This window comes from Actinorectispora metalli (genome assembly GCF_056323685.1).
This window is the reverse complement of the sequence record NZ_JBREYE010000002.1, coordinates 259,680-317,350: the sequence shown is the minus strand read 5'-3', so window position 1 is coordinate 317,350 and position 57,671 is coordinate 259,680. Positions and strand designations below refer to the sequence as shown.

28 protein-coding genes (1 of these 28 only partly in view) are annotated in these 57,671 nt (G+C 70.0%); 16 read left to right on the top strand and 12 right to left on the bottom strand.

Annotated features, from left to right (window positions below; genetic code table 11):
• From ACU6XJ_RS21590 to ACU6XJ_RS21580, 3 genes are all read right to left on the bottom strand, one after another.
• Window positions 1-122 carry the beginning of an ATP-binding protein gene (locus ACU6XJ_RS21590; RefSeq protein ID WP_476314661.1) on the bottom strand. The gene continues 598 nt to the left of window position 1, outside the view, so only the first 122 of its 720 coding nucleotides appear in the window; it begins with the start codon at window positions 120-122; its stop codon lies beyond the left edge, outside the window.
• A 13-nt stretch (window positions 123-135) separates the two neighbouring features.
• Complete coding sequence (locus tag ACU6XJ_RS21585; RefSeq protein ID WP_476314658.1) at window positions 136-678, bottom strand: STAS domain-containing protein; 543 nt, start codon at window positions 676-678, stop codon at window positions 136-138.
• A gap of 189 nt (window positions 679-867) precedes the next feature.
• Window positions 868-1,107 (bottom strand): hypothetical protein, encoded by a 240-nt coding sequence (locus tag ACU6XJ_RS21580; RefSeq protein WP_476314655.1) that lies wholly within the window; start codon window positions 1,105-1,107, stop codon window positions 868-870.
• Between the two features lie 315 nt (window positions 1,108-1,422).
• On the opposite strand from ACU6XJ_RS21580, the gene ACU6XJ_RS21575 reads away from it, so the two are divergent.
• The 10 genes from ACU6XJ_RS21575 (at window position 1,423) to ACU6XJ_RS21530 (ending at window position 41,797) form a co-directional block, all read left to right on the top strand.
• A complete protein-coding gene (locus ACU6XJ_RS21575) occupies window positions 1,423-1,851 on the top strand; it encodes a VOC family protein (RefSeq protein WP_476314652.1) in 429 nt (142 codons plus the stop codon).
• A complete protein-coding gene (locus tag ACU6XJ_RS21570; RefSeq protein WP_476314649.1) occupies window positions 1,841-3,163 on the top strand; it encodes an MFS transporter in 1,323 nt (440 codons plus the stop codon). The genes ACU6XJ_RS21575 and ACU6XJ_RS21570 overlap by 11 nt, the downstream gene beginning before the upstream one ends.
• Window positions 3,164-3,991: 828 nt before the next feature.
• Complete coding sequence (locus ACU6XJ_RS21565) at window positions 3,992-5,332, top strand: serine hydrolase domain-containing protein (protein ID WP_476314646.1); 1,341 nt, start codon at window positions 3,992-3,994, stop codon at window positions 5,330-5,332.
• A gap of 21 nt (window positions 5,333-5,353) precedes the next feature.
• Window positions 5,354-14,773 (top strand): amino acid adenylation domain-containing protein, encoded by a 9,420-nt coding sequence (locus ACU6XJ_RS21560; protein WP_476314643.1) that lies wholly within the window; start codon window positions 5,354-5,356, stop codon window positions 14,771-14,773.
• Between the two features lie 12 nt (window positions 14,774-14,785).
• Window positions 14,786-34,174 carry a non-ribosomal peptide synthase/polyketide synthase gene (locus ACU6XJ_RS21555; RefSeq protein WP_476314640.1) on the top strand — a complete coding sequence of 6,463 codons (19,389 nt, stop codon included), beginning with the start codon at window positions 14,786-14,788 and terminating at the stop codon, window positions 34,172-34,174.
• Complete coding sequence (locus ACU6XJ_RS21550) at window positions 34,171-35,418, top strand: MFS transporter (RefSeq protein ID WP_476314637.1); 1,248 nt, start codon at window positions 34,171-34,173, stop codon at window positions 35,416-35,418. The genes ACU6XJ_RS21555 and ACU6XJ_RS21550 overlap by 4 nt, the downstream gene beginning before the upstream one ends.
• Complete coding sequence (locus ACU6XJ_RS21545) at window positions 35,411-35,611, top strand: MbtH family protein (RefSeq protein ID WP_476314634.1); 201 nt, start codon at window positions 35,411-35,413, stop codon at window positions 35,609-35,611. The genes ACU6XJ_RS21550 and ACU6XJ_RS21545 overlap by 8 nt, the downstream gene beginning before the upstream one ends.
• A 175-nt stretch (window positions 35,612-35,786) precedes the next feature.
• On the top strand, window positions 35,787-38,684 hold the full coding sequence (locus ACU6XJ_RS21540) for a helix-turn-helix transcriptional regulator (protein ID WP_476314631.1): 2,898 nt from the start codon (window positions 35,787-35,789) through the stop codon (window positions 38,682-38,684).
• Between the two features lie 114 nt (window positions 38,685-38,798).
• Window positions 38,799-40,322: a S8 family peptidase gene (locus tag ACU6XJ_RS21535; RefSeq protein WP_476314629.1), complete on the top strand. Its 1,524-nt coding sequence runs from the start codon at window positions 38,799-38,801 to the stop codon at window positions 40,320-40,322.
• Between the two features lie 32 nt (window positions 40,323-40,354).
• Window positions 40,355-41,797, top strand: coding sequence for a trypsin-like serine protease (locus ACU6XJ_RS21530; RefSeq protein ID WP_476314626.1), 1,443 nt, complete (start codon window positions 40,355-40,357; stop codon window positions 41,795-41,797).
• A 70-nt stretch (window positions 41,798-41,867) separates the two neighbouring features.
• On the opposite strand, the gene helR is transcribed toward ACU6XJ_RS21530, so the two are convergent.
• On the bottom strand, window positions 41,868-44,063 hold the full coding sequence (gene helR, locus ACU6XJ_RS21525; RefSeq protein WP_476314623.1) for an RNA polymerase recycling motor ATPase HelR: 2,196 nt from the start codon (window positions 44,061-44,063) through the stop codon (window positions 41,868-41,870).
• A 243-nt stretch (window positions 44,064-44,306) separates the two neighbouring features.
• Here helR and ACU6XJ_RS21520 point away from each other — a divergent pair, with 243 nt between their 5' ends.
• The gene (locus tag ACU6XJ_RS21520) at window positions 44,307-44,903 is read left to right on the top strand and encodes a bifunctional 4-hydroxy-2-oxoglutarate aldolase/2-dehydro-3-deoxy-phosphogluconate aldolase (RefSeq protein ID WP_476314620.1); all 597 of its coding nucleotides are present in this window, start codon (window positions 44,307-44,309) and stop codon (window positions 44,901-44,903) included.
• A 63-nt stretch (window positions 44,904-44,966) separates the two neighbouring features.
• Here ACU6XJ_RS21520 and ACU6XJ_RS21515 read toward each other — a convergent pair whose 3' ends face one another.
• Complete coding sequence (locus tag ACU6XJ_RS21515) at window positions 44,967-45,812, bottom strand: hypothetical protein (RefSeq protein WP_476314617.1); 846 nt, start codon at window positions 45,810-45,812, stop codon at window positions 44,967-44,969.
• 339 nt (window positions 45,813-46,151) lie between these two features.
• Window positions 46,152-46,985 carry a class I SAM-dependent methyltransferase gene (locus ACU6XJ_RS21510; protein WP_476314614.1) on the bottom strand — a complete coding sequence of 278 codons (834 nt, stop codon included), beginning with the start codon at window positions 46,983-46,985 and terminating at the stop codon, window positions 46,152-46,154.
• 94 nt (window positions 46,986-47,079) lie between these two features.
• On the opposite strand from ACU6XJ_RS21510, the gene ACU6XJ_RS21505 reads away from it, so the two are divergent.
• Window positions 47,080-47,640 (top strand): helix-turn-helix domain-containing protein, encoded by a 561-nt coding sequence (locus ACU6XJ_RS21505; protein ID WP_476314611.1) that lies wholly within the window; start codon window positions 47,080-47,082, stop codon window positions 47,638-47,640.
• Window positions 47,641-47,701: 61 nt separating this feature from the next.
• Here the strand turns inward: ACU6XJ_RS21505 and ACU6XJ_RS21500 are convergent, their stop codons facing one another.
• Entirely contained in the window at window positions 47,702-48,136 is a 435-nt protein-coding gene (locus ACU6XJ_RS21500) for a hypothetical protein (protein ID WP_476314608.1), read from the bottom strand.
• A gap of 228 nt (window positions 48,137-48,364) precedes the next feature.
• Between ACU6XJ_RS21500 and ACU6XJ_RS21495 the strand changes: the two genes are divergently transcribed.
• The 4 genes from ACU6XJ_RS21495 to ACU6XJ_RS21480 all read left to right on the top strand — a co-directional run bounded on the left by ACU6XJ_RS21495 (window position 48,365) and on the right by ACU6XJ_RS21480 (window position 52,801).
• Window positions 48,365-49,552 (top strand): sensor histidine kinase, encoded by a 1,188-nt coding sequence (locus ACU6XJ_RS21495; RefSeq protein ID WP_476314605.1) that lies wholly within the window; start codon window positions 48,365-48,367, stop codon window positions 49,550-49,552.
• Window positions 49,553-49,577: 25 nt separating this feature from the next.
• On the top strand, window positions 49,578-50,243 hold the full coding sequence (locus ACU6XJ_RS21490; protein WP_476314602.1) for a response regulator: 666 nt from the start codon (window positions 49,578-49,580) through the stop codon (window positions 50,241-50,243).
• Between the two features lie 37 nt (window positions 50,244-50,280).
• A complete protein-coding gene (lexA, locus tag ACU6XJ_RS21485; protein ID WP_476314599.1) occupies window positions 50,281-50,940 on the top strand; it encodes a transcriptional repressor LexA in 660 nt (219 codons plus the stop codon).
• Window positions 50,941-51,295: 355 nt separating this feature from the next.
• A complete protein-coding gene (locus ACU6XJ_RS21480) occupies window positions 51,296-52,801 on the top strand; it encodes an HNH endonuclease (RefSeq protein ID WP_476314597.1) in 1,506 nt (501 codons plus the stop codon).
• A 471-nt stretch (window positions 52,802-53,272) separates the two neighbouring features.
• Here ACU6XJ_RS21480 and ACU6XJ_RS21475 read toward each other — a convergent pair whose 3' ends face one another.
• Genes ACU6XJ_RS21475 through ACU6XJ_RS21455 form a run of 5 tightly spaced genes read right to left on the bottom strand, consistent with a single transcriptional unit; the run spans window position 53,273 to window position 57,432 of the window.
• Window positions 53,273-53,710 (bottom strand): DUF6010 family protein, encoded by a 438-nt coding sequence (locus tag ACU6XJ_RS21475; RefSeq protein ID WP_476314594.1) that lies wholly within the window; start codon window positions 53,708-53,710, stop codon window positions 53,273-53,275.
• Window positions 53,711-53,744: 34 nt separating this feature from the next.
• A complete protein-coding gene (locus tag ACU6XJ_RS21470; protein ID WP_476314591.1) occupies window positions 53,745-54,773 on the bottom strand; it encodes an LLM class flavin-dependent oxidoreductase in 1,029 nt (342 codons plus the stop codon).
• Window positions 54,751-55,941: an MAB_1171c family putative transporter gene (locus tag ACU6XJ_RS21465; protein WP_476314588.1), complete on the bottom strand. Its 1,191-nt coding sequence runs from the start codon at window positions 55,939-55,941 to the stop codon at window positions 54,751-54,753. Before ACU6XJ_RS21465 ends, ACU6XJ_RS21470 begins: the two co-directional genes overlap by 23 nt.
• Window positions 55,910-56,887 carry a hypothetical protein gene (locus ACU6XJ_RS21460; RefSeq protein ID WP_476314585.1) on the bottom strand — a complete coding sequence of 326 codons (978 nt, stop codon included), beginning with the start codon at window positions 56,885-56,887 and terminating at the stop codon, window positions 55,910-55,912. The genes ACU6XJ_RS21465 and ACU6XJ_RS21460 overlap by 32 nt, the downstream gene beginning before the upstream one ends.
• Window positions 56,884-57,432, bottom strand: coding sequence for a hypothetical protein (locus tag ACU6XJ_RS21455; RefSeq protein WP_476314582.1), 549 nt, complete (start codon window positions 57,430-57,432; stop codon window positions 56,884-56,886). The genes ACU6XJ_RS21460 and ACU6XJ_RS21455 overlap by 4 nt, the downstream gene beginning before the upstream one ends.
• Window positions 57,433-57,671 lie beyond the last annotated feature (239 nt).

Sequence of the window (57,671 nt, the reverse complement as noted above, 5' to 3'; positions counted from 1 at the left end):
ATCCGGACCCCGGACAGGTCCACCACCACCGCCAGCGGGGTGGCCGCGACCTGACGTCGGACGCAGGCGAGCAAAGCCGCGGCCAAGGCTCGATCGAACTCACCCCGCAGAGCGACGACCACTGCCCCACAGTATTCACTCAGTGTGATGTCGTCCTTCGTCGACACGAATCCTTCTCTCACCGGCCTGGACAATCAGTCGCGCGGAACCAGGTTTTCCCATGGCTCGCCATTTCTTGATCTCCGCGCATTCGGTTGCGCATTCCGCGTGAACACCGGTCACCGCATCGCTCAACGCGGAGAACACCTCGACTCGGCGTCCCACCTTCGCCAGCATCTGCTGGACCCGGCTCGGCGTGTAGACCAGCCGCAGGCTGCCGCCGACCGTGGTGATCTTGCCCGCCAGCACCAGCAGCAGAGCCAACCCGGCCTGCGACAGGTACGTCAGACCGGTCAGATCCAGCACCAGTGGCCCGCCGGAATCCCAGTGCAAGCGGAGGAAATCACGCAGCAGCGGAGCGGTGGACAGGTCGAGTTCCCCCGCCAGGGTCACCACCGACATTCCGCCGTGGCGTTCGGCGGAGAGTTCCAGCGGACTCGGACCCAGCCGGTCGAGATCACCCGGCTCACTCGGCGGTTCGACAGTGTCCCACCAGTCGGAATGTGCCTGCTCTTTCATTTTCGGCAATCCTCGATCATTCTGTTGGAAGGGATACGAGAATCGTGCCGGAAAAGCTCAAATCGAGGCTATCCCGAAAGAAAACGCGGGAAACCCGGACCACACGAAGAGACGAACCCGTTAGAAACGGGCCAGGAGATCGGTTCTCCTGGCCCGCCGCACCTCATCGGGGTATGACGCGTGCCGTGGTCAGCCCCCGGTGTGGTCGAACAGCGGGGCGTTCACACAGTTGCTCGTCTCCGGGCTGAGCACATCCAGGATGAGCAGGAGCACGACGACATCGTTGCCGCACGCCTGGACGTTGACGGCGTTGACGTTGTTGTCGTCGACCGCGTTGACGCCGTTGTTGTCGTGGGAATCGGCCATGGCCGCGGGGGCCGCGAGCATCAGACCGGCCGTCATGGCGGCGAGGAAGCCTGCCTTCTTCACGGTGTTCTCTCCTAGTGGTGCCGCGGGGTTGCCGTGCTTCCCGAAGGGGACGACGAGACCCCGCGGTGGTCGGGATTTATGGCCGGACAACCGCGTTCCCGTTCGATACCGGCAGGCTCGACGCCAACGCCGCAGGCACGTCTGCCCAGGCCCTCATGATCGAGATCGGCGCGGCGCACACTTGGCTTGAGTCGCCCGATCAGGGCGGAGTCATGGCCGGGGGTCAGCCGGGTCGGGTGCGGAAGGGCTTCTCCTGTCATGCCGACATGATCCTCACCCACCCGATCGCGTGGTCGGGTGCCCTAAATTGGGTGGGTGTCCCGAAGCTTCCAGATCGTGATCGACTGCCAGGACCCGGACCGGATGGCCGCGTTTTGGGCGGAGGCCCTCGGCTATCTCGTCGAGTCGCCGCCCGCTGATCACTCCACCTGGGTGGATTATCAAGTGGCGCAGGGCTATCCGGCGGCGGAGCGGGTGGGCTTCGCGGCCGTGCGTGATCCGGCGGGGCACGGGCGACTGTGCTTTCTCGGGGTGCCGGAACGCAAGCAGGCCAAGAACCGCCTGCACCTGGACATCGACGCCGCGGACCCCGGTGAACCGCGGGCGACGAGGGCCGAGCGGGTGGACGCCCTGGTGTCCAGGCTGGGTGCGCTCGGCGCGACGGTGTTGCGGACCGGCCGCGAGCGCGGGCAGTACTTCGTGACGCTGGCCGATGTGGAGGGCAACGAGTTCTGTGTCCACTGAGGACTCCACGCTGGCAAGGGCGGTGCGCCGGGCGGCGTGGCGGCTGCTGCCCTTCATGACACTGCTGTTCATCATCAACTACCTCGACCGGGTCAACGTCGGTATCGCCGCGGTCCGGATGAACGCCGACCTCGGCTTCAGCTCCACCGCGTTCGGCCTCGGCGCCGGTCTGCTGTTCGCCGGCTACATCCTGTTCGAACTGCCCAGCAACCTCATCCTCCGCCGGGTCGGAACCCGTCAGTGGATCGCGGTGATCACCGCGGGCTGGGGTGTCTGTGCCACCGGAACCGCGTTCATCGACGACGAGACCGGCTTCTACCTGCTCAGATTCCTGCTCGGCGTGTGCGAGGCCGGGTTCGTGCCCGGGATGATGCTGTACCTGACGGATTGGTTTCCCCGCGCCGAGCGGGGCCGGTTCACCGCGTTGTTCCTGCTCGCGCTGCCGGTCACCGTCGCGCTGGGCACCCCGGTGTCGACCGTGCTGATGGGAGTGGACGACGTCCTCGGCCTGAGCGGGTGGCGTTTCATGCTGTTCGCCGAAGGAGTGCCCGCGATCCTGCTGAGCGTGCTGGCGTGGCGGTTGCTGCCGAACTCCCCGGAGGAGGCGCGGTGGCTCCCGACAGGCGAACAGGCCGCGCTGCGCGCGGCGCTCACCGCCGAACAACACAACATCGCCCGCCACGGCAGCGGTTCGCTGGGGGCCGCGTTGCGGGACTTCCGGGTCTACGCGGTCGGCGTGATCGGTTTCGGCATTGCCGGGGGCCTGTACGCGCTCACCTATTTCCTCCCACAGATCGTCGCGGGCTTCCGCACCGCGTACGGGGTGCAGCTGTCGATCCACCAGATCGGCCTGATCACCGCGGTGCCCTCGGCGGCCGGGGCGGTGGCGATGTGGCTGTACGCGCGCAAATCCGACCGGAGCGGCGAGCGCATCCTGCACATCGCGGTGCCGCTGTTCCCGGCCGCGCTGGCGCTGGGCGCCGCGCTGTACCTGAACTCCCCGCTGCTGGTGATGGCCGCGATCACCGTCACCACGGCCTGCGCCTTCATGGTCCTGCCGCTGTGGTGGCAGCTGCCGGGGATGTTCCTCACCGGAACCGCCGCGGCCGGTGGCATCGGGTTGATCGCGGCGATCGCCAACTGCTCCGGTTTCGTGGCGCCCTACCTGACCGGTCGGCTGCGGGACCTCACCGGGGACTACCGCGTTGGCATGCTGGTGATCGCCGGGTTCATGGTGGCGGCCGCGGCGGGCACCCTGCTGCTCGGCCGAAGCCGCGTGTTCGCCAATACCGAACCCGCGCTGCACCGATAATCGCCGGGTGCGGGGCGATGATGCCACCGCGTCGATCGACTTCTCACCGGATTTCCGGTGGAAATGCTCTGCACGGGCAGTCGTTTTATTTACGATCGATACTTTCCTTGACAACTAGATGGCATAACCACCGGTAGGAGCCATAACGACCGGCGAGCAACGCCGTCCCACACGCCGATCGGTCACGAAATGTTTAGCGCGGTGATCCTGCGGGTACAGGCACCGTTTGCGGAAAGGGCCAACCAGGAGATCGCGTTCAAGCGGATCGACCGTGGATTGACGAGAAAGTGTCCGATTTGTCCGCAGAAGCGATCGGATGGGAAATCCGCAGTTCACACAGGGCCTTACTCAACTGCGCTGATTGTGCTTTCCCGCAGATAACGGCTTGATCACATGCGCATCCCGGGGAGGAAAACTCGCTGGCAGGGCACCGGATCTTCGAGCGTTGAGAACTCATTGGGTAGAGCTCAGGGGCGCGGGGCGCGAAACCTAGCACAGGTCCACCGGGGCCGCATCTTAAGCCTGTACACAAAAGGGAATGGATCACATTGAGGTCCAGGCAAGCGTTATCTGGTTGCGGGCCACCGTCTTATCTGCTCACAATTGCGGCGCGGTACCTGGAGTCGACGCCGTGCCCGGCGTAGTCGGCTTCGCCAGAGGTAGCGCGTTACTCAGTGGTGGATTGTCTCGTAGGCAGCACTTAGTGGCCTGAATCATAGTGCGGCCTGGTGGACGTGCTTTCCCATGTCCCCAACGCGAATGACTCCGATACGAGAACATCATCCACTGCGAGGAAACATGAATATCGCTCAGCTGTGCCCTCCTTCCGTGCGAGCGGCCGGAACGCCTACTTCCCCCTGTGATGAGGTGCTGCGCAACTTCGACAGGCTCGCGCGACAGCACCTCGTGCCCGGCGCGCAGCTCGCGATACACCACCAGGGCCGCACCGTGTTCGCCGAGTACGGCGAGCAGCGGCACCGCACCGGACCGGCGGTCACCAGGAACACCAAGGTGCCCATCGGTTCCATCACCAAGGCCTACACCGCGACCCTGGCGATGGTGCTGGTGGCCGAGGGAGACCTCGAGCTGGACCGACCGATCGGCGAGTACGCACCGCGGCTGCGGGCGCTGCCCGCGTTGACGCTGCGGCAGCTGCTCAGCCACACCGCGGGTCTCCCCGCCGATTCCGACCCCGCCGCCACGACATCGCTGTCCCGGCATGTCGAGGAGTGCTGCCTGCTCGCCATGGTGCAGCCGCCGGGGACCGGGTTCTCCTACTCCAACGTGGGCTACCTGCTCACCGCGCACCTCATCGAATCCGCGACCGGCATGAGCTGGCGGGAGGCGTTGGAGTCCATCCTGCTCGAGGAGCTGGACACCGCGGCCGCGTTCATCGGCTCCGCTTCCCCCATGGCGAGCGGGCATTCGGCGAACCCGGCGACCCAGCGGGTCGTCCCGGTGTCACAGTCGCTGGCACCCGCCGAGGCCGCCACCGGGGCGCTCGCGGTCAGCGCCCGGGACCTGGTCGAGCTCGGTCGGCTGCACCTGCGCGCGGCCGACCTCGCCGAGATGCAGCGCCCGGTGCCCGGCGCCGACGCGTTCGGGCTCGCCAGCGGGTGGGGGCTCGGCCTGGCCACCTTCACCGAGCGCGGCGGGACCTGGCTGGGGCACGACGGGATGGGCGACGGCACTTCCTGCAACCTCCGGATCGATCCGGCGGGCGGCACGGTGGTCGCGTTGACCACGAACTCCAACTCCGGCTTCGAGATGTGGAAGCACCTTGTCGGCAGGCTGCGCGCCGCAGGGCTCGCGGTGGGCGACCACGAGCCGCTGGCCGGTGCGCACCGGCTGGAGTCGACGCCCGCGGACTGCGTCGGCGACTTCGTCAACGGCGCGACGACGTACTCGGTCCTGCCCGCCGAGGACGGGGCGCTGCGGCTGGCCGTAGACGGCGAGCTCATGGCACGGCTGACCGTTTTCGACGGCCTGCGGTTCTCGGTCGGCGACCTCGCCTTGGGCGACCACGTCCAGGCCGGGCGCTTCCTCCGCGATCCCGATGGCTTCGGCGTGAACCGCCTCCAGCTCGCGGGTCGCGTCGCGGGCAGGCAGGACGCTCGGGCGCTGCGGGACACCGCCGCCTCGGTGCACGCGCTGACCACCTCCGTCTGATCGGAAAGGCGACTCCCCCTAATGACCACCCTGTCCAACCCGCCACTCCCTCTGCGCTCCAACGGCTCCCCGCGCTCCACGGATTCCGCCACGCACCGCCTGCTCGCCGAGTGGAACGACACCGACCGCGACATCCCCTGCCTGCGTCTGTCCGAACTGATCGAGGCGCAGGTTCGGCGGACGCCGGACGCGCCAGCGGTGGTGTTCGACGGGGGGAGCCTGAGCTTCGGGGAACTCGACCGCCGTGCGAACCGGTTGGCGCATCTGCTGATCCGGCGCGGCGCCCGCCCGGAGCGGGTGATCGCCGTGCTGCTGCCGAGGTCCGCGGACCTCGTGGTTGCCGAGCTTGCCGTGCTGAAGTCGGGGGCGGCTTTCCTGCCGGTTGACCCGGACTACCCGCCGGACCGCATCGCGTACATGCTGTCCGACGCCGAGCCGCTGGTTGCGGTCACGCTCGCGGAGTCGGCGGGCAAGCTGCCGGGGCCGGGACTGGTGTTGGACAGCGAGGAGACCCGGTTCGCGCTGGCCGCCGAACCGGATGGGCGGCCCGAGGTCGCGGTGCTGCCGGACAATCCCGCCTACGTCATCTACACGTCGGGGTCGACGGGACGCCCGAAGGGCATTGTGGTGCCACACCGGGGTATCGCCTCGGTCTGCCTCTCGCAGATCGAGCGGTACCAGGTCCGGCCGGGTGACCGGGTGCTGCAGTTCTGCTCCCCCAGCTTCGACATCTCGGTGCTGGAGCTGTGCATGTCGCTGCCCGCCGGGGCGGCGCTGGTGGTGCCGCCGCCGGGGCCGCTGCTCGGTGAGCACCTGCACCGCGTCCTGGCCGAGATGCGCGTCAACCACGCGTTCATCCCGCCGCCCGCGCTGGCCACCGCACCCTGGCACGACCTGCCGGAGCTGCGCACGATGGTCGTCGGCGGCGACGTGTGCACCCCCGACCTCGTTCGACGGTGGGCACCCGGCCGCCGCATGATCAACGGCTGGGGCCCCGCCGAGAGCACCGCGCTCAACACGCTGAGCGATCCGCTGGTGGTCGGGCGGGCCGCGCCGCTGGGCAGGCCGCTGTGGAACAGCAGGGTCTACGTGCTCGACGACGGTCTCGCCCCGGTGGCCCCCGGGGTGACGGGTGAGCTGTATCTGGGCGGGTCGGGGGTGTCCCGGGGTTACCTCAACCGACCGGGTCTCACCGCGCAGCGGTTCCTGCCCGATCCGTTCGGCCCGCCCGGTGCGCGCATGTACCGCAGCGGTGACCTGGGCCGGTGGGACGACGACGGTCAGGTGGAGTTCCTCGGTCGCGTCGACCACCAGGTCAAGATCCGCGGGTTCCGGGTGGAGCCGGGCGAGGTGGAGAACCTGTTGCGGGACTTCGGCGAGGCCGTGGTGATTCCCCGCGAGGACCGGCCGGCGACGAAGCGGCTCGTCGCCTATGTCGTGCCGAAGGAGCACCGGCCATCGCCTGCCCAGATGCGGGCGCACCTGGCGGAGCGGCTGCCGGACTACATGATCCCCGCTGCCTTCGTGGTGCTGGACTCCTTCCCGCTCAACCCGAACGGCAAGATCGACCGCACAGTGCTGCCCGCGCCGACCGCTGAAGCGCTGGTTTCCGCCGGCGGGGTCGCTCCGCGCACCAGCGCCGAGCGGGCGCTCGCAAGCATTTGGCGTGAGGTGCTCGGCGTCGAGGACGTCGGCGTGGAGGACGACTTCTTCGGTCTCGGCGGGGATTCCATCCTGGGCGCCAAGGTGCTGTCCCGGGTTCGCACCGTGTTCGGGGTGGACCTGCCGCCGCGGACGGTCTTCGATCGGCGCACCGTCGCCGCGCTCGCCGAGGTGCTGCCGGACCCGGACACCGCCGCAGGCCTCGCGGAAATCCCCCGCCGCGCCCCGGCCGCGGTGGTGCCGTTGTCCGCGGCGCAGCAGCGGCTGTGGCTGCTGGACGACCTGAACCCGGGCGGCACCGAGTACAACACCGGAGTCGCGCTGCGGCTGACCGGGGACGTGGACCTGGCGGCGTTGCGTTCGGCGCTGGACGCGCTGGTGCGCAGGCACGAGTCGCTGCGCACGACGTTCGACTTGCGGGCGGGCGAGGGTGTGCAGGTGGTGGCCGAGTCAGGCGAGATCCCGCTGCGGATGGTCGAGGCGACCGACGTGGACGAGGTGCTCACCGAGGAGCTGCTGCGGCCCTTCGACCTGCGCCGCGGACCGCTGACCAGGGCCGTGCTGGTGCGCACCGGCGCGGGTGAGCACGTGTTGTTCCTGTGCCAGCACCACATCGTCACCGACGGGTGGTCGGTCACGGTGCTGGTGGACGAGCTGACCGAGCTGTACGCGGCGGGGGCGAGTGGCAGGCAGGCCGCGTTGTCCGCGCTGCCGGTGCAGTACCCGGATTTCGCGCGGTGGCAGCGGGATCAGGCGGGTTCCGGATTGGAGGAGGGCCTCCGGTACTGGCGGCGGAAGCTGGACGGGATCGGCGCGCTGGACCTGCCGACCGATCGGCCGCGACCCGCGCTGCGCACCACCGCGGGCGCCGTGCACCGACGTGACCTGCCTGCCGGGCTGGTCGCCGAGTTGACGCGGGTCGCCAGGGACGGGAGGGCCACCCTGTTCATGGCGCTGACCGCAGCGGTGCAGGTGCTGTTGTCCCGCTACACCGGTCAGTCCGATATCGCGGTCGGCACGGTGAACTCGGGCCGCAACCGCGCCGAGCTCGAACAGCTCATCGGCTTCTTCGTCAACACCGTGGTGCTTCGGTCCACAGTGGAGGACTCACTGAGTTTCACGGACTTCCTCACTCGCGTGCGGGAGACCGTGCTGGAGGCCTTTGCCCACGATGAGGTGCCCTTCGACCGGGTGGCCGAGGAGTTGCAGCCGGAGCGCGACCCCAGCCGAACCCCCCTGGTGCAGGCACTGGTCGTGTTGCAGAACGCGATGGTCCCGCCGCGCGACGCCGCCGGTCTGGGCATCTCCGAGTACGACCTGCCCCGGCCGACCTCGCGGTTCGACCTGGTGCTGGAGTTCCTGCCCCGGGACGGCGGGCTGAGCCTGGCGGTCGAGTACAACACCGACCTGTTCGACGCCGCGACGATCGAGCGGCTGGCCGGGCACGTCGAGGTGCTGCTGACCGCCATCACCACCGACCCGACCCGGCCGCTGGCTGGGCTGCCGCTGCTGACCGGGGATGAGTTCCGGCACCTGCTGGTGGAGCGCAACAACACCTGGCACGAGGTGCCCCCGTCGACCCTGGCCGAGCTGTTCGAAGCCCAGGCCGCCCGCACGCCCGACCTGCCCGCCGTGCGTTTCGGGGACGACAGCCTCACCTATGCCGAACTCGACCAGCGCGCAAACCGATTAGCGCACCAGCTCATCGACCTCGGCGCCGGACCCGAACGGATCGTCGCACTCGCCTTACCGAGGTCGGTCGACATCGTGGTCGCCCAACTCGCCACCGCCAAGGCAGGCGCTGCGTTCCTGCCGATCGACCCGGACTATCCGCGGGAGCGCGTCGAGTACATGCTCACCGACGCGGACCCCATCCTGGTCATCACCCGCTCCGAATACGCCGACCGACTCCCCGAGGCCAAGTCCCTGCTGGTGCCCGACGACCCGGATGTGGTGTCCGGAGCGCGCAATGCGAACGCAGACAGGCCCAGGACGGCGCTGCGTCCCGAGCACCCGGCGTACGTCATCTACACCTCGGGTTCCACCGGGCGCCCCAAGGGCGTGGTGGTCTCTCATGCGGGCCTGGCGAGCTTCGCGGCGGCGGAGATCGAGCACTTCGAGGTCCGCCCCGGGGACCGGGTGCTCCAGTTCTCCTCCCCCAGCTTCGATGCCTCCGTGCTCGAACTCTGCATGGCGCTCCCGGCCGGGGCGTCGCTGGTCGTGCCGCCGCCGGGACCGCTGCTCGGCCAACAGTTGGCCGACGTCCTCGCCGAGCAGAAGGTCACCCACGCCCTGATCCCGCCGGTCGCGCTGGCCACCGTTCCCGAGGCCGCGCTGCCGGATTTCCGCACTCTCATCGTCGGCGGTGACGCCTGCACCGCCGAACTCGTGGACCGCTGGGCGCCCGGCCGACGCATGATCAACGCCTACGGGCCGACCGAGTCCACCGTGGTCACGTCCTGGAGCGCCGCGCTGTCGCCCGGAGCCCCACCGCCCATCGGCAAGCCCATTCACAACACGCGGGTCTACGTCCTTGACCGGGGGCTGCGGCCAGTCCCGGACGGGGTGCCGGGGGAACTGTGGGTCACCAGCGGCGGGCTCGCCCGCGGCTACCTGCGCCGCCCGGGACTCACCGCGGAACGCTTCCTCGCCAATCCCTTCGGGCCGCCGGGAACGCGGATGTACCGCACCGGTGACCTGGTGCGCTGGAACGCCGCGGGTGATCTGGAGTTCCTGGGCCGCACCGACCACCAGGTCAAGATCCGCGGCTTCCGCATCGAACTCGGCGAGGTCGAAACCGCGCTCAAGTCCCACCCGAGCGTCGGTGAGGCCGTCGTCGTCCCGCGGGAGGACAGACCCGGCGTCAAACGCCTCGTCGCCTACGTCGTCCCCGCGGGTGACCTACCGCCCAATACGGGTGACCTGCGGGAGCTGCTCGGCAGGTCGCTGCCCAACTACATGGTGCCCGCCGCGTTCGTCACGCTCGGCGCGCTGCCGTTGAGCCCCAACGGAAAGCTGGATCGCAACGCCCTGCCCGAGCCGACCTGGGACACCGACACCGGTCACGTCGCACCCCGCGACGACACCGAGCGGACCCTGGCCCGCATTTGGGGCGAGGTGCTGGGCATCGACTCCGTCGGCGTGGAGGACAACTTCTTCGCACTCGGCGGCGACTCCATCCTCAGCATCCAGATCGTCTCCCGCGCCCGGCAGGCCGGGCTCGCGCTGACACCCGGGGAGGTGTTCCGGCACCCGACGGTGGCGGCGCTGGCCCGGCAGGCCCAGCCCGCGGAAACGCAGGTCACCGAGCAGGGTCCGGTGATCGGCGCGGTTCCGCTGACCCCGATCCAGCACTGGTACTTCGACATCAACGCGGTGCGGCCGGAGCGGTTCGACCAGTCGATCAGCCTGGAACCGGCGGGCGAGGTGGACGAAGCCGCGTTGCGGGCGGCGCTGGACGCGGTGCTGGCCCACCACGACGCGCTGCGCATGCGGTTCACCCGGGTCGACGGGCAGTGGCAGCAGCACAACGCCGCTCCGGAACCCGCGGACGTGCTGTCGCGGCACGACATCGCCGAACGGGACGAGGTCGTGGAGCGGGTGCACACGGGCTTCGACCTGGCGAACGGGCCGCTGTTCAAGGCGGTGCTGTTCGGGCGGGAGGAGTTGTTCCTCGTCGCGCACCACCTCGTGGTGGACGGCGTGTCCTGGCGCATCCTGCTCGACGACCTGACCACCGCCTACGGCCAGGCGCTGCGCGGCGAACCGGTCGACCTGGGCCGCAAGACCACCTCGTTCCGGGACTGGTCCCGCGCGCTCACCGACCACGTCCGGTCCGGTGGGCTGGACGACGAGATCGACTACTGGAACGCGATCCCCGAAACAGGCGGACTGCCGCTGGATACGCAGGGGCCCAACGACCTCGCCTCGGTCCGCTCGCTCAGCGTGCGGCTCGATCCCGCGGAGACCAAGGCGCTGCTGCAGGACGTGCCGGAGGTGTACCGCACGCAGGTCAACGATGTGTTGCTCGCGGCGTTGGCCAGGGTGCTCGGCCGGTGGACCGGGCAGGACAGGGTGCTGGTCGACCTGGAGGGCCACGGGCGGGAGGACATCCTCGACGGTGTCGACCTGTCGCGCACCGTCGGCTGGTTCACCTCGATGTTCCCGGTGCTTGTGGATGCGGGGGCGGCGGAGTGGGGTGCGGCGCTCAAGGCCACGAAGGAGCGGATGCGGGCCATCCCGCGCCGGGGCGTCGGCTACGGCGCGCTGCGTCACCTCGTGGGCGCCGTGCGCGGGCACCAGGCGCAGGTCAGCTTCAACTACCTGGGCCAGTTCGACGGGAACGCCACGGCAGGCGACCCGCTGTTCCGGCGCATCAGCGGGAACCTGGAGGCCGATCTCGCCCCCGAAGCCGACCGGCCGCACGTGGTGGATGTGGTGGGCGCCGTCGAGGACGGGTGCCTGCGATTCACCTGGTCGTACTCGACCAACCTGCACCGCGAGGACACCGTGGACGCGTTGGCGGACGGTGTGCTCGGCGCGCTGCGGGAGATCATCGCGCACTGCGCACGGGACGACGCGGGCGGGCGCACCCCCTCGGACTTCCCACTGGCCCGGCTCGACCAGGCGATGGTGGACCGGCTGGCGGGCGACGGCCGCGGGGTGGAGGACATCTACCCGCTCACCCCGATGCAAGCGGGCATGGTGTTCCACGGCGTGTCCCAAGGCGAGCAGGGCGTCTACGTCGAGCAGGTGGCGTTCGTGCTCAGCGGGGTCACCGATCCGGCGGCGCTCGGCGCGGCCTGGCAGACGGTGGTGGACCGCACCCCGGTGTTCCGCAGCGAGATCGTCTACACCGGCGTCCCGGAGCCGCTGCAATTGGTGCGCGACAAGGTGACGCTGCCGATCCGCCTGCTGGACTGGACCGACACCGACGACGCCGGGCGGGCGGAGCGGCTGGCGGCGCTGCTGGACCGCGACCGGGCCGAGGGCATCGACCTGAGCGTCGCCCCGCTGCTGCGGGTCACGCTGGCCCGCCTGCCCGGCGACGAGGTGCAGGTGCTGTGGACGTTCCACCACGCGCTGCTGGACGGCTGGAGCGTGTTCCAGGTACTGACCGATGTCTTCACCGCCACGATGGGCCGGGCGCTGCCCGAGCGCCGTCCGTTCCGGGCCTATGTGGACTGGCTGCACAGCCAGGACCACGGCGAGGCCGAGCGGCATTGGCGGCAGGTGTTGGCGGGCATGGACTCGCCGACCGCGCTGCCCTACGACCGGGTGGCCAGCCGGGCGCACACCCCACGCTCTTCGGAGTGGTTCTCGCACGACCTCAACCCGGCGGAGGCGGCGCGCCTGCACGAGTTCGCCAAGGCCCAGCAGGTCACGCTGAACGCGATGGTGCAAGGCGCGTGGGCGCTGGTGCTGTCCCGGCACAGCGGCCAACGCGATGTGTGCTTCGGCGCCACGGTTTCCGGCCGTCCCGCCGAACTGCCCGGTGTGGACGATATGACCGGCATCTTCATCAACACGCTGCCGGTCCGGATCGCGGTGGACGGCTCCAGCGTCGTCGAGTGGCTGCGTGAGTCGCAGTCGGCGCAGGCCGAGGCGCGTCGGTTCGAGCACGTGTCGCTGACCCAGCTGCGGTCCTGGAGCGAACTGCCCGGCGGGACGAACCTGTTCGACAGCATCGTCGTGTTCGAGAACTACCCGATCAACGAGGAAGCCGCGGGCAGCCACGGGCTGCGGCTGCGTGAGCTGCGGGCGGTCGAGACCACGAACTACGCCCTCACGATCGTGGTCAGTCCCGGTGACGGCCTGTCGGTCAAGTTCGGCTACGACCCCGACCTGTTCGACGCGGCGACCGTCCAGCGGATGGCCGGTCACCTGCGGCAGGTGCTTCTGGGCTGCACGGAGGCACCGGAGGCGCGACCGGGTGCCGTCGAGCTGCTGTCCGGCGAGGAACGCGCCCTGTTGGCGCGGTGGAACGACACTGGGCGCGAGGTGCCCGCGGCGACGCTGGCCGAACTGTTCGAGGCGCAGGTCGCCCGCACGCCCGACGTGCCCGCGGTGCGTTTCGGGGACGACAGCCTCAGCTACGCCGAGCTGGACCGCCGCGCCAACCAGCTGGCGCACCTGCTGATCGGGCTGGGTGCGGCACCGGAACGCATCATCGCGCTTGCCCTGCCGAGGTCGGTGGACATCGTGGTCGCGCAACTCGCCACCGCGAAGGCGGGGGCGGCGTTCCTGCCCATCGACCCGGACTACCCGGCGGAGCGCATCCGGTTCATGCTCGGCGACGCCAAGCCGGTGCTGGTGGTCACCCGTGCCGAGTTCACCGACCGCCTGCCCGCGGACGAGTGGACGGTGGTGCTCGATGCGCCCGCGACGGTGACCGCGCTGAACGCCCACTCGACCCGGGCGCCACAGGTGCCCGTGTCGGCGGCCAATCCCGCCTATGTCATCTACACCTCGGGATCGACCGGGCGTCCCAAGGGCGTCGTGGTGTCACACGCGGGTCTGGCGAGCTTCTCGGCGGCGGAGATCGAACACCTCGAAGTCCAAGCCGGGGATCGGGTGCTTCAGTTCTCCTCCCCCAGCTTCGACGCGTCGATCCTCGAGCTCTGCATGTCGCTTCCCGCCGGGGCGTCGCTGGTCGTGCCACCGCCGGGACCGCTGCTCGGCCAACAGCTGGCCGACGTCCTCGCGGAAGCGAAGGTCACGCACGCGCTGATCCCCCCGGCGGCGCTGGCCACCGTGCCCGACACCGAGTTGCCCGACTTCCGCACCCTCGTCGTCGGCGGCGATGCCTGCACGGCGGAACTGGTCGACCGGTGGGCGCCGGGGCGCCGCATGATCAACGCCTACGGCCCCACCGAATCCACCGTGGTCACGTCTTGGAGCGAACCGCTGGAGCCGGGCGGGACGCCGCCGATCGGCGGGCCGATCCACAACACCAGGGTTCACGTCCTCGACGAGGAAATGCGGCCGGTGCCGATCGGTGCTGCCGGTGAACTCTGGGTCACGGGCGTCGGGTTGGCCCGGGGCTACCTGCACCGTCCCGGGCTCACCGCGGAACGGTTCGTCGCCGACCCCGCCGGTCCACCGGGTGCCCGCATGTACCGCACCGGGGACCTCGTGCGTTGGAACGCGGCGGGTGAGCTGGAGTTCCTCGGCCGCACCGACCACCAGGTCAAGATCCGCGGTTTCCGGGTGGAACTCGGCGAGATCGAAACGGCGCTGACGGCTCACCCGGACGTGGACGGCGCGGTGGTGGTCGCCCGTGAGGACCAGCCCGGGGTGAAACGCCTGGTCGCCTATGTGACGCCCGAGACGGTCCCGGCCGGGGATCTGCGGGCGTATCTGGAGCGGTCGCTGCCGGACTACCTGGTGCCGTCGGCGTTCGTGCCGCTGGACGGTTTCCCGTTGAGCCCCAACGGAAAGTTGGACCGTGCGGCACTGCCGGAGCCGCCTGCCGCGGCGAGCGGGGGCGAGTATGTCGCCCCGCGCACCGAGACCGAGCAGGTGCTGGCCGAGATCTGGGCTCAGGTGCTGGAGGTCGACCGCGTCGGGGTGGACGACAACTTCTTCGACCTCGGCGGCGACTCCATTCGCAGTCTGCACATCGCGTCGCGGACCAAGGAGGCGTTCGGCATCACGCTGACGCCCCGCGACGTGCTCACCGCCCGCACCGTCTCCGCGTTCGCGGATGTGGTGGAGGAACAGGTCCTGCTGGACCTCGAACAGCTTGCCCTCGGTGGCGGCAACTCCCACAACGCCTGAAAGGACAAACCCGTGTCGTCATCAAGGCAAAGCCGTATCTCCGCGCTGCCCGCACACCTGAGAGAGCAGCTTCAGCGCCGTTTGGCAGGCCAGTCCGCGCAGTCCGACGGCATTCCCCCGGCGGACAGGACCGGCCCGATCCCGCTGTCGTTCTCCCAGCAGCGGCTGTGGTTCATCGACGAGTTCCAGCCCGGCGGGGCCGGGTACAACAGCGCGGTCGCGTTCCGGCTGCGCGGCGCGCTGGACGTGGCGGCGCTGACCGCGGCACTGACCGTGTTGGGCGAGCGGCATGAGGCGCTGCGGACCACGTTCGAGGTGGTGGACGGCCGTCCGACCCAGGTCGTGCGGCCCCCGGCCGAGGTCCCGCTGCCGGTGATCGACCTGGACGGCGACGACCTGGACCGACTGCTGGGCGAGGAGTACGCGCGGCCCTTCGACCTGCGCGGCGGCCCGCTGTTCCGGGCGCTGCTGGTGCGGGTCGCCGACGCCGAGCACGTGCTGCTGCTCACCGCGCACCACATCGTCACCGACGGCTGGTCGATGGGCGTGCTGCTGGACGAGTTGTGCGCGCTCTACAACGGGACCGGTGCACTGCCCGAGGTGCCGTTGCAGTACCCCGACTTCGCCGCCTGGCAACGCAACCGGGGCGAGCGGCACGTCGAGCACTGGACCCGGAAGCTGTCCGGGCTCACCCCGTTGGAGCTGCCGACGGACCGGCCGCGGCCCGCCGTGCGCACCTTCGCGGGCGCCACGCACGAGTTCACCGTCCCGTCCGGCGTCACCGGCAAGTTGGGTGAGCTGGCGCGGTCCACCGACACGACGCTGTTCACAGTGCTGGTCGCGGCCTGCTCGGTGCTGTTCTCCCGCTACACCAACCAGTCCGACGTCGCGTTGGGCACCGTCACCTCCGGCCGCAACCGCCCCGAGGTGAACCGGGCGGTGGGGTTCTTCGCCAACACGGTGGTCCTGCGTTCCGCGGTGCGTGAGCGGGACTCGTTCCGCGATCTGCTCGGCCAGGTCGCCGAGACCGTGCTGGACGCGTTCGCCCATGACGAGACGCCGCTGGACCGGATCGTGGACGCGGTGCAGCGTGACCGGGACGCCAGCCGCAACCCGCTGTTCGACGTGATGGTGCTGCTGCAGAACGCCGCGCCGAAGCTGCCGCGGTTCGCGGGTCTGGACACCGAGCCGGTGGAGGTGTCGGGCCGGTCGGCCATGTTCGACCTGACCGTCGAGTTCACACAACAGGACGAGTGCCTGCACGCGACGCTGACGTACAACACCGACCTGTTCGACGCGTCGACGATCGAGCGGCTGGCCGACCACGCCGGGGTGCTGCTGGCCGCGGTGGCCGCGGACGCGGACCGCCCGGTGCGCGACCTGCCGCTGCTGACGGAGACCGAGACCCGAACCCTGCTGCGGCACAGTGGCACCGAGGTGCCGCAGGCGACGCTGCCCGAGCTGTTCGAGGCCCAGGTGGCCCGCACGCCTGACCTGCCCGCGGTGCGGTTCGGGGAGGAGCAGCTGAACTACGCCGAACTCGACGTCCGCGCCAATCGGCTGGCGCAGCTGATGATCGAGCTTGGCGCCGGGCCGGAGCGGATCGTCGCGCTCGCCTTACCCAAGTCGGTGGAGATCGTGGTCGCGCAACTGGCGGCCATGAAGGCGGGCGCGGCGTTCCTGCCGATCGACCCGGACTACCCCGCCGAGCGCATCCGGTTCATGCTCACCGACTCCGACCCCGTCCTGGTGGTCACCCTCGCCGAGTGCGCCGACCGGCTGCCCGCCGTCGAAGCGCCGCTGGTGCTCGACAGCCCGGAGACCGCGTCCATTCTAGAGGCGCTGCCTACGGCAAGCCCGGCAACTCCGCTGCTGCCCACCCACCCGGCATACGTCATTTACACCTCGGGTTCCACCGGGCGCCCCAAGGGTGTCGTGGTGTCCCACGCGGGGGTGGCCGCGTTCTCCGCGGCGGAGGTGGACCACTTCCAGGTCCGGCCCGGAGATCGGGTGCTCCAGTTCTCCTCCCCCAGCTTCGACGCCTCCGTCCTCGAACTCTGCATGGCGCTGCCCGCGGGCGCTTCCCTCGTCGTGCCGCCGCCGGGTCCACTGCTGGGGCAGCAACTCGCCGAGGTGCTCGCCGAGCAGAAGGTCACACATGCTCTGGTCCCCCCGGTCGCGCTGGCCACCGTGCCCGACACCGACCTTCCCGACTTCCGCACGGTGATCGTCGGCGGCGACGCGTGCACGGCCGAACTGGTGGACCGCTGGGCGCCCGGCCGTCGCATGATCAACGCCTACGGCCCCACGGAATCCACGGTGGTCACCTCGTGGAGCGAGCCGCTGGAGCCGGGGCGCGTCCCGCCCATCGGCTCGCCCGTCCCCGGCACCGAGGTCTACGTCTTGGACCGGGAGCTGCGGCCGGTGCCGATCGGGGTGCCCGGCGAGCTGTGGGTCGCGGGCGCCGGTCTGGCCCGCGGATACCTCGGCCGCCCGGGATTGACCGCGGAGCGGTTCACGGCCAACCCGTTCGGCCCGCCCGGCGGGCGCATGTACGGCACCGGTGACCTGGTCCGCTGGAACGCGGCGGGTGAGCTGGAGTTTCTGGGCCGCACAGACCACCAGGTCAAGATCCGCGGCTTCCGTATCGAACTCGGCGAAATCGAGACCGCCTTGGCCGCGCACCCGCTGGTCGGCCAGGTCGCGGTGATCGCACGGGAGGACCAGCCCGGTCTGAAACGGCTGGTCGCCTATATCGTTCCCGCCGCGGACCAGGCGCCCGCCGTCACCGACCTGCGCGAGCTGCTCGGCAAGTCGCTGCCCAACTACATGGTGCCCGCCGCGTTCGTCACGCTCGAGGCGCTTCCCTTGAGTCCCAACGGGAAGCTCGACCGCAGCGCGCTGCCCGCGCCCGCGTGGGAGGCGGAGACCGGACAGGTCGGCCCACGCAACGACACCGAGCGGACCCTGGCCGGCATTTGGGGTGAGGTACTCGGCATCGACTCGGTCGGCGTGGAGGACAACTTCTTCGCACTCGGCGGCGACTCCATCCTCAGCATTCAGATCGTCTCGCGCGCCCGGCAGGCCGGCCTGGACATCACCGGCCGGGACATCTTCCTGCACCAGACCATCGCCGAACTCGCCGCGGTGACAAGCACCTCCGGCGAGCAGGTCGCGGAGCAGATCGACGGTCCGGCGCCGCTGACCCCGATCCAGCGCTGGTACTTCGAGGACTCCGGTATCCGCAACCGGTTCACCATGTCCACCTTCGTTCAGCTACCCGACGACGTGGATGTGCCCGCGCTGGGCAGGGCGCTCGACGCTGTGGTGGCCCACCACGACGCCCTGCACACGACCTTCGCGGACGGCACCCAGGTGGTGACGGCCAATGAGGCATCCCCCGCGTTGGAGCTGTCCACCTCGCCGGACCCGCACTCCGTCGCGGTGCGCGCGCAGGACAGCCTGGACATCCACGACGGGCCGCTGATCAGGGCCGTGTTGTTCACCGGGGAATCGCCGCGGCTGTTCATCACCGTGCACCACCTGGTGATGGACGGCGTGTCCTGGCGGATTCTGCTCGGCGACCTGGAAACCGCCTATTGGCAGGCCGCGGCGGGCAGCGAGGTGCGGCTTGAACCGGTCGGCACCTCGTTCGGCACCTGGGCGCACCGGCTGGCCGACCACGTGCGGACCGGCGGGTTCGACAGGGACCTCGCCTACTGGTCGGGCGTCGGCGACCCCGGCCCGCTGCCGGTCGACGGCGACGGCCCCAACACCGTGGCCGCCACCAAGGTCGTGACGGCACGGCTGGACCGCGAGCACACCCACGCGCTGCTGCACGAGGTGCCCGAGGTGTACCGCACGCAGGTCAACGACGTGCTGCTCAGCGCGCTGGGTCGAGTGCTGGCCCGGTGGACGGGCCGGGACCGGGTGCTGCTGGCCATGGAGGGCCACGGTCGCGAGGACATCCTCGATCGCGTGGACCTGACCCGCACGGTCGGCTGGTTCACCAGCCAGTACCCGCTCGCCCTGGATCTTTCGGAGCAGGACTGGGCTGCGACGGTGAAGTCGGTCAAGGAGCAGCTTCGCGCCGTGCCGCACCGCGGGCTGAGCTTCGGCGCGCTGCGTTACCTCAAGGGCGAGTTGGCCGATACGCCGGAGCCACAGGTCAGCTTCAACTACCACGGCCGGTGGGATGTCGCAGGCGACGAGCGCGGGCTGTACCGGGCCAGGTGCGAGGACATCGGCCACGACCTGGCGCCTACGGAGACGCGGGGCAGGCTGCTGGACATCGCCGGGCTGGTGTCGGCGGGCGAGTTGGAACTGAGCTGGCACTACTGCGCGGATGTCCACGACGAACAGACCGTCCGCGCGTTGGCGGAGGAACTGGTCGCCGCGCTGCGTGAGATCGTCGAGCACTGCCGCACGCCCGAGGCGGGCGGGCGAACCCCGTCGGACTACCCGCTCGCCCGGCTCGACCAGGCGCAGGTCGACCGCATCGTCGGCGACGGCACCACCGTCGAGGACATCTACCCCCTGACTCCGCTCCAGGCGGGGATGCTCTTCCACAGCCTCGTGGACGGCGCGGGCGCCTACTTCAACCAGGCCAGGCTGCGGATGGCGGGTGTGACCGACCCGGAGGCGTTCGCGGCGGCATGGCAGCGGGTGGTGGACCGGACTCCCGTGCTGCGCAGCAGCATGGTGTGGGAGGGCGTGGACGAACCGCTGCAGGTCGTGCACCGCCGGGTAACGGTGCCCATCACCCACCACGACTGGCGCTCACTGTCCGATGTGGAGCGTGAGCGAGCCAAAGTGCGGCTGGGCGAGGAGGACCGGGCCCTCGGCATGGACCTCACGGCGCCGCCGCTGATGCGGATCGCCGTGTGCAGGCTCACCGACGACGAGGTCCTGCTGGTGTGGACCTCGCACCACCTGCTGTTCGACGGCTGGAGCCTGGGCCAGGTGTTCCAGGAGGTCTGCGAGCTTTACGCGGCCACCGTGGCGCAGCGCCCGCCCCGCCTGGTCGGCAGGCGGCCGTTCCGCGAGTTCCTGGCCTGGCTGAACCGCCAGGACGGTGCGGCGGCCGAGGCCTACTGGCGGGAGGCGCTCGCGGACGTCCGCCCCACCCCGCTGCCCTACGACCGGCAGCCCACCGAGGCGCATCGCGGCGAGTCCTCGGCGTCGGTGCGGCTCGTGATGTCCGCCGAGCGGACCGCGGAGCTGGACCGGATGGCCAGGCGCCACGGGCTGACCGCCAACACCGTCCTGCAAGGGGCGTGGGCGCTGCTGCTGTCGCGGTACAGCGGCGAAAGCGAGGTCGTGTTCGGCACGACGGTGTCCGGGCGACCCGCGGACCTGCCGGGTGTCGAGTCGATGATCGGCATGTTCATCAACACCGTGCCGACCAGGGTTCGCGTGGACGGCGGCTCGGACGCGGTGTCCTGGCTGCGTGACCTCCAGGCGCACCAGAACGAGGCGCGGCAGTTCGACTTCGTTTCGCTGGCCCGGTTGCAGGCGGGCGCGGGGGCGCCGCTGTTCGACAGCGCGGTGGTGTTCGAGAACTACCCGTTCCAGGAGGCGAGCGAGTCGGGTCTGCGGCTGACCGGTGTCGCGGCGGTGGACACCACCAACTTCGGCCTCAGCGTGCGCGCCCACCTCGGCGAGCGGTTGCAGGTCGAGCTGTGCTTCGACCCGTCCCTGTTCGACGCGGCCACGGTCGAGCGGCTGGCCACGCACCTCGAGGTGCTGCTGAGCGGCATCACCGCCGATCCGCTTCGCAGCGTTTCCGCACTGCCGATGCTCACCGAAGCGGACGAGCGTCAGCTTCTGGTGGAGTGGAACGGCAGTGTCGCAAGCGCCTGTGAGACAACGGTTCCTGAGCTGTTCGAGGCGCAGGCGGCGACGACGCCCGACGCCGTGGCGGTCACGTTCGAGGACCGGCAGCTGACCTACGCGGAGCTGGACGCCTGGGCGAACCGGCTGGCGCACAAGCTGATCGGGCGCGGCGCCGGTCCGGAGAAGTTCGTGGCGCTGCTGCTGCCGCGGTCACCGGAATTGGTCGTCGCGGTGCTCGCCGTGCTCAAGGCGGGAGCGGCGTATCTGCCGATCGACCCGGACTACCCACGCGAGCGGATCGACGCGATGCTCGCCGACACCAAACCCGTTGCCTGCCTCGAACTGTCCGATGTCGACGGTGCCGAGGGCGGGCCGGATGCCGCTCCGCCGCGCGCAGGGCTGCGGCCCGAGCACCCGGCGTACGTCATCTACACCTCCGGTTCCACCGGGCGCCCCAAGGGCGTGGTGATCCCGCACTCCAACGTCGTGCGGCTGTTCACCGCCACCGAGCACTGGTTCGGCTTCGACTCCTCGGACGTGTGGACGCTGTTCCACTCCTACGCCTTCGACTTCTCGGTGTGGGAGCTCTGGGGTCCGCTGCTGCACGGCGGGCGGCTGGTCGTGGTGCCGCACGAGGTGAGCCGCTCCCCACGCGACTTCCTGGCGCTGCTCGCGGAGCAGCGGGTGACCGTGCTGAACCAGACGCCGTCGGCGTTCTACCAGCTCATGCGCGCCGACGAAGACCTGCGGCCACAGCTGAGCCTGCGGTATGTCGTCTTCGGCGGCGAGGCGCTGGACCTGCGGCGGCTCGGCGGCTGGTACGCGCGGCACCCGGACCTGCCGCGGCTGGTCAACATGTACGGCATCACCGAGACCACCGTGCACGTCACCCACATCGAACTGGACGCCGACACCGCGGTGAGCGCCCCGGGAAGCACGGTAGGCGTGCCCATCCCCGATCTGCGGGTCTACGTCCTGGACCGGGACCTGCGCCCGGTGCCGCCGGGCGTGGTCGGCGAGCTGTTCGTGGCCGGTGCGGGACTGGCACGCGGCTACCTCAACCGGCCGGGCCTGACCGCGGAGCGGTTCCCGGCGAACCCGTTCGGCGCCCCTGGCGAGCGCATGTACGCCAGTGGTGACCTGGTGCGGTGGCGTGGCGGGCGGTTGGAGTACCTGGGCCGCGCCGACCACCAGGTGAAGATCCGCGGCTTCCGCATCGAACTCGGCGAGATCGAAGCCGCACTGGCCGCGCTGCCGGCGGCGGCGCAGGCCGCGGTGGTGGCCCGCGAGGACGAGCCGGGGCACAAGCGCCTGGTCGCCTACGTGGTGCCCGCCCCCGGGCAGGAGCCGACAGCGGACGCCCTGCGTACGGCGCTCGCCGCGGCGTTACCGGAGCACATGCTGCCCGCGGCGTTCGTACTGATGGACGACCTTCCGTTGACCCGCAACGGGAAGCTGGACCGGAAGGCGCTGCCCGCCCCGGACGCCGCGGCGGCCACCGCCGAACACGTCCCGCCGCGGACCGATGCGGAACGCCTGGTCGCCCAGGTGTGGTCGGAGGTGCTCGGCGTCGACCGGGTCGGCGCCACCGACAACTTCTTCACCCTCGGCGGGGACTCGATCCTGAGCATCCGGATCGCCTCCCGTTTGGGCTCGGCGTTCGGCACGGCGATCTCGCCGCGGGCGGTGTTCACCCACCCGACGGTCGCGGAACTGGCCGCCGCGGCAAGCACGGTCGCCGCCACGGCGCCGACGGCCGACGGCACCATCCCGCGCGCCGACCGCAGCCGGGCGCTGCCGCTGTCGCCCGCACAGCAGCGGCTGTGGTTCCTGCACGACTTCGAACCGGACAGCTCGGAGTACACCACCCGCTTCGCGATGCGGCTGCGCGGCGCACTCGACCCCACGGCGCTGGACGCCGCGCTCACCGCGCTGGTGGAGCGGCACGAGTCGCTGCGCACCACCTTCGACTCGGTGGACGGTCGGGGTATTCAGCTCATCCATCCGCCGCACCCGGTGACCGTGCCTGTGGTCGACGCGGATCACGGTGATCTGGACGGCATCCTGCTCGCTGAGACGACCCGGCCTTTCGACCTGCGCACCGGGCCGCTGCTGCGGAACCTGCTGGTGCGACTGGCGCCGGACGAGCACGTCCTGGTCGTCTCGATGCACCACATCATCACCGACGGCTGGTCACTGGGCCTGCTGGTAGAGGAACTGGCCGCGCTGTACGGCGGCGCCGACCTGCCCGCCCTGTCCATCCAGTACGCGGACTACGCGGTGTGGCAACGCGAGCAGCCCACCGGTGAACAGCTCGCACACTGGCGGGAGGAGCTTCACGACCTGCCGCCGCTGGAGCTGCCCACCGATCGGCCACGGCCCGCGGTGCGGACCTCCGCGGGCGCGGTGCACCGGTTCACGGTGCCCGCGCACGTCCTCGCCGGTCTCCGGGAACTCGGGCAGCGACAGGACGGCACCCTGTTCATCACCCTGGTGGCGGCCTGCCAACTGCTGCTGGCGCGCTACACCGGGCAGCGGGATATCGCCGTCGGCACGGTCGTGTCCGGCCGCGAGCACCCGGACCTGGAACGGCTGATCGGCTTCTTCGTCAACACCCTCGTCCTGCGCTCCACAGTGGACGGACACCGCGACTTCGAGGCGTTCCTCGGTCAGGTGCGGGACACCGTTCTGCGGGCCACCGCCAACCAGGACGTGCCATTCGAACGGGTCGTCGACGAGCTGCGCCCTGAACGCGACACCAGCCGGAACCCGCTGTTCGACGTGATGGTGCTGCTACAGAACACCCCGACCCCCATGCCTGAGCTGCCGGGCCTGGATGTCGAGCCGCTTCCGCTGCCGGTGCACACCGCGACCTGCGATCTCACCATCGAGTTCGAGGAACACGAGGGCGAGTTGCACGCGGCGTTCGAGTACAACACCGACCTGTTCGACGCCGACACGATGCGGCGGCTGGGCGGGCATCTCACCACGCTGCTCGGCTCGATCACCGCCGCCCCCGACCGACCCATGGACTCCCTCGCGTTACTCGACGACGAGGAGCACGCCGAGCTCATCGAGGGCCGCAACGACACGGCGCTGGCCGTGCCCGCGATGACGTTCCCGCAGGTGTTCGAGAACCTGGCAGCATGCACCCCGCACCACACCGCGCTGGTGTTCAAGGAGACCAAGCTGACCTTCGCCGAGGTCAATGCCCGCGCGAACCGCCTGGCCCACCACCTGATCGGCTTGGGCGTCGGACCGGAGAAGGTCGTCGCCCTGGCGCTGCCGCGCTCCGAGGAGATGATCATCGGGTTCCTCGCGGTGCTCAAGGCGGGCGGGGTGTACCTGCCCATCGACCCCGACCAGCCCGCCGAGCGGGTGCGCTACCTGCTCGACGACGCCCGGCCCGCCGTGGTGCTCACCAGCACCGAAATCGGCGACCAGCCCGACACCGACCCGGCGGTCCCGATCACCCCGGACAACGGGGCTTACCTCATCTACACCTCGGGCTCCACCGGAAAACCCAAGGGCGTCCTGGTCGAGCACCGCGGCCTGGTGAACCTGCTGCACAGCCACCGCGCCGACTTCCTCGCCGGGCGCGGCAGGCTGCGGGTGGCCACCACCGCGTCGTTGACCTTCGACACTTCGCTCGAAGGACCGGTGCTGATGGCCGACGGCCATGAGCTGCACCTGATCGACAACGACACCCGCCTGGACGCCGAGGCCCTGGTCGACTACGTGGCCCGCCACAGCATCGACTTCCTCGACCTCACCCCGTCGTGGCTGGCGCAGCTCATTCCCGCCGGGCTGCTCGACGCCGCGCCCGCGGTGCTCATGCTCGGCGGCGAGGCGCTGCCCGCCGACCTCTGGCAGCAGCTGGCCGCCGTACCGGAAATCGCCAGCCACAACTTCTACGGACCCACCGAGTGCACAGTGGACGCCCTGTCCTGCCGGGTGGACCAGCATCCGACGCCGGTCATCGGCAGGCCGCTGCGCAACGTCGCGGCCTACGTCCTGGACTCCGCGCTGCAGCCGGTGCCCGTCGGTGTCCCCGGCGAGCTGTACCTGGCCGGGGATCAGCTTGCCCGTGGCTACCTGCACCGGTCCGGGCTCACCGCCGCGCGGTTCGTGGCGAACCCGTTCGGCCCGCCAGGCAGCCGCATGTACGCCACCGGCGACCGGGTGCGGTGGACCGCCGACGGTGCCGTGGAGTACCTGGGCCGCACCGATGAGCAGGTGAAGATCCGCGGCCACCGCATCGAACCCGGCGAGGTCGAGAACACCCTGCGGGGCCACGAGCAACTCGCCGACAGCGTGGTGGTCGCCCGCGCCGACGACGGCCGCGACCGGCTCGTCGCCTATGTGGTGCCCGCCAACGGGACGGTGCCCGCACCCGCGGAACTGCGGTCCTGGCTGAAGAACAGCCTGCCCGACTACATGGTGCCCTCGGCGTTCGTCCCGCTGGAGCGGATTCCCCTCAACTCCAGCGGCAAGGTCGACCGCCGCGCCCTGCCCGCCCCGCCGCCCGCGTCCGATGAGACCACCGGGCATGTGGCGCCGAGGACCGACGCCGAACGGGTTCTCGCCGATATCTGGGCGGAGGCGCTGGGTGTGGAGCGGGTCGGCGTGGAGGACAACTTCTTCGCACTCGGCGGCGACTCCATCCTGAGCATCCAGATCGTCTCCCGCGCCCGCCAGGCGGGTCTGCGGTTGACGTCCAAGGACATCTTCCTGCACCAGACGATCGCCGAACTCCAGCTCACCGCCGCGCAGGAGCCTGCGGCCGCGGCCCCGACCGTGACCGGCCCGGCACCGCTCACCCCGATCCAGCGGTGGTTCTTCCGGGACTCCGGTATCGAAGGCCACTTCACCATGTCGATGCTCGCCGACCTGGACCCGGAGGTGGACGAGGACGCGTTGCGGCAGGCTCTGCACGCCGTGATCGGCAGGCACGAGGCGCTGCGACTGCGGTTCACCGGCGACACCCAGGACGTGGTGCCGCTCGGCGCCGCGGTCCCGCTGCCGCACCACCGGGTGTCCGGTGTGGACGAGGAGACGGCACTGGCCGACGCGCTGCGGTCGAAACTGGACCCGGCCGCCGGGCGGGTGTTCGCCGCCGCGTTGTTCAGCGCCGACGGCGGGCCGCCGCGACTGTTCGTCACCGCCCATCACCTGGTGATCGACGGCGTGTCCTGGCGGGTGCTGTTCGCGGACCTGGAGACCGCCTACCGGCAGATCACGGCCGGTCAGCCGGTCGACCTCGGCACCGCGAGCACCCCGTACCGGGACTGGGCTCAGCAGCTATCGGCACATGTCAAGACGGGCGCTCTGGACGACGCCCTGCCGTACTGGCGCGGGGTGGACGCCCCGCCGGATCTGCCCACCGACCGGGCGGGCGACAACACCGCCGCCTCGGCGCGGACGATCACGGTGCGCCTCGGTCCCGAGGACACCCGCGCGTTGCTGCACGAGGTGCCGGAGGTCTACCGCACGCAGATCAACGACCTGCTGCTCGCCGCTCTCGGGCGGGTGCTGGCGGGGTGGACCGGCCGTGACCGGGTGCTGATCGGCATGGAGGGCCACGGCCGGGAGGAGATCATCGACGGCGTCGACCTCTCCCGCACGATCGGCTGGTTCACCACCGAGTTCCCGCTGGCGCTGCACATCCCCGGCAACGACTGGGGAGCCACCCTCAAGTCGGTGAAGGAACAGCTACGCGCGGTGCCGCACCGTGGGCTGAGCTTCGGCGCGCTGCGTTACCTGGCAGGCGAACTCGCCGACGCGCCGGAGCCGCGGATCAGCTTCAACTACCACGGCCAGTGGGGCGGCGGGCAGGCCGACGACGGCCTGATCCGCTCCTTGCGCAGCGGGATCGGTTCGGACGTCGACCCGAACTCCCCCCGTTCCTGCCTGATCGACATCATCGGCGCGGTCGCCGACGGCAAGCTCGAACTCGGCTGGACCTATTCGGCCGACCTCCACGACGAACACACCATTCGCGAACTCGCCGACGGCATGACCGCTGCGCTGCGCGAGATCATCGAGCACTGCCGCACCCCGGAGGCGGGCGGGCGCACGCCATCGGACTTCCCACTCGCCCGGTTGAACCAGGCGCAGGTCGACCGCATCAGCGGCGCCGACACCGAGGACATCCACCCGCTCACCCCGCTTCAGGCCGGGATGCTGTTCCACAGCCTGGTCGACACCGCCGCGGGCGCCTACTTCAACCAGCTCACCCTGCACCTGTCCGGGGTGGCCGATCCCGAGGCGATGGGCCGGGCCTGGCAGGCCGTCGTGGACCGGACGCCCATGCTGCGCAGCGGGATCGTCTGGGAAGGCGTCGACGAGCCGTTGCAGGTCGTGCACGCGAAGGCGACACTGCCGATCCGCCAACTCGACTGGCGCGACTTGTCCACTGTGGACCGGGAGACCGCGCTGGACAGGTTCCTCGCCGAGGACCGCGCGCAAGGCATGGACCTCACGGCGGCGCCGCTGATGCGGGTGGCGGTGATCCGGCTGCCCGAGGACGAGGCGCTGATCGTGTGGACCTCGCACCACGTGCTGCTGGACGGCTGGAGCACCGGCCAGGTGTTCGCCGAGGTGTGCGAGCTGTACGCCTCGGACACCGGCGGCAGGCCGCCGCGGCTGCCGCGGCGGCGACCGTTCCGCGAATACCCGGCCTGGCTGAGCCGCCAGGACGCCAAGGCGGCCGAACGCTACTGGCGGGGCGTGCTGGCCGAGGTGGACACCCCGACGCCGCTGCCCTACGACCGGCAGCCCGCCGAAGCGCACCACACCGAGTCGTCGGCCACCGTGACGCTGGAGCTGTCCCCCGAGCGGACCGGCGAGCTCAACCGGATGGCCAAGCGGCACGGCCTGACCGCCAACACGGTCGTGCAGGGCGCGTGGGCGCTGTTGCTGTCGCGGTACAGCGGGGGCGACGACGTGGTGTTCGGCACCACCGTCTCCGGCAGGCCCGCCGACCTGACCGGCGTCGAGTCGATGATCGGCATGTTCATCAACACCGTCCCCACCCGCGTCCAGGTCCGCGACGGCGACACCGTGTCGGAGTGGCTGCGGGAAGTACAGCTTCAGCAGACCGAGGGCCGGCAGTACGACCACGTCTCGCTCACCCAGCTTCAGTCCTACAGCGCCGTCCCCGCCGGACGGCCGCTGTTCGACAGCGCGGTGGTGTTCGAGAACTACCCCATCGACGCGGCCGCCACCACCGACGCGGGCTTGGGCGTGCTGGACGTGCGGGCGGTGGACACCACCAACTTCCCGCTGACGCTCAGCGCTCACCTCGCCGAGCGGCTGCACGCCGAGTTGGCCTACGACCCCCGGCTGTTCGACGACGCCACGGTGCGCAGGCTCGCGGGCCATCTGGAGACGCTGCTCACCGGCATCGCCGCCGACCCCGCGCGGTCGGTGGCGGATCTGCCGCTGCTCGCCGAATCCGAGAAACGCCAACTGCTCACCGACTGGAACGACACCGGCCTCGACGTGCCCACCACGTCGTACCCGCGGATCTTCGAGGAGCAGGCGGCCCGCACCCCGGACCGCACCGCCCTGGTCTTCGGCGGCACCGTGCTGACCTTCGCCGAACTCAACGCCCGCGCCAACCGGTTGGCGCACCACCTGATCGGCCTCGGCGTCGGCCCGGAACGCATCGTCGGGCTCGCCCTCCCCCGTTCCGCCGACATGGTCATCGCGCTCCTCGCGGTGCTCAAGGCCGGGGGTGCCTACCTGCCCATCGACCCGAACCAGCCCGAGGACCGCATCCGCTACCTGCTGGACGACGCGAAGCCACTGGTGGTGTTGCGCTCGGCCGAAGCGGAAGGCCTGCCGGACACCGATCCGGGGGTGGAGATCCACCCGGCGCACGCCGCCTACGTCATCTACACCTCGGGTTCGACCGGCAAACCCAAGGGCGTGGTCATCGACCACCGCGGCCTGGCCAACCTGTACTTCGACCACCACGCCGAGCTGTTCGCACCCACCGGCCGGGTGCTGCGGGCCGCGCTCACCGCGGCGTTCACCTTCGACACTTCGTGGGAGGGCCTGCTGTGCCTGGCCGCCGGGCACGAGCTGCACGTCATCGACGACGACACCCGGCTGGACCCGGCCGCGGTCGTCGAATACGTGGTGGCGAACCGAATCGACCTGCTCGACCTCACCCCCACCTACGCCCAGCAGCTGGTGCACGCGGGGTTGCTCACCGACGCCCGGCACCGCCCGGGCATGGTCCTGATCGGCGGTGAGGCGGCGACCGAATCACTGTGGCGGGAGCTCACCGCGGCCGACACCACCGGCTACAACTACTACGGCCCCACCGAATGCACGGTCGACGCGGTGTACTGCACCGTCGACGACCACCCGCGGCCGGTGATCGGCACCCCGGTGCACAACACCGCGACCTACGTGCTGGACGCGAGGCTGCGGCCGGTGCCCGTCGGGGTTCCCGGTGAGCTGTACCTGGCCGGTGACCAGCTGGCCCGCGGCTACCTCGGCCGCCCCGGCCTGACCGCGCAGCGGTTCATCGCGAACCCGTTCGGTCCGCCCGGCAGCCGCATGTACGCCACCGGCGACCTGGTCCGCTGGACCGCCGACGGGGTGCTCGACTACCTGGGCCGCCGCGACGACCAGGTCAAGATCCGCGGCTTCCGGATCGAGCCGGGCGAGGTCGAAACGGCGCTGCGCGCCCATCGCGGCATCGCCGACAGCGTCGTCATCGCCGCCGACCACAATGGACACAAGCGGCTGGTGGCGTATGTGGTGCCCGACGGTGCGACGCCCTCCGTGGCGGACCTGCGTGCCTGGCTGGGGCGCAGCCTGCCCGACTACATGGTGCCCTCGGCGTTCATCCCGCTGGAGGCGATCCCGCTCAACTCCAGCGGCAAGATCAACCGCCGTGCGCTGCCGGCCCCGGTCTTCGAGGCCGACTCACAAGCAGGCCACGTGCCGCCGAGGACGGCCGCTGAACGCGTGGTCGCCGAGATCTGGTCGAGCGTGCTCGGGGTGCGGCAGATCGGCATCGAGGACGACTTCTTCGCACTCGGCGGCGACTCGATCCTCAGCATCCAGGTCGCGTCCCGGCTGGGTGCCGCCTTCGGCATCACCCTCTCGCCCCGCGAGGTGTTCACCCATCCCACCGTCGCCCGGCTGGCCCAGGTCATCACGGACGGCTCCGCCGACGCGAAGACGGCAGGCGAGATCCGGCGCGTGCCCCGCGACGGCGCGCTGCCGCTGTCCTACGCCCAGCAGCGGCTGTGGTTCCTCAACGAGTTCGAACCGGACAGCACCGAATACACCACGCGCTTCGCGGCACGACTGCGCGGCGCGCTCGACGTGCCCGCGTTGAACAGGGCGCTGACCGAACTCGTCGCCCGCCACGAGTCGCTGCGCACCACCTTCGACTCGGTGGACGGCCTCGGCGTCCAGGTCATCCATCCGCCGAGCGAGTTGACGGCCGAGGTGGTGGAGGTCGCCGACGACGCCGAGGTGGAGCGGCTCCTGCTCGCCGAGGCGGATCGCACGTTCGACCTGCGCACCGGCCCGCTGCTGCGAGTCCTGCTGCTCCGGCTGAGCCCGGAGGAGTACGCGCTGGTCGTCTCGATGCACCACATCATCACCGACGGCTGGTCGATGAACGTCCTCGTCGACGAGCTTGCCGCGCTCTACCAGGGCGAGGTCCTGCCGGCACCGCCCGTCCAGTACGCGGACTACGCGGTGTGGCAGCGCGAACACCTCGACCTGTCCGAACAGCTCGGCTACTGGCAGCGGCAGCTTGCCGAGGTGCCGCCGCTGGAACTGCCGACCGACCGACCGCGTCCCGCGGTGCGCACGGCGGCGGGCGCCATGCACGAGTTCACCCTCGACGCCGAGGTGACCGCCGCGCTCAAGGCGGTGGGGCAACGGCGGGGCGGCACGCTGTTCGTCACGCTCATGGCGGCCTGCCAGCTGTTGTTCGCCCGGTACTCCGGACAGGACGACATCGCCGTCGGCACCGTCACCTCCGGCCGGGAACGCGCCGAGCTGACCGGCCTGATCGGGTTCTTCATCAACACGCTGGTGCTGCGCACCGAGGTGGACGAGACGCTGACCGCGGGCGAGTTCCTGGACCGCGTCCGGAAGACCACCCTGGAGGCCTTCGCGAACCAGGATGTGCCATTCGAACGCGTGGTGGACGTGCTGCGGCCGGAACGCGACACCAGCCGAAACCCGCTGTTCGACGTGATGGTGCTGCTGCAGAACACCCCGGCCGAGGTGCCGTCCTTCGCCGGGCTGGCGGTGGAGGAACTGGCGCTGCCGGTGCGGACCGCTGGCTCCGACCTCACCGTCGAGTTCCAGGAGCGGCAGGGCGAACTGCACGCGGCGTTCGAGTACAACACCGACCTGTTCGACGCCGACACCATGCGACGGCTGGCCGAGCACCTCACCGTCCTGCTCGCTGGCATCGCCGCCGACCCCGACCGGCCGCTGCGTGACCTCGCGCTGCCGTCCGAGCGGGAACGCGAACTGCTGCGGTCCTGGAATGGCACCGAGCGGACGGTGCCGGACGCGACACTGTCGCGGATCTTCGAGGACCAGGTGAGGAGCACCCCGCAGGAGACCGCGCTGGTGTTCCGCGACACCACTCTCACCTTCGCCGAACTCAACGCCCGCGCGAACCGGTTGGCCCACCACCTGATCGGGCTGGGCGTCGGACCGGAGAAGGTCGTCGCCCTGGCGCTGCCGCGGTCCGAGGAGATGGTCATCGGGTTCCTCGCGGTGCTCAAGGCGGGCGGGGTGTACCTGCCGATCGACCCGGACCTCCCACCGGAACGCATCCGCGACCTGCTGGGTGACGCCCGACCGGTGGTGGTTCTCAACAGCACCGATACCGGGGATCAGCCCGACAACGACCCGGCCACCGCGCCGCGGCCGGAGCACGGCGCGTACATCATCTACACCTCGGGTTCCACCGGAAAACCCAAGGGTGTGCTGGTCGACCACCGGGGCCTGGCCAACCTCTTCCACCTGCACCGCGACAACCTGCTGGCGGGACGCGACCGGATGCGGGTGGCCGCCACCGCGGCGTTCTCCTTCGACACCTCACTGGAAGGGCCGCTGCTGATGGCGGCGGGCCACGAGTTGCACCTGATCGACAACGACACCCGCCGCGACACCGAAGCACTGGTCGCCTACGTCCGGGACCGGGGCATCGACCTGCTCGACATCACCCCGACCTGGCTCCAGCAACTCATCCCCGCCGGGCTGTTCGACACGGGGCTGAGCGTGCTCACCATCGGCGGCGAGGCCCTTCCCGCGCCGCTCTGGCGGGAACTGGCGGACAGGCCGGGGGTGGCGAGCCACAACTTCTACGGCCCGACCGAATGCACCATCGACGCCCTGTCCTGCCAGGTCGGCGACAGTTCCGTCCCGGTCATCGGCACCCCGCTCGCGGGCGTGCGGGCCTTCGTTCTGGATCGGCACCTCAACCCGCAGCCCATCGGGGTGCCTGGCGAGCTGTACCTGGCGGGTGACCAGCTTGCCCGCGGGTACCTCAACCGGCCGGGGCTCACCGCGCAGCGCTTCACCGCCAACCCCTTCGGCCCACCCGGCAGCCGCATGTACGCCACCGGTGACCGCGCCCGCTGGACACCGGAGGGCACGGTCGAGTACCTGGGCCGCACCGACGACCAGATCAAGATCCGCGGCTACCGCATCGAACCCGGCGAGATCGAGAACACCCTGCGCGACCACGAGGAGGTCGCCGACGCCGTGGTGATCGCCGCCCAGCACAACGGGCACAAGCGGCTGGTCGCCTACCTCGCGGGCGAACGCACGGCGGCCGTCGACTGGCGGTCCTGGCTCCAGCAGCGACTGCCCGAACATCTGGTGCCTTCGTCGTTCGTGGCACTCGACGCCCTGCCGCTCAACGCGCACGGCAAGGTCGACCGCCGGGCACTGCCCGCACCGGACACCCGATCCGAACCGACGCAGTCCTATGTGGCCCCGCGAACCGAGGCCGAAGCGCGGCTCGCCGAGATCTGGGCGCAGACCCTCGGCGTGGAGCGGGTCGGGGTGGAAGACAACTTCTTCGCCCTCGGCGGCGACTCCATCCTCGCCATCCAGGTCCTCTCCAAGGCCCGGCAGGCGGGGCTCAGCGCCACCGCCAAGGATCTCTTCGCCAACCAGACCGTGGCAGCGTTGGCGCAGGTGGTCCGAACCGAGGAAGCCCGGCCGGACGAGCGGGAGCCGGTGGTGGGGCCTGCGCCGCTGACCCCGATTCAACGCTGGTTCTTCGACACCGATCGCGTCAACCCGCAGCACTACAACCAGTCGATGCTGGTCGACCTGGCCGCGGACGTCGACGAGACGGCGTTGCGCTCGGCGCTGGCGGCGGTGTTCAGGCACCACGACGCGCTGCGGATGCGGTTCGAACGCGTTGAGGACGATCTGCGGCAGTACAACGCACCGGTCGAGGACCACTCGCTGCTCACCGTGCACGACCTGTCCACAGTGGACCGCGAGCGGCACGGACAGGAGTTGGAGAAGATCGCCGACGAGGTACACGCGAGCTTCGACCTGACCAGCGGGTGCCTGCTGAAGGCGGTGCTGTTCACCGGTCCGACCCCGCAGCTGTTCCTCACCGCGCATCACCTGGTGGTGGACGGCGTGTCCTGGCGCATCCTGCTGGAGGACCTGGACACCGCGTACCAGCAGGCGGCGGCAGGCGAAGAGATCGACCTCGGCCCGAAGACCACCTCCTTCCGGGACTGGGCAACCAGGCTGCGCGAGCACGTGCGCGGCGGCGCGCTGGACCACGAACTGGAGTACTGGTCCTCGGCGCCGCCGACCGCCGAACTGCCGGTGGACCATTCACCACCCCAACCGGGCACCCCGGGCGAGACCCTCACCATTTCACTGTCCGAAAAGGACACCGACGCGCTGCTGCGCGGCGCGCCCGCGGCCTACCGCACCAGGATCAACGACGTGCTGCTCGCGGCACTGGCCTGGAGCGTCTCCCGCTGGACCGAACACCCGGTGGTGTCGGTGAGCCTGGAGGGCCACGGCCGCGAGGACGTCATCGACGGGGTGGACCTGTCCCGCACGGTCGGCTGGTTCACCACCGAATTCCCGGTCTCCATCGAGGTGCCGACAGGCGAACCGCAATGGCGTGACCTGGTCAAGTCGGTGCGCAGGCAACTGCGCGAGGTGCCAGGCAACGGCTTCGGCTACGGCGCGCTGCGCTACCTCACCGACCGCCTGCCCGCGGGTGGGCCGGAGCCGCAGCTGTCGTTCAACTACCTCGGCCAGTGGGACAACACCTCCGGGGAGCCGGACAGCGGCCTGTACCGGGCGGTGCACGGCTCGGTCGGCCACGACACCGACCCCGCCGAACGCGCCGCGCAGCTGCTGGAGGTCGTCGGCGGTGTGGAGTCCGGGCGGCTCGGCTTCACCTGGTACTACCAGCCGGACGTGCACGAGCGGTCCACAGTGGATCGGCTGGCGGCGGCGTTCGCCGACGCGCTCCGCCTGATCGCGCGGGACTGCTCGGCGCGGAAGGCGCGGCTGTCATGACCGCGGTCCCGTTGTCGCGCAACCGCGACTACCGGCTGCTGTGGGTCGGGCAGGCGCTGTCCGAGGTGGGTGTCAGCGCGACGACCATCGCGCTGCCGCTGCTGGTGCTCGCCATGACCGGCTCCCCCGGCCTGTCGGGCCTGGTGCTGGGGGTGGACGCGGCGGCCCAGCTTCTCGTCGGTCTGCCCGCCGGTGCGCTGGTCGACCGCTGGGACCGCAAGAAGGTGATGCTGGCCTGCGAGGCGGTCCGGGGACTCGCGATCGGCAGCCTGGTCCTCGCGCTGTGGTGGGGCGTGGCCGATATCCCGCACCTGCTCGTGGTCGCGGTGGCCACCGGAGTCTGCACGGCGCTGTTCGAACCCGCCGAGGACGCCAGCCTGCCGAGGCTGGTGCCTGAGGAGCAGCTGTCCACGGCGGTCGCGATGAACACCGCGCGCAGCCACATCGGGCAGCTGTCCGGAACGGCGCTGGGCGGGTTCCTGTTCGCGCTGCGGAACTGGCTGCCCTTCGGCCTCCAGGCGCTGACCCACCTGGTGTCGTTCGTGATGCTGCTGTTCCTCCGCATCCCGAAGCAGCACCGGGAACCCGCGCCCGCCGCGGATCTCCGCCACGAGATGGTGGCGGGCCTGCGCTGGATGTGGCGGCAACGGCTGGTGCGGACCGTGGCGTGGTGTGCGGTCGGGTTGAACCTGTTCTTCCAGGCCTTCTACATCGTGATCATCACCCTGGCCGCGCAGCGCGGGGTGCCCTCGGGCGAGATCGGCATCATGGCCGCGATGCTCGGCGCGGGCGGCATTCTCGGCGCGCTGTCCGCGCCGTATCTGCGGCGCCTGGTCACGCCGTATATGTCGATCATCGGCGTGTTCTGGGCGCTGGCGGTGATCAGCCCGCTGGCCGTGTTCGTGCACAACGGCTACCTGCTCGGCGCGATGTTCGCCGCGATGGCGTTCCTGGCGCCCACGGCCAACATCACGATCACCACCTACCAGCTTCTGCTCACCCCGGACGAGATGCGCGGCCGGATGAGCAGCGTAATGAGCGTGGTGCTCGGCACCGCATCGGTCACCGGCCCGGTGATCGGCGGCCTCCTCATGGAGGTACTGCCCGGCGCGCCGACGGTGCTGCTGCTCAGCGCGGGCATCGCCGTGATGACCCTGCTGTCCACCATCAACCCGAACCTGCGCGATTTCCCGCGCGACGTCGAACGGAAACCGGAAAGGGAAGAGGCACACGACCATGGATGACAACACGACCTACCAGGTGCTGCTCAACGACGAGGAGCAGTACTCCCTCTGGCCCGCCGACAAGGAGATCCCCGCAGGCTGGAAAGCCGACGGCTTCCAGGGCACCAAAGAGGAATGCTCGGCCCATGTCGACGAGGTGTGGACCGACATGCGCCCCCGCAGCCTGCGTGAACAGATGAGTAGCCAGTCGTAACCGGGCAGGTCGGGCGGGTGGCACCACCACCCGCCCGACCTCGGCCTGTACTTTCTGTTGAATTACTAGTAATTGCTTGTGAATTCATCATTGGTGAATGACCATTCAGTCCGGCCGCCGTTCATCCACTTTTTGGGTGTTCCATTTTGAGGGCGACTGCTCAACCCTTGAATTCATGCGGGATATCGGAACTTCCCAATCGGCTCGGCTGGAGCGCGGGATATTCGTCCGGCAGGCGGCGTCGGAGTTCGTCGGCCGGGACGCCGAGTTGGCGACGCTGCTCGCGGCGGCCCGCTGGGCGCCGTCGGTGGTCACCCTGGAGGGCGAGGCGGGCGTCGGCAAAAGCCGCCTGATCGCCGAACTGGCATGCGCGCTGGAGGGTGAGCAGTGGGTCGCGGTGCGGCACTGCACCCCGTCCTGTGAGGCCTTCCCGTTCGGGGTGCTGCTGGATCTCCTCGGCTCCTACCCGCACCCCTTCGGTCCGCTGCCCGCCGCCGCGGGCGTGCTGCGACCGCACGCACCCGAACTGGCCGACCGGCTCCCACCCGAACCTCCCCCGGCCGACCCGGCGCAACGGCGCGGACGTCTCTTCTGTGCCGTGCGCGACCTCGTCCACGCCGTGGGGCGGACGACGCTGGTGTTGGAGGACATCCAGTGGGCCGACGAGCACACCCTCGCCCTGCTGGCCTGCCTGGCGGCGAACCCGCCACCGCGGCTGTCGCTGATCCTGACCTACCGCCCGGTCGAACTGCACGCGGCGGGTCCGCTCGCCCGCAGCTGCCGGTCGCTCTGGCGGGCGAGCACCACCAACCTTCGGCTAGCGGGCCTGGACGCCGCGCAGGTGCGCGCGATGGTCGACGCCGCGACCGGGACGCGGAAGACCTCCGCGGAGTTCGCCGAAGTGCTGTGGCGACACACGGCGGGGCTGCCGTTCCTGATCGAGGAGGCCGTGGCGGGGCTGCGTGATCCGGCGGCGCCCGCAGGCACCGACGAGGACGCGGCGCGGCGGCTGCTGGCCGAGTCGCCGCTGTCCCCGCGGGTACGGGACGCCGCGGCCGAATGGATGGCGGCGCTGTCCGGCGGCGCCGCGGCACTGGCCAAGGCCGCCGCCGTGCTGGACCGCCCCGCGGCGCCCGAGTTGCTGTCGGTGATCGCCGCGGAGGCGGAACCGTTCAGGCCACGGGAACTCGTCGACAGGGCGGTGTTCACCGACGCCGGGGGCCGCTGCGCGTACCGCTGTCCGATGATGCGGCGGGCCGTGTACGAGTCGCTGCCCGGACCCGAACGCGGCGCGCTGCACGGACGCGCACTGCGGGCGTTGGCGGGCACCGGCGAGGTGCCGACGGTTGAACTGGTCCGGCACGCCAAACTGTCGGGGTCGCCGCGGGAGTGGCTGCGTTACGGGGAGCGCGCCGCGCGGGAGGCCTACGCCGCGGGCGCGGACGCGACGGGCACGGACCTGTTGTGCGAGTTGGTCGCCGAGCCGTCGCTGCCCGCCGAGGACGCCGCTCGGCTGATCGGCACCCTGTGCCGGGAGACGCTGCACGGCAGGCAGCACGACAAGGTGATCGGCGTCTTCGAGCGGTTCCTCGCCGACCCGGCGCTCCCCGAGCGGACCCGCGCCCAGATCGGGACCGGGCTCGGGCTGCTGCTGATCCGCAGACCCGGCGAACTGGTCCACAGCAGCGAGCGGATCTCCTCCACCCTGCACGCCACCGGCAATGCGGACGAGGCGTGGAACCTGCGCGGCCTGGCCGCGCTCGGCATGCCCTACCTCGGGGTGCGCTCCGCCGCGGAGTGCAGGCGGTGGCTGGCGGAGGTGGAGTCGCATATCGGTCGCCTGCCGCCGGGCACCGCCCGCACCACGCTGCTGGCCAGCACCGTCCAGTCCCGACTCGTCATCGGCGACGCGAACCTGGAGGCCGCCCTCGCGGCGCTGCCCGCGCGGGTGCCCACCCGGGACCGCGAACACGCCGCCCAGCTGGCCAGGGCGCAGTGCAACCTGGCCGACGCCTGCGCGTGGATGGGTCACTACCGCCCGGCCCGCGACCTGCTGCGCGCAGGCCTCCGGCAGGCCGGGGTGGCCGCGCCCTACCTCCGGCCCGTCGGCGGAGCCACCGAGGTCCGCCTGGACTGGATGGCGGGCGCCTGGCAGGGCTTGGACCAGCGCATCCAGGACCTCCTCGACGGCCATCCGTACTCGCTTCCGGTGGCCACCGAACTGCGGCTGGTGCAGGGCTGGCTGGCGCTGGCCCGAGGCGACCACGGCCGCGCCGAGCGGAGCCTGCTGGCCACCGGCATGTCCGATCCGGAAACCGCGGTCGCGCCGACCGCCATCGCCGCCCTCGGCGCCATGGTCATGCTGCGCCTGGAGCAGGGCGAGGTGGCCGCGGCCTGCGAGCACGCCGACCGGGGCGTGGCCCTGCTGCGGCGGCAGGTGTGGGGGTGGGCCGGTCACCTTGTGCCGCAGGCGGTCGAGGCCTACGTCGCCGCGGGCCGCACGGCGGAAGGGCGGGCGCTGGTCGAGGATCTGTCGGCGGGGCTGCGGGGCTTGGACGCGCCGTTCCCGCGTGCCGCGCTGGCCGCCGCCCACGCGGAGTTGGCGCTGGGTACCGATCCTGCCGCGGCGCCGCGGCTGTTCGAGGCCGCCGCCGCGGAATACGAGTCGCTGGCGTTGCCCTACCTCGCCGCCCAGCTGGCCGAACGCGCGGTCCGGGCGGGTTCCGGCTCGGCGCGGGAGCGGTTCCTGCGGTTGGCGGCCGTGTACGAGGACTTGGGCGCCTCCAAGGCGGCGGCGCGGTGCAGGCATGTGCTGCGCAGTACCGGCGGCACCGTCGGATCGCGGCGCGGCAGGCGCGGCTACGGGAATCGGCTTTCCCCGCGCGAGGCCGATATCGCCCGTTTGGTGGCAGGCGGGCAGACCAACCAGGAGATCGCGCGGACGCTGTTCCTGTCCCGCCGCACGGTGGAGGACCACGTGGCGAGCGTGCTGCGCAAACTCGGCGTCCGGTCCCGGATCGAGCTGGCCCGGAGCGGGTTCGCGCTCGCCGATCCCGAGTCGAAGGCGCCCTGAGCACAGGCGAATACCTACGGTTTCCACGGTTGTTCGGCCCTCTCGCCGGACCGGATAGTGCGCATCGACCGGCGTCCCTGCGCCTGGTCACCACTGGAGTGAAGGAGACATCAGATGCGCACGACGCGCTTAGGCGGAGTGCTCTCCGCCGCCGCGGTCGCCCTGCTCGCCGTCTGGGGTACACCGGCGGCCGCGGCACCCCAGGAAGGGCCCGTTGTCCAAGCCCGACAGCACATCCCCGGCCAGTACATCGTGGCCCTGCACGACATCCCGTCGAGGGCGGACGCCGCCGGGCTGGCCCAGCGTTACGGCGGCACGGTCACCGACGTGTTCCGGGTGAGCTTCGGCGGCTTCGCGGTCCGCGGACTGTCCGAGACGCAGGCCCGCAAGCTCGCCGCCGACCCGGCCGTCAAGTCGGTCCAGGAGGACGGCACCGCACGCGCCGCGGGCGAGCAGCCCAACCCGCCGTCCTGGGGGCTTGACCAGGTCGACCAGCAGACCAAGACGCTGGACAAGCTGTACAAGTACCCCAACACCGCCGACAACATCAACGCCTACATCATCGACTCCGGCGTGAACAAATCGCACAGCGAGTTCGAGGACCGCGCGAGCTACGGCTACGACTTCGTGGACAACGACCCCGACGCGAGCGACTGCTTCTGGCACGGCACCCACGTCGCGGGCACCGTCGCGGGCAAGACCGTGGGCGTGGCCAAGAAGGCCAAGGTCATCGCGGTGCGCACGCTGGGCTGCGGCGGGTCGGCGCCCGACTCGGCGACCGTCAGCGGCCTGGAGTGGGTGGCGGCCAACGGCAAGCTGCCCGCCGTGGTCAACCTGAGCCTCGGCATGGACGTCCTCGGCGTCGGCGACGAGCAGGTCAAGGCGCTGGTGGCCAAGGGCTTCGTGGTCGTCGTCGCGGCGGGCAACAACGGCTCGGATGCCTGCCAAACCAGCCCGGCGAGGGTGCCCGAGGCGATCACCGTCGGCTGGATCAACCAGGGCGGCAGCCGCAGCGGCAACTACGGCACCTGCCTCGACCTGTTCGCCCCTGGCGGCAACATCTACTCCGCCGACCACACCGGCGCCTTCCGCACCGGCAGCGGCACCTCGATGGCATCCCCGCACGCGGCGGGCGCCGCGGCGCTGTACCTGGCGGCCAACGCAGGCGCCACGCCGCAGCAGGTCTCCGACGCGCTCGTAAAGAACGCCACCCCCAACCTGGTCACCAACGCGGGCAGCGGTTCGCCGAACAAGCTGCTCTACACCGGGTTCATCGGCGGTTCGACGCCGACGAAGTGCGGTGAGCGCGCCAATGACCAGGACCACCCGATCGCCGACCTGGGCTCGGTGACCTCCGCGGTCGAGCAGAGCGGTTGTGAGGGCAAGGCACCGTCGAAGCTGGCGGTGCGGGTCGACATCGACCACAGCTACCCGGGTGACCTCACGATCGACCTGATCGGCCCCAGCGGCAAGAAATTCTCCCTGCGGCAGGCCAAGCCCGCCTCGGGCTCCGGGCTGCACGAGACCTTCACGGTGGACGCCTCCGGTGAGGACGCCAACGGCAAGTGGCAGCTACAGGTCACCGACTCGTACAAGCACGACACCGGCACCCTCACCAACTGGTCCGCCACCTTCTGAAACCCCCACTCCCCTGCACCGAAGGAAAAGCCATGAACCTGAAAAGGCTGCTGTCCGCATGCCTTCTCGCGGCCGCGACGGTCTCCGCACCCGCGGCGGCCGCTGCCCCTGATGTCAGCATCGCGGCCACCCCCACCGACCAACTCCGCCCCAATCTGGCGGGCGGCCAGGTCGTCAACGGCCAGAAGACCACCGTCAAGGAGAACCCGTCGGTCATCGCGGGCATCCGAGCGGGCGGCGGCGGTCCGCAGGGCCAGTCCTGCACCGCCTCCGTGGTGGGCAAGCGCAAGATCATCACCGCCGCGCACTGCATGATCGACGTCGGCGGCGCCAAGAGCTACATCTACGGCGACGACGACCTGAACACCGCTGGCGACGAAACGTTCCGCACCAAGGTCGCCTCGTTCAAGCCCCACCCCAAGTACGGCGGGTCCGGCGGCTGGCAGACCGGCTACGACGTCGCGGTGATCACCACCGAGGACGATCTGCCGGTGCCGCAGGACAAGTGGGCCAAGGTCGCCGGGTCCGGTGACTCGGCGCTGACCCAGCCGGGCAAGAGCGGCATCGCCCTCGGCTACGGCCGCACGTCCTCGGGCGGCGGCTCCGGCGTGCTGTACAAGACCACGCTGCCGGTCAACGACGCCAACAACTGCCAGGTGTTCAACATCAGGGTCAACCCCGAACTGATGGTGTGCATCGGCTACAACGACGGCCGCACCGGCACCTGCACCGGCGACAGCGGCGGCCCGTACACCGTCGACGGCGTGATCGTTGGCGTGGTGTCCTGGGGCTCCAGCGGCTGCGACCGTTACAGCATCATGGCCCGGCTGACCAATGAGATGGGCGACTGGGCCAAGGGCGAGATCGGCGGCACGCCGCCCGGTGACGGCAAGTTCGCCGTCGCCATGTCCCCCGCGTCGGGCAAGGTGGAGCCGGGCAAGCACGTCTCCACCACCGTCACCACCACCGCGGGCACCGACGGTGCGGAGAAGCTGGAACTGGCGGCCAAGTCCCTGCCCGCAGGGGCGAGCGCCACGTTCCAGCCCGCCGCGGTGAACTCCGGCGAGTCGGCCAAGTTCACCGTGGAGACCACGGCGGACACCCCGAAGGGCTCGCACCGGATCACCGTGGAGGCCAAGGGCGCGTCGGGGACCAAGACCGCCGAGTTCACCCTGACGGTCGGCGGGTCCACCGACGGTCCCCAACCCGCCGCCGCTCCCGGATCGGCGACGGTGGCACGTGGTGCCGGCGTGACGGCGGCGATCACCGTGGCTGGCGGAACCGGTGCCAGCAGGCTCTCGGCCACCGGTCTGCGGATGGAGCCGATGTTCATGCCCGCGTCGGTGGAACCGGGCGGCACCTCGCAGATGACGATCATGGCGCCGTTCGAGGCGGGCACCTACCCGATGGTGATCACCGCGACGGACTCGGCTGGCAACACCGGAACCACCGAGTTCGTACTGACCGTGACCTAGCGGAACGCCGGTCACGGCAGGCGGTGCGGTCGGACACGAGGGGTCCGACCGCACCGCCGTGTGCGGCACGCTACGCCCGATTCCCCGCGTGGACAGGTGTCCCGACCTCGGCCAGTCCGGTCAGGGCCTGCGGCAGTGGACCCTGGTGCAGGACGCCGAGACGTTGGGTGGCGCGGGTGAGTGCGACGTATAGCTCGGCCGCGCCGCGTGGGCCGTCGGCGAGGATTCGTTCCGGTTCCACCACCAGGACGGCGTCGAACTCCAGGCCCTTCGTTTCCGACGCGGGCACCGCCCCTGGCACACCCGGCGGCCCGATCACGACGCTGGTGCCTTCCCGACCAGCCTCGTCCCGGACGAATTCCTCGATGGCGGCGGACAGTTCGTCCTCGGTGACCCGCCTGGACCAGGGCTGGACACCGCACGCGCGGACCGACTCCGGTGGCTGAACCCCGGGTGCGAACTCGGCCAGCAGTGCGGCGGCGACGGTCATGATCTCCGCCGGGGTGCGGTAGTTCACCGTCAGCGACCGGTAGACCCAGCGGCCGGGCACGTACGGCTCCAGCATGGTCGCCCACGAGGTCGCGCCTGCCTCCGACCGGCGTTGGGCGAGGTCGCCGACCACGGTGAACGACCGGGCGGGGCAGCGCCGCATCAGCACCCGCCAGTCCATTTCGGACAGCTCCTGCGCCTCGTCGACGACCACATGCCGGTACGTCCAGTCCCGGTCCGCGGCGGCCCGTTCGGCGAGTTCACGGGTGTCCTGCTCGAGGAACCGCTCCGCCAGGTCCTCGGCGTAGAGCAGGTCCGTGGCGTACAGGTGATCCTCGTCGTCCATCGAGTCCTGCCGGCCGACGAGGCTGTTCAGCACGCTTTCGGCGTACTCCGCCTCGGCCGTCCGCTGCCGCTCGGCGGCCTGGTCGGCGGGCTTGTCGGGGCCCAGCAGGTCGATCAGTTCGTCAAGCAGCGGCACATCCGACACCGTCCACGCGTCACCATCGGCGCGCAGCAGCGCCTCGTCCGCGCCCGCCGCGCGCAGCCGGTCAGGACACGTGTACAGCGACGCCAGCAGGGTTTGCGGCGTGAGCACCGGCCAGAGTTCGTCCAGCGCGGCGATGAACCGGTCGTCGTCCGCGAGTTGCCCGAGCAGGTCCTTGCGCATCTGCTCCCACGCCGGGCGGTCCTCCCGGCTCAGCCAGCCCCGGCCGATCCGGGCCATCGCCCGCTCGGTGAGCACATAGGTGACGATCTCGGTGAACACCTTGCGCGCCTCGTTGTGCGGGAGACCGCTGTCGCGTGCCTCCTGCCTGGCCCACGCCGCCGTCTCGGCGTCGATCCGCACCGTGACACCCGCCAGCCCGATCGGCAACGGCTCCTCGGGCAGCCGCTGCCGGTCGGCGACCGCCGCCGCGAGCACGTCGAGGATCTTCAACGAGCCCTTGATCCGCGCCGCTTCCGGCGTGTCCTCGGCGGTGACGTGGAGGCCCGGCACGAGGTCGCCGGTGGTCATGAACACCACGTCGGACTCGCCGAGCGAGGGCAGCACGCGGCCGATGTGGTTCAGGAACGCCGGGTTGGGCCCGACCACGAGCACGCCGTGACGTTCCATCCGCTCCCGCTGGGTATAGAGCAGGTACGCGACGCGGTGCAGCGCCACCACCGTCTTGCCGGTGCCGGGGCCGCCCTCGATCACCAGCACCCCGGGGTGGTCGAGCCGGACGATCGCGTCCTGCTCGGACTGGATGGTCGCCACGATGTCGCGCATGCCCTCACCGCGCGGCGCGTTGACCGCCGCCAGCAGCGCGGCGTCCCCCCGCTCCCCGCCACCGGGGCGGCCGAGCACCTCGTCGGTGAAGTCGACCACCTGACGCCCTCGGGTGTGGAACTGGCGACGCCGCCGCATGTTCTCCGGCGTCGCGGCGGTGGCGACGTAGAAGGCGCGCGACGCGGGCGCCCGCCAGTCCAGCAGCAGTGGTTCGTAGTCGTTCTCCTCGTCGAAGATGCCGATCCGGCCGATGTAGGAATGCTCTCCCGAAAGGGCGTCCAACCGGCCGAAACACAGCCCGTTGTCCGCGACGTGCAGCCGCTTCAGCTCGCGCGCCAGCGCGCGCACCTCGACATCCCGTTCCACGGCGGTCCCGCCGTTTCCGCGCAACGCCGCGCGGTACTTGCCCGTCACCCGCGCACGCTCGGCATCCAGCCGCGTGTAGAGCCCGGCCACATAGCCGCGCTCGGACCGCAGTTCGTCCTCATACCCCTGAGTTGGCACAACCCCCCACTTCCACCGCTTTCAACCTCGGCCGGCGATTCTGCGGCACAACCGGGGTCTTGCCGCAAGCCCCCCGGTGCGCTATATGTTCATAGTGGAAGGAGTGGGTTTCCTCCTTACGCTACTCGCGGCGACCCCGGCAGGCTCTCAGCCACGGTAAGGCGCCGATCCCGATCCGTTCATCACTGTGACACCGCCGCCTACGCTGCCAGAGACCGCGTAATCGATGTCACGGGAGCTGGGATGGCGGAACCGGGTTTTGACGAGATCTTCGGCGACTGCCGGGTGATGGCGATCCTGCGCGGCTTCAGCACCGAGCGCACCGTCGAACTGGCCAATGTGGCCTGGGACCTCGGCATCGCCGCGGTGGAGATCCCCATCCCACACGAGCAGGCCGTCGAGGCCCTGGCCGCGACGGTGGCGGCTGGTCGGAGCCGGGGCAAGACCGTGGGCGCCGGGACGATCACCACCGCCGAGCGCCTGCGGACGGTCATCGACGCGGGCGCGGTCTACACCGTGGCGCCGGGACTCGACCCGGCCATCGCGGAGGCATCGCGGGCGGCGGGGCTCGCGCACCTGCCGGGCGTGGCCACCGCCACCGAGATCCAGGCCGCGCAGCGTCTCGGACTGACCTGGCTCAAGGCCTTCCCCGCCATCGCGCTCGGGCCGCAGTGGTTCTCGGCGGTGCGTGGGCCGTTCCCCGAGGTCCGCTTCGTGGCCACCGGAGGTCTGGACGCCAACACCGCGCCGGACTTCCTGAGCGCGGGCGTGTCCGTGGTGGCCGTCGGTTCCGCCCTGGACGATCCCGAGCAGCTACCGGTACTGGCCTCGCTGCTGTAGCCCTTCCGGGAACGCCGGACCGGCGTGCGTGGCCGACCACCCGCACACCGGCCCGGCGCTTCGCTAGGAGGCCGTGCAGTTCTTCTGCGCGTCCACGCGGACCTTGCGGCCGGTGAACTCCTCGATGATCGCGATGTTCTCCGGAGCGTAGTTCTTGGCGGTGATCTTGGCGACGTCGGCGCTGCCCAGCTTGGCGGCGTACGGCTCGGACTGGTCCAGCCAGTAGGCCGACCGCAGGAACTGGATCAGCACCAGGTCGCGCATGGCGGGCTCGGCTTTGATCTTGTTCCAGTAGTCGGGGTGCTTGCTCTTGGCCACCCGCAGGTAGAGCTGGAGGTAACGCAGGTTGGTGGCGACGATGTCCCGGGAGTTGCTGGCTCCGATCCCGCGGATGTAGTCGGCGACCACGCTCGCCGCGGGCAGGCCCATCAGCCCGCCGTTGAGCTCGGCGAGGACGCCCTGCATGCGGTAGTCGCCCTGTTGCTTGTCCCGCAGGTAGATGTCGTCCATGGTCTTGGTGAGGTTGTCGGTGATCAGCGGCAGGATCTCCTTGCGGGCGAATCCGCCGTGCAGCGGCACCTTCATCGCCTTCTGGGAGGCGTTGATCCAGGACGAGGTGTAGACGTCCCAGGAGGTTCTGGACGCGTCCAGGTCCCACATGTGGGTTTCCTCGTGGATCGCCACCATCATCGACTCGGCGAGTGCGTCGAAACTGGATTTGTCCACGAACTGGCTGAAGTACTTGTCGTTGGCCTGGGCGATGGCGAGTCCTTCGCCGCTGGGCCAGCGCCGCTTGTACATGGCTTGGATGGTCTGCAGCCAGTTCGATGACCGGAAGGCCGCCTTGATGTCACTCACATCGGCCTTGGGGAAAGACGGTTCCTCGTAGCAGAACGGGCTGGGCGCCATGCCGTTCTCCTGGACCGCGCCCGAAAGAGGGGCCGCGGCGGCGGAGCCTGGTACCAGGGAAAGGACAAGGGCGGCGGTCAGAATACGGAGACGTTTTCTTCGGCTCACACGGACCTCGATTCAGGGCAGGGACTTCCGTGGGCTGTGACGGGCACCGGGCAGGACCGGCTGCTCGTCACGACCACCGTAAGCACCCGGGTTCGACGGGTCCAGACCAATGGTGGCATTCATCCGGGCGGGTTCGCGCCGACTATCAAACATATTCGCTCTGAAACGAGTGGAATTCCCGAAATTCCATCCGCTGGTGAATCGCAAGAGTGAAGAATGGCGCAGGCACTGTCAGCGGTCCGCCAGCAGGCCGAAGTGGACCGACTTGGCGGTCAGCAGGAACAGGTCCTGGCGGCGGTCGACCGATGCCGGGTCGGCGGCGTCGAGCAGGCGGTCCAGGGTGGCCAGGTCGTCGGCCTCGAGCAGTTCCTCGATCCCGGTGCGCAGCCGGGTCAGCCGTTGCCGCACCCAGCGGCGGATCCCGTCGTCGACCGGGGTGAGATGCTCGACCAGGAACGCCTTGCTGCGCGTCTCGGACAGTCCCGCCGTGCGCAGCATGGCGGGCCAGTCCTCGACCACGGAGACCGAACCGGGGAGTTCGGCGCGCATGCGGTTGTACCGCTCGATCATCGCGGCATCCAGCCGGAACTGAAGTCCAGGGCGGCCGAAACCGAGGTCGTTCGGCAGGAACCGGGTGGGCAGTCCGCCTTCGACGACGGCCAGCACACCGCCGGGCCGCAGCAGCGCGGCCAACCGGCGCAGCACGTCCTGCTGGTCGCCGACGTGGTGCACGGCCTGACTCGACCACACCAGGTTGGCGGCGGGCAGCCCGTCGAGGCCGTCGGGGAAGTCGGCCTGCCGGGTCCGCAGGCTCACACCGAGCCGCTCGGCCCGGCTCTCCGCACGCGCCAGCAGTTCCGGGGTGCCGTCGACCGCCACCACCTCCGCCTCCGGGAACGCGGCCGCGAAGTGGCAGGCTGCCACGCCGGGACCGCTGCCGATGTCCAGGACCCGCCGCGGGTTGAGGTGCTGGAGTTCGGCGATGGCCTGCCGCACGTAGGGGGCGTCCGCGTCGCCTTCGAGTTCCAGCATGTCGGCCATCGCGGCCCAGTCGAATTCGTTCATCGCTTGCGCTTCATGGTGGTTGTGCGTCATGCCGCCACCATGCGCCGGACCGCGCCGACTTGACAAACCTTGTTGCTGTTTCTGCAATAGCGGAATGGATGAGGTACTCGCCGCCGTTGGACCGAGGCTCAAGAGCATCCGGCTCGCCCGAAAGTGCACCCTCGCGGCGCTGGCGGCAGCCACCGGCATCTCGGTCAGCACGCTGTCCCGGTTGGAGTCGGGTCAGCGCAAACCCAGCCTGGAGTTGCTGCTGCCGATCGCCAGGGCGCATCAGGTCCCGCTCGACGAACTGGTCGGCGCTCCGCCAGTCGGCGATCCCCGCGTCCGGCTCAAGCCGGTCCGGCGCGGCGACACCACCGTGGTGCCGCTGACCCAGCAGCCGGGCGGGCTCCAGGCGTTCAAGATGATCATCGGGGCCGCGCGTAGCACGCCGGACCCGCGCACCCACGAGGGCTACGAATGGCTCTACGTGCTCAGCGGGAAGCTGCGGCTGGTGCTCGCCGAGCACGACGTGGTGCTCAAGGTCGGCGAGGCCGCGGAATTCGACACCCGGCTGCCGCACTGGTTCGGCAGCACCGGGGACGGTCCGGTGGAGGTGCTCAGCCTGTTCGGGCCGCAGGGCGAACGGATGCACGTCCGGGCGAAATCGCGCTGAGCCCGAACACAGGCGAACGGCGGGCCCGCCACCCCCAGATGGCGGGCCTGCCGTCACACGGTCACTTCTTGATCTTGATGCAGGCCACGTCGATGCCTGCGATGGACCCGCAGACCTTGTTTCCGTGCCTCATCTGGCGCTTGTAGTCGAACCGCCAGGAGTCGCCCTTACGCAGGACGTGCGGGCTGGTCTTCGTCGCTCCGTCGTAAGTGCTGGAGATGTTGCCGTGTCCGTTGACCTTGCCCTTCTTGTTGGTGACGGTCGCGTAATGCACCATCAATCCCTTGCCGTTGACGTAAATGCAGGTGGTGCCGTGACACCCGGTGGCGCTGAAGATGCCTGCCCCCGATTCGTGCACGGTCACGACCGTGCCGTCATTGGCCGCCTCCACCGTGGGCGTGGCGGTTCCCGCTGCGGCGGGACCGGCGAAGCCCAGCGAGCCGAGCGCGATTGCCGCCGCGACACCCACGGACGCGAACAAGCGGTTCTTTCGCACGTTCATCATTCCCCTCAGAATCCCCATTCGACTCATCCCCCGCATTCGGTCGGATGATGATGACGACGAGAAATCTATTGACGCATTCTCGGGAAAGCGTCATACGAGGAGTGTGCATCGCGGCGAAACCTGCGGCCGAGGGGAACCGGCACGCCTCAACCACCGCGGTAGGCGATCCTCAACCGTGGGTATGACGACCGGCGCCTGGCGCGCACCTAGGGTGAGCGCATGCGTGGCGGGTACCTGCGATGGCTGCGCCGACGCGCACCGGTCGCCGTCGACCCCCTGATCGCGGTGGTCCTGGTGGTGATCGCCTGGCTGGTCGGCGGCCAGTACTTTCCGCGCAGCTGGGGCGACGACCCCACCGCCTACCTGCTCACCGCGCTGGTCTTCGCGCCCATGGCGATCCGGCGGCGCGCCCCGGTGACTGTGTTGCTGCTCAGCTCGCTGGCGCTGGCCTGCTACCTGGCGATGGGCTACGACCAGCTCGCGCTGAACTTCTGGGGGCCGGTGCTCGCCCTCTACACGCTGGCCGCCCTGCGCCCACCGAAGGTGACCGCGCTGGGCATGGCGCTGGTGGTGCCGGTCCTGTTCTGGGCCGCGCTGCGGCTGGAGCTGCCGATCGAGGTGGGCGTCGCCGAATCCATCGGCATCCCCGCGATGGCCTGGGTTTTCGGCGCCAACAGCCGCAAGCTCGCGGTGCGCAACCTCCAGCTGGCGGAGCTCGGCGAACAGCTGCGCCGTGAGCAGGAGCAGCGCACGGCGCAGGCGGTCACCGAGGAACGGGTGCGGCTGGCCAGGGAGCTGCACGATGTGGTCGCCCACCACATGTCGGTGATCGCGGTGCAGACCGGCCTCGCGGGCTACGTCTTCGACCAGGACCGGGCCACCGCACGGGCGGCGCTGGACACCATCGCGAACACCAGCAGGCAGGCGTTGCAGGAGATGCGGCGGATGCTGGTGCTGCTGCGCACCGACTCCGACCTGCCCGCCACCGACCCGCGCGCCCCGGCCCCTGGCCTAGCGGACCTCCCCGAACTCGTCGACCGGATGCGGGCGGCGGGCCTGACGATCACGCTGGAGGTCATCGGCGACCCCGGCCAGGAACCGCTGCCTTCCGGCGTGCAGCTGTGCGCCTACCGCATCGTGCAGGAATCACTGACAAACGTGATCAAACACGCGGGCCCGGTTCCGGTGAGCGTGTGCGTTTCCCGTCAATCCGCCTCATTGGAGGTCCGGATCAGCAACAATCCCGGTCAAGCCGGGCAACCCGCCGTCGGCGGCACCCGGCTCGGCCTGATCACCATGCGGGAACGCGCCGCGCTGTACGGCGGCAGCCTCCATGCCGCCCCACGGGCGGATGGCGGCTTCGAGGTGGCATTGGCCCTTCCCCTCGGCGGTGACGCCGGGGTATGAGGAAACGCAGACAGGGGGAGTCGCGTTGGTCAAGCTGCTTGTGGTGGACGATGAGATCCTGATCCGCGCCGGGTTGGCCGCGCTGCTGCGCGCCACCCCCGGCATCGAGGTGGTCGGCGAGGCCGCCGACGGGCGGCAGGCACTCGAGCAGGCCGCCGCCACCCTCCCGGACGTGATCCTGATGGACATCCGCATGCCCGGCATGGACGGCATCACCGCCACCGAGCGCATCCTGGCCGCGCCGACGCCGACCCGCCCCCGCATCGCGGTCCTGACGACGTTCGACCTCGACGAGTACGTCTACGCGGCGCTGCGCGCCGGAGCTGCGGGCTTCCTGCTCAAGGAGACCGAGCCCCACCAGATCGTGGTCGCCGTGCACACCATCGCCGCGGGTGACTCGCTGTTCGCGCCCACCGTGGTCCGCAGGCTGGTCGAAACCTACGTCGGCAGAGCACCGGACCCGGTCCCGCCTGCACTGGACCAGCTGACGCCGCGGGAGCGCGACATCCTCCGCCTGGTCGGCACCGGCCGCAGCAACGGCGAGATCGCCGACCACCTCACCGTCAGCGAGGCCACGGTCAAAACCCACCTGCACCGCACGATGACCAAACTCGCCCTCACCAGCCGCGCCCAAGCCGTCGTCGCCGCCTACGAAAGCGGCCTGGTCACCCCGGGTCGCCCGGTCACCTGAACGATTCGTACCGAACGGTCCGCTCTAGGATTCGGCGGTGACCGACTACGACCCGGCTTGGGAACACCTGGACACCTCGCTGCTGCCGCCGCGTCAACAGCGGATCCTGGTGACGATCCGGGACTTCGTCCAACGCAACGGCTACCCGCCGAACACCCGGCAGCTCGCCGAGTCCGTCGGACTGCGGTCGTCGTCCTCGGTGTCGAAGCACCTCAAAGACCTGGAGGACAAGGGGTTCCTGCGCCGAGGCGAGAGCGTGTCGCGTCCGATCGACGTGCGGCTGTTCCTCCGCGACCAGACGCAGGCGCGGGGTGACAGCGGGGACTCCGTGGCGGTGCCGGTGGTGGGCGATATCGCGGCGGGCACCCCGATCCTGGCCGATGAGCACTCCGACGATGTGCTCACGCTGTCCCGCCAGTTGATCGGCGGCGGTACGGTGTTCGGGCTTCGGGTCCGTGGGGATTCCATGATCGATGCCGCGATCTGTGATGGCGACATCGTGGTGGTGCGGCAGCAGCCTGAGGCGCATTCGGGGGATATCGTCGCGGCGATGATCGACGAGGAGGCCACGGTGAAGGTGTACCGGCGCCGGGGTGGTCATGTTTATCTGGAGCCGCGCAACGCTGCCTACGAGGTGATTGACGGGGACAACGCGGTTGTGCTGGGCAAGGTCGTCTCGGTGATGCGTCGCGTCTGACCGGTGCGTCGGCCGTCTGGCCCGTCGACCAGGTTTTGAAAACGGCGGGGAGATCTGTGTGCTGGGCTGGTGGGTTTTGGGATCTGCTGGTGTGGGGGTTTCTGTTGGGTTTGGTGGGATTTGTTGTTTGACATGGGGCCCCTGCGGTGCCGCGGAAGGGCTTTACCGGGCAGGCTTCGCATGCCCTTCCTCGCGGCGAGCTTAGCGGCACCGCCACCCCATGTAAAACAACAAATCCCACGATACAATTTGTTGGCGTCCGGTCGAGTGTCGCCTTTTCGGTGACCTTGCGTGATTGATTGCCTGGCCCTTTCGGATGATGCGATATCGAACAGGTATTCGATATCATGGGGGTATGACTTCTTTGGGGGAGCTCCGTCACACCTCGCCGGTGGGTGAGGTGTTGGAGGCCGTGCTGGCCACCGACATCTCGGCGGTCTCCGATGATGAGGCGTTGTCGGTGGTGGTGTTGGCCCGCCGGTTGCAGAGCTTCGCCAAAGCGGTGGAATGGGAGGCCGCCTACCGGTTGTGGGAGATCCGCAAGGCCGAACCGGAGGTGTCGTGGGGCTCGTTCTGCGACACCGAGATCGCCTCGGCGGCGAAGCTGTCCCCGCGTGCGGCCGACCGGGTCCTCAGCGACGCGGTGACCATCTTCGGGGACCTGCCCGCCACCCACGCCGCCCTGAAAGAGGGGCGGATCGACATCGGGCATGCCTACGCCATCGCCCACGCCACCTCCGTCCTCGACCCCGAGATCCGAACCCGAGTCGAGCAGGAAGCCTTGGTGAAGGCTTCCGGTCGGACCGCGCCGCAGTTGGCCAGCATCCTGCGGCGCACGGTCGCCCGGGTGGACCCCCAGGGCTGCGAAAAGCGCTCCGAGCTACGCCGCAGAGACACCTACGCGTCGAAGAAGCCCGGTGAGGACGGGTTCGCCCACTACATCATCGGCGGCGCCACCGAAAAGATCTCCGTCGTCGACGACCGGGTCGACAAGATCGCCCGCGCACTCAAACGCGACGGGGACGAGCGCACCCTCGACCAACTCCGCTCCGACATCGCCCTCGGCCTGCTCGCCGGCACCCTCGACGAACGCACCCGCCACCTCGCCGCCTCCACCACGGCGGTCCTGCACATCATCACACCGCTGACCACCCTGATCGGCGCCGATGACGTGCCGGTGGAGCTGGCCGACGGCAGCATGCTGCCCGCGTCGGTGATGCGGAGCATCATCGACACCCACCGCGACACCGTCGTGTTCAAGCGGGTCCTGGTCGACGACGCCGGCATCGCGCTCCCCCTCAAGCAGAAGGTCTACCGACCCGGCCGCGAACTCACCCGCTACATCAAAACCCGCAACCCGAGATGCTGCTTCCCCGGCTGCACCCGCAAATCACGCAGCACAGGAATCGAACTCGACCACACCCACCAATACAGCCAAGGCGGCCCCACCAGCCACACCAACCTCGCACCCCTATGCGCCCGCCACCACCACACCAAACACCGAGGCGGATGGACCGCAACCCAACCCCACCCCGGCACCCTGCACTGGACCAGCCCCACCGGACGCACCTACCAAATCCCCCCACAACCCCTACTCGAACCCCCACCCCACACCCACACCAAGCCACTCAACAGCAACCCGCACAACATTGATCCGCACAACAGCACGAGGCCGACCCGAACGGCACACCACCCGAAACCCTCATCGACCGCACCACCGAACCGACCCACACCACCACTCACGTCACCACGCACTCCACAAAACACCCACCCCACCAACCGAACCCGCCGCACACCCACACCCATATCCACCTTCAGATTCGGCGATTCCGGAGAAAGCGAAGAACCTCCACCCTTCTGAACCGACACCATCCGCACGCCATCCGAACCGGCAGGCCCTTCCGAACCAGCGGCGTCGGCCACGCATCCTGAATCGACGGCGTCAGTACACCCCTCTGGACTGACCACGCCGGCACGCTATCCATAACCGACCGCAATCGACCCTTCTGAACTCCGGCATCGATACGCCCCTCGAATTCACGGCGTCGACATCCGTCCACAACTGCCGGCGTAGCAGCTACGAATCTCGTGCTACCTACTCAAAATCACCCACTGGTCATCCGAACCCAGGCGGGATTTTTTGATGATTTTCTGTGGGGGGAGCGGTGGTGCTAAGCTCGTCCGCGAGAGGGGCATGCGAAGCCTGCCCCGGAAAAGCCCCTCCGCACCACCGCTAGGGGCCCCACATAAAATCATCAAAAAATCTCGCCCGCGAACCCCAACCAAACGCAACCCAAAACCCATTAACAAACCACGCAGGACTCAACAGCCGCTAGTCAGCGCCATCCGCACCCGCCGGATCAAGCCGTCGGCGACGGGCGAAGCGGTCGCGGAGAAATCCGGTGACCGAGGGCCCTCCCGCGAAGCACCAGGCGGCGATAACAGGGTCGCAGATCGCGCAACCCAGAGACGAGTGCTCTGCGAACGGCAGGATCGGGTTGCCGTACAGGTGGTGCACCGCATCCCACGCGGTGTGCAGGAGCCAGGCGATGCCGATGAAGGTCCAGGACTCCAGTCCTCGGTACGCGCAGTAGGTGGCGATGATCGTGAAGGCGATCTCCCATGGTCCGAAGCCGCCGCCGCTGAGGTAGGCGGCACCCGCGCCCGCGACCATGATGGCGTTGAAGCGGCGGCGTCGGTTCGGTTCTCGGATCAGGGAATTGACCAGTACGTACGCGAGGCCGATCAGAATCGGCGCGATGACAATCATGTGTTCACGTTAGAACCCTTGCGGGCGAATGGGTTCAGCGGTTCGAGCTGGAGCGGAGGCGGTCGGCGATGCCCGCGACCAACTCGTAGGACAGCAGGCGATCTGCGTGGTGGTACACGGGTGTGGTCACCATAAGCTCGTCGGTGCCGGTGTCGTCGAGGACCGCTTGCAGGTGCTTGGTGACCGTCTCCGCGCTTCCGACGAGGACGCTGCCCGAGCGCTTGGCGATCTCGGCGCGGTCGTCATCGGTGTAGGGGTAGGCCGCCGCGTCCTCGGGACTCGGCAGTCGGATGCGGTTGCCGCGGACTCGGCTGAGGACCTTCAACCGGGTGGAGCCCGCTAGCCATTCGGCGCGTTCGTCGTCCTCGGCGACGATGACGGACACGCTGACCAACATCGTCGGGGTCGCGGCGTGGTCGGAGGGGCGGAACCGCTCCCGGTAGCCGCGGATGGCCTCGGTTCTGGCCTCCGGGTTGAGGTGGCCCGCGAAGGCATAGGGCAGGCCGAGTTCGGCGGCGAGTTCGGCGCTGGCGGTGCCGGAGCCGAGCAGCCACAGCCGTGGGGTGTTTCCGCCGAGGACGGGAATCGCCTTGACCGGGGCGTCCTCGGGCGGGTCGAGGTAGGCCAGCAGTTCCTCCAGCTGCACGCGGAAAGGCTTCGCGGTCCGCTCGCTTTCGGGGCGCACCTCTTCCACAGCGACTCGCGCTCCGCCCGGTGCGCGGCCGATGCCGAGGTCGATCCGTCCGGGGTGGAGTGCGGCCAGCGTGCCGAACTGCTCGGCCACCACGATCGGAGCGTGGTTGGGCAGCAGCACCCCGCCCGCGCCGATCCGCAGGTGCCGGGTGACGTTGGCCAGGTGTGCGATGAGGACGGCGGGTGCGGAGCTGGCGACGCCGCGCATGCTGTGGTGTTCGGGCACCCAATAGCGGTGGTAGCCCAGCGAATCCGCCAGCGTCGCGAGGTCGACGGTGTTGCGCAGCGCCTGTTTCGGTGTGGAGCCCTGCACGATCGGCGAGGTGTCCAGCACCGACAGCCGCAGGTCAGCTCGCGGGGACCCGCTCATGCTCGTCCTCTCCGATCACGCCGCGCCTGCGTAGCTCGTCCCCCACCTCGATCATCCACCGGGCGCGGTCACGCCAATCCGGGAAGTCCGGTTCGAGGCGCGGGTACGGCGGCACCGGTTCGGGCAGGTCGCCGCCTGCCCACTGCTCCTGCCGCTGTTCGGCGCGGCGGGTCAGGCCCTGGGCTATGACGTCCGCGGCCGCGGCCGGATCGCGCATGTCGCCGGTGGGCTCCGGGCAGTCCCGCGCCAGTTCGCTCAGCCCGTCGGTGATCTCGGTGGTGACCCGCTCGAAGTCGTCGTCCCGGTGCCCGGTGTTCGCACCGCCCAGCGCGATATAGGGAAACTCCGCGGTCAACGCCCGCCACAGGGGCAGCAGCCGCGCGCTGTAGCGGGCCCGCAACCGCCGGTCGTGACGCGCTCGCAGGCGCACCACCGCGGTCGCCAGCGGAACCAGCGCCAACCCCAGCGCCAGCACGAACTGCCCGGTGAGCTGACCGGTGGAGTACAGGACGGTCAGGAGGTCTGGGTCGAAGCTCGTGTCGAACTGACGCACGCCCTGGCGGATGAGGACCACCGCGTCGACGCCGAGCGTCATCAGCGCGGACCCGGCGATGACGAGCCAGAACGCGGCCCGCGCCCAGGGATGGCTCAGCTTGCGCCGCAACACCATGGCGCGGCGGACGCCGACGAAGTAGACGGTCAACGCGTAGCCGGACACCGCGAGATACCAGGCGCTGCGCTCCCAGTCGTGGTACCGCTCCGGGCTCGCGGCGGGCCGCTTGATGCCGTCGGGCGCGAGGTCCTTGACGACCACCATGACGATCAGCGCGACGATCAGGAACGACAGCTCGAAGAGCGCCTTGCGCTTGCGCTCGGACTCGGGCCGGTCGGTGTTCGCCAGCAGGAAGTAGGTGGCCCAGCAGTACGCCATGGCCATCCAGCACCCGTTGATGAGGTGGATCCAGGAGGGTCCGAAGAAGTCCTTCACCGGCTCCAGCAACGGCGTGCGGATACCCACGGTGGCGGCGAAGGAGAGGAACACCAGCCCGGGGGCCAGCACCCGCAGCGCGAGGTCATCGCGTCTGCGGGCCAGTTGGAAAAGCTCCCAGACCGTGACCGCGCAGATGACCGCGGCTTTAGTCCAGCGGATTGCCAGTTCGATAGTCATCCCTGAATCCAAACGCCGCGGCGATGCTGTGGTCGACAGGTCCTGCTTCGGTCGGGAGGTGGTTCGGCCGCCGTCTCTCCCGCGCCAGCCTCGCCAGCATCCGCGCCCCGACCTCGGCCTCCCACTCGCGCCAGTCGGCGTACGCGCCGACCGCGTCCGGTTCGGCGGCCACCACACCGCAGGTGAGGGTGTCGCCCTCGGCGAGGTGGTCGCGGACGAGGTGCATCACCTCGTGGTAGATCACCAACGCCTGCTGGGACGTGGGGGCGTTGCGTTCGATGAGGATCTGGTCGACGCGTCGGGTGGGCGCCAGGTGCCCGACGCCGGTGGTGGCGCCGAGATCGGTCGCGCGGATCTTGATGGGTCTGCCGCGGTGCGCGGCGAGCCGCGCGCACAGTTCGTGCGGATCGAAGGGCGGGTTCAGGCCGAGGTCACCAATCAGGCCATGGCACAGCTGTCGAAGCTGCGCCACGCTCATCGGTGTCGCTGTCATCCCCGTCGTCCCGCGGTCGTGGCGTGCTCCCCCAAACCGACGGCCATCATGCCACGTTCGCAGGGCGTGGCGAACCTGTTCGCGCCGAGACGCCGGAGGGGCGGGTATTCGGCAAATTACGTATGACAGGACGCCTCGGTCCCGCAGCGCGCGGGTGATGAGGTCGTCGCGGACGCGGTCCACCGCCACCGGGTCATCGCCGAAGAACGCGGGGTCGACGTCGAAGAACCGCGCGAGCGCGGCCAACTGGTCCGGCTGCGCGGGCGTGCCGGTGCGGAGGCCTTCCACCGCAACTTGGCCTGAAAGCTCATCGCCCCCGGCCGCGAGCGCTCGGCCGACCTCCGCGTTGGTGTAGGGCCGCAAGGTTCCCGCCGCGTCCGGCGCGGCGACCACGTCGAACAGCCAGTTCACCCGGTCCGCCATCGACCCGGCGCCCCCATCGCCGGCGGTCACGCAGCAGGTCCGTCGGGCTCGTCCTCATCGTCTTCAGCCAGAGCCCGCGCCAGCGCACGCATCATCGACGCCCGCTCCCGTGCCGTCCTGGCGTCGCCCGCCGCATCCCGGCGGGCCGTCTTGGTGATGCCGGAGGCACGGAGCGCGTCCTGCAACTCCCGAGCCGCGGTGCGCAGTTCGTCCTGGGCCTCGCGGCTGTCGGCAAGCTGTTGGCGAAGGCGCTGCTCACGGTCGATCAGGTCGCGCTCCACCTCGTTCGCGACCGCGGGATCGGTGAAATAGCCGACCGGCACCTTGAAGAACCAGGCGATTGCCCTGAGGGTTCGCACCGTGGGGTTCTGCTTGACTCCGCGGCGCAGCTCACTGAGGTGCGACTCCGACAAGTCCCAGCCCTCGGCGCGACAGGCCGTGACGACCTCGCGGTTCGTTACGGTCCGCTCCGGCGAGCCCGCGGGCCGCAGCACCTCGAACAGGCGGTTCAGCCGCTCGCCCAAGCTGTCCGGTGGCCGCGGCGCTCTCGGCGGCTGGTCGCTGTCTGCTGTCATCGCACATCTCCCCCGTCTGAGTAGCACCCCGCGCGGCTCCAGAACAATACGCTGCAGCTCGGCGTCCCTCGAAAGCACTAACCCGCACCGGCACCACACATCAGCGTAGCGCCAGGCACCGATTGTGTTGTAGAGTTTCGCTGAAGCGGTCAGGGGGTCCGCTTCATGAGAGGGCCCGGTTCGCTTAGCGGCCGGGCCGCCGGGGGCATCCGTCGGTGACTTCGCCTGGGGGACTGGCG

What these genes read in the sequence shown, in the direction of transcription:
- ACU6XJ_RS21585 (WP_476314658.1), bottom strand. Translation starts at nt 678, where the DNA reads ATGAAAGAGCAGGCACATTCCGACTGGTGGGACACTGTCGAACCGCCG.
- ACU6XJ_RS21560 (WP_476314643.1), top strand. Translation starts at nt 5,354, where the DNA reads ATGACCACCCTGTCCAACCCGCCACTCCCTCTGCGCTCCAACGGCTCC.
- ACU6XJ_RS21550 (WP_476314637.1), top strand. Translation starts at nt 34,171, where the DNA reads ATGACCGCGGTCCCGTTGTCGCGCAACCGCGACTACCGGCTGCTGTGG.
- ACU6XJ_RS21545 (WP_476314634.1), top strand. Translation starts at nt 35,411, where the DNA reads ATGGATGACAACACGACCTACCAGGTGCTGCTCAACGACGAGGAGCAG.
- ACU6XJ_RS21540 (WP_476314631.1), top strand. Translation starts at nt 35,787, where the DNA reads ATGCGGGATATCGGAACTTCCCAATCGGCTCGGCTGGAGCGCGGGATA.
- ACU6XJ_RS21535 (WP_476314629.1), top strand. Translation starts at nt 38,799, where the DNA reads ATGCGCACGACGCGCTTAGGCGGAGTGCTCTCCGCCGCCGCGGTCGCC.
- ACU6XJ_RS21530 (WP_476314626.1), top strand. Translation starts at nt 40,355, where the DNA reads ATGAACCTGAAAAGGCTGCTGTCCGCATGCCTTCTCGCGGCCGCGACG.
- ACU6XJ_RS21520 (WP_476314620.1), top strand. Translation starts at nt 44,307, where the DNA reads ATGGCGGAACCGGGTTTTGACGAGATCTTCGGCGACTGCCGGGTGATG.
- ACU6XJ_RS21515 (WP_476314617.1), bottom strand. Translation starts at nt 45,812, where the DNA reads ATGGCGCCCAGCCCGTTCTGCTACGAGGAACCGTCTTTCCCCAAGGCC.
- ACU6XJ_RS21510 (WP_476314614.1), bottom strand. Translation starts at nt 46,985, where the DNA reads ATGAACGAATTCGACTGGGCCGCGATGGCCGACATGCTGGAACTCGAA.
- ACU6XJ_RS21505 (WP_476314611.1), top strand. Translation starts at nt 47,080, where the DNA reads ATGGATGAGGTACTCGCCGCCGTTGGACCGAGGCTCAAGAGCATCCGG.
- ACU6XJ_RS21495 (WP_476314605.1), top strand. Translation starts at nt 48,365, where the DNA reads ATGCGTGGCGGGTACCTGCGATGGCTGCGCCGACGCGCACCGGTCGCC.
- ACU6XJ_RS21480 (WP_476314597.1), top strand. Translation starts at nt 51,296, where the DNA reads ATGACTTCTTTGGGGGAGCTCCGTCACACCTCGCCGGTGGGTGAGGTG.
- ACU6XJ_RS21475 (WP_476314594.1), bottom strand. Translation starts at nt 53,710, where the DNA reads ATGATTGTCATCGCGCCGATTCTGATCGGCCTCGCGTACGTACTGGTC.
- ACU6XJ_RS21470 (WP_476314591.1), bottom strand. Translation starts at nt 54,773, where the DNA reads ATGAGCGGGTCCCCGCGAGCTGACCTGCGGCTGTCGGTGCTGGACACC.
- ACU6XJ_RS21465 (WP_476314588.1), bottom strand. Translation starts at nt 55,941, where the DNA reads ATGACTATCGAACTGGCAATCCGCTGGACTAAAGCCGCGGTCATCTGC.
- ACU6XJ_RS21455 (WP_476314582.1), bottom strand. Translation starts at nt 57,432, where the DNA reads ATGACAGCAGACAGCGACCAGCCGCCGAGAGCGCCGCGGCCACCGGAC.